The 44,425-nt window shown below is 40.5% G+C and carries 41 protein-coding genes and 4 pseudogenes; 22 read left to right on the top strand and 23 right to left on the bottom strand.

The window, feature by feature from the left end; genetic code table 11:
- A pseudogene (locus V2H77_RS11160) lies at nucleotides 1–117 on the top strand (IS630 family transposase); the annotation flags it as partial.
- A gap of 129 nt (nucleotides 118–246) precedes the next feature.
- Here the strand turns inward: V2H77_RS11160 and V2H77_RS11165 are convergent.
- The 3 genes from V2H77_RS11165 to V2H77_RS11175 all read right to left on the bottom strand — a co-directional run bounded on the left by V2H77_RS11165 (nucleotide 247) and on the right by V2H77_RS11175 (nucleotide 3,613).
- The gene (locus tag V2H77_RS11165; protein WP_341498839.1) at nucleotides 247–1,263 is read right to left on the bottom strand and encodes a tail fiber protein; all 1,017 of its coding nucleotides are present in this window, start codon (nucleotides 1,261–1,263) and stop codon (nucleotides 247–249) included.
- A gap of 269 nt (nucleotides 1,264–1,532) precedes the next feature.
- Nucleotides 1,533–2,435 (bottom strand): tail fiber protein, encoded by a 903-nt coding sequence (locus V2H77_RS11170; RefSeq protein WP_341498840.1) that lies wholly within the window; start codon nucleotides 2,433–2,435, stop codon nucleotides 1,533–1,535.
- A 317-nt stretch (nucleotides 2,436–2,752) separates the two neighbouring features.
- Nucleotides 2,753–3,613 carry a MurR/RpiR family transcriptional regulator gene (locus tag V2H77_RS11175; RefSeq protein ID WP_341498841.1) on the bottom strand — a complete coding sequence of 287 codons (861 nt, stop codon included), beginning with the start codon at nucleotides 3,611–3,613 and terminating at the stop codon, nucleotides 2,753–2,755.
- 344 nt (nucleotides 3,614–3,957) lie between these two features.
- On the opposite strand from V2H77_RS11175, the gene zwf reads away from it, so the two are divergent.
- From zwf to mdtI, 3 genes are all read left to right on the top strand, one after another.
- Entirely contained in the window at nucleotides 3,958–5,433 is a 1,476-nt protein-coding gene (zwf, locus tag V2H77_RS11180) for a glucose-6-phosphate dehydrogenase (protein ID WP_265380861.1), read from the top strand.
- Nucleotides 5,434–5,929: 496 nt separating this feature from the next.
- Nucleotides 5,930–6,346 carry a multidrug/spermidine efflux SMR transporter subunit MdtJ gene (mdtJ, locus tag V2H77_RS11185; RefSeq protein WP_088373063.1) on the top strand — a complete coding sequence of 139 codons (417 nt, stop codon included), beginning with the start codon at nucleotides 5,930–5,932 and terminating at the stop codon, nucleotides 6,344–6,346.
- A 1-nt stretch (nucleotide 6,347) separates the two neighbouring features.
- The gene (gene mdtI, locus V2H77_RS11190) at nucleotides 6,348–6,680 is read left to right on the top strand and encodes a multidrug/spermidine efflux SMR transporter subunit MdtI (RefSeq protein WP_049581746.1); all 333 of its coding nucleotides are present in this window, start codon (nucleotides 6,348–6,350) and stop codon (nucleotides 6,678–6,680) included.
- Nucleotides 6,681–6,960: 280 nt separating this feature from the next.
- Here the strand turns inward: mdtI and V2H77_RS11195 are convergent, their stop codons facing one another.
- The 3 genes from V2H77_RS11195 to V2H77_RS11205 all read right to left on the bottom strand — a co-directional run bounded on the left by V2H77_RS11195 (nucleotide 6,961) and on the right by V2H77_RS11205 (nucleotide 8,608).
- The gene (locus V2H77_RS11195; RefSeq protein ID WP_265380859.1) at nucleotides 6,961–7,197 is read right to left on the bottom strand and encodes a hypothetical protein; all 237 of its coding nucleotides are present in this window, start codon (nucleotides 7,195–7,197) and stop codon (nucleotides 6,961–6,963) included.
- A gap of 420 nt (nucleotides 7,198–7,617) precedes the next feature.
- The gene (locus tag V2H77_RS11200) at nucleotides 7,618–7,950 is read right to left on the bottom strand and encodes a helix-turn-helix transcriptional regulator (protein ID WP_341498842.1); all 333 of its coding nucleotides are present in this window, start codon (nucleotides 7,948–7,950) and stop codon (nucleotides 7,618–7,620) included.
- A gap of 313 nt (nucleotides 7,951–8,263) precedes the next feature.
- Complete coding sequence (locus V2H77_RS11205; protein ID WP_341498843.1) at nucleotides 8,264–8,608, bottom strand: RidA family protein; 345 nt, start codon at nucleotides 8,606–8,608, stop codon at nucleotides 8,264–8,266.
- Between the two features lie 100 nt (nucleotides 8,609–8,708).
- Here V2H77_RS11205 and V2H77_RS11210 point away from each other — a divergent pair, with 100 nt between their 5' ends.
- From V2H77_RS11210 to V2H77_RS11225, 4 genes are all read left to right on the top strand, one after another.
- The gene (locus tag V2H77_RS11210) at nucleotides 8,709–10,640 is read left to right on the top strand and encodes an ATP-dependent DNA helicase (protein ID WP_341498844.1); all 1,932 of its coding nucleotides are present in this window, start codon (nucleotides 8,709–8,711) and stop codon (nucleotides 10,638–10,640) included.
- 9 nt (nucleotides 10,641–10,649) lie between these two features.
- Nucleotides 10,650–10,910: a transcriptional regulator gene (locus V2H77_RS11215; protein WP_341498845.1), complete on the top strand. Its 261-nt coding sequence runs from the start codon at nucleotides 10,650–10,652 to the stop codon at nucleotides 10,908–10,910.
- 57 nt (nucleotides 10,911–10,967) lie between these two features.
- A complete protein-coding gene (gene tsaB, locus V2H77_RS11220; protein WP_132344790.1) occupies nucleotides 10,968–11,663 on the top strand; it encodes a tRNA (adenosine(37)-N6)-threonylcarbamoyltransferase complex dimerization subunit type 1 TsaB in 696 nt (231 codons plus the stop codon).
- A 95-nt stretch (nucleotides 11,664–11,758) separates the two neighbouring features.
- Complete coding sequence (locus tag V2H77_RS11225) at nucleotides 11,759–12,340, top strand: Slp family lipoprotein (RefSeq protein WP_341498846.1); 582 nt, start codon at nucleotides 11,759–11,761, stop codon at nucleotides 12,338–12,340.
- A 99-nt stretch (nucleotides 12,341–12,439) separates the two neighbouring features.
- Here V2H77_RS11225 and V2H77_RS11230 read toward each other — a convergent pair whose 3' ends face one another.
- Nucleotides 12,440–12,973 (bottom strand): GNAT family N-acetyltransferase, encoded by a 534-nt coding sequence (locus V2H77_RS11230; RefSeq protein WP_341498847.1) that lies wholly within the window; start codon nucleotides 12,971–12,973, stop codon nucleotides 12,440–12,442.
- 353 nt (nucleotides 12,974–13,326) lie between these two features.
- Between V2H77_RS11230 and fadD the strand changes: the two genes are divergently transcribed.
- Both fadD and rnd read left to right on the top strand, forming a co-directional pair.
- The gene (fadD, locus tag V2H77_RS11235) at nucleotides 13,327–15,015 is read left to right on the top strand and encodes a long-chain-fatty-acid--CoA ligase FadD (protein ID WP_341498848.1); all 1,689 of its coding nucleotides are present in this window, start codon (nucleotides 13,327–13,329) and stop codon (nucleotides 15,013–15,015) included.
- Nucleotides 15,016–15,106: 91 nt separating this feature from the next.
- Nucleotides 15,107–16,234, top strand: a complete 1,128-nt coding sequence (rnd, locus tag V2H77_RS11240) for a ribonuclease D (RefSeq protein WP_341498849.1) — start codon at nucleotides 15,107–15,109, stop codon at nucleotides 16,232–16,234.
- A gap of 145 nt (nucleotides 16,235–16,379) precedes the next feature.
- Here rnd and minE read toward each other — a convergent pair whose 3' ends face one another.
- The 3 genes from minE to minC are packed head-to-tail and all read right to left on the bottom strand — an operon-like array spanning nucleotide 16,380 to nucleotide 18,172.
- Nucleotides 16,380–16,649: a cell division topological specificity factor MinE gene (gene minE / locus V2H77_RS11245; protein WP_341498850.1), complete on the bottom strand. Its 270-nt coding sequence runs from the start codon at nucleotides 16,647–16,649 to the stop codon at nucleotides 16,380–16,382.
- A 3-nt stretch (nucleotides 16,650–16,652) separates the two neighbouring features.
- On the bottom strand, nucleotides 16,653–17,465 hold the full coding sequence (gene minD, locus V2H77_RS11250) for a septum site-determining protein MinD (protein WP_049581735.1): 813 nt from the start codon (nucleotides 17,463–17,465) through the stop codon (nucleotides 16,653–16,655).
- 23 nt (nucleotides 17,466–17,488) lie between these two features.
- Nucleotides 17,489–18,172: a septum site-determining protein MinC gene (gene minC / locus V2H77_RS11255; protein WP_341498851.1), complete on the bottom strand. Its 684-nt coding sequence runs from the start codon at nucleotides 18,170–18,172 to the stop codon at nucleotides 17,489–17,491.
- 140 nt (nucleotides 18,173–18,312) lie between these two features.
- Here minC and V2H77_RS11260 point away from each other — a divergent pair, with 140 nt between their 5' ends.
- The 4 genes from V2H77_RS11260 to V2H77_RS11275 all read left to right on the top strand — a co-directional run bounded on the left by V2H77_RS11260 (nucleotide 18,313) and on the right by V2H77_RS11275 (nucleotide 20,758).
- Nucleotides 18,313–18,585, top strand: coding sequence for a YcgL domain-containing protein (locus V2H77_RS11260; RefSeq protein ID WP_341498852.1), 273 nt, complete (start codon nucleotides 18,313–18,315; stop codon nucleotides 18,583–18,585).
- Nucleotides 18,586–18,691: 106 nt separating this feature from the next.
- A complete protein-coding gene (locus V2H77_RS11265; RefSeq protein ID WP_341498853.1) occupies nucleotides 18,692–19,348 on the top strand; it encodes a fumarylacetoacetate hydrolase family protein in 657 nt (218 codons plus the stop codon).
- A gap of 24 nt (nucleotides 19,349–19,372) precedes the next feature.
- Nucleotides 19,373–19,804: a YcgN family cysteine cluster protein gene (locus V2H77_RS11270; RefSeq protein ID WP_132344782.1), complete on the top strand. Its 432-nt coding sequence runs from the start codon at nucleotides 19,373–19,375 to the stop codon at nucleotides 19,802–19,804.
- A 312-nt stretch (nucleotides 19,805–20,116) separates the two neighbouring features.
- Nucleotides 20,117–20,758: a hypothetical protein gene (locus V2H77_RS11275; protein ID WP_341498854.1), complete on the top strand. Its 642-nt coding sequence runs from the start codon at nucleotides 20,117–20,119 to the stop codon at nucleotides 20,756–20,758.
- Between the two features lie 68 nt (nucleotides 20,759–20,826).
- Here V2H77_RS11275 and V2H77_RS11280 read toward each other — a convergent pair whose 3' ends face one another.
- From V2H77_RS11280 to V2H77_RS11290, 3 genes are all read right to left on the bottom strand, one after another.
- Nucleotides 20,827–21,447, bottom strand: coding sequence for a hypothetical protein (locus V2H77_RS11280; RefSeq protein ID WP_049581727.1), 621 nt, complete (start codon nucleotides 21,445–21,447; stop codon nucleotides 20,827–20,829).
- 327 nt (nucleotides 21,448–21,774) lie between these two features.
- Entirely contained in the window at nucleotides 21,775–22,191 is a 417-nt protein-coding gene (gene hslJ / locus V2H77_RS11285; protein ID WP_341498855.1) for a heat shock protein HslJ, read from the bottom strand.
- 21 nt (nucleotides 22,192–22,212) lie between these two features.
- Nucleotides 22,213–23,217, bottom strand: a complete 1,005-nt coding sequence (locus V2H77_RS11290; protein WP_341498856.1) for a 2-hydroxyacid dehydrogenase — start codon at nucleotides 23,215–23,217, stop codon at nucleotides 22,213–22,215.
- 241 nt (nucleotides 23,218–23,458) lie between these two features.
- Here V2H77_RS11290 and V2H77_RS11295 point away from each other — a divergent pair, with 241 nt between their 5' ends.
- The 3 genes from V2H77_RS11295 to V2H77_RS11305 are packed head-to-tail and all read left to right on the top strand — an operon-like array spanning nucleotide 23,459 to nucleotide 26,619.
- A complete protein-coding gene (locus tag V2H77_RS11295; protein ID WP_341498857.1) occupies nucleotides 23,459–26,086 on the top strand; it encodes a YdbH family protein in 2,628 nt (875 codons plus the stop codon).
- Nucleotides 26,083–26,280, top strand: a complete 198-nt coding sequence (locus tag V2H77_RS11300) for a YnbE family lipoprotein (RefSeq protein ID WP_265380841.1) — start codon at nucleotides 26,083–26,085, stop codon at nucleotides 26,278–26,280. Before V2H77_RS11295 ends, V2H77_RS11300 begins: the two co-directional genes overlap by 4 nt.
- A gap of 12 nt (nucleotides 26,281–26,292) precedes the next feature.
- Nucleotides 26,293–26,619, top strand: a complete 327-nt coding sequence (locus tag V2H77_RS11305) for a YdbL family protein (RefSeq protein WP_341498858.1) — start codon at nucleotides 26,293–26,295, stop codon at nucleotides 26,617–26,619.
- Nucleotides 26,620–26,697: 78 nt separating this feature from the next.
- On the opposite strand, the gene V2H77_RS11310 is transcribed toward V2H77_RS11305, so the two are convergent.
- Complete coding sequence (locus tag V2H77_RS11310) at nucleotides 26,698–27,300, bottom strand: FMN-dependent NADH-azoreductase (protein ID WP_132344776.1); 603 nt, start codon at nucleotides 27,298–27,300, stop codon at nucleotides 26,698–26,700.
- Between the two features lie 322 nt (nucleotides 27,301–27,622).
- Here V2H77_RS11310 and hrpA point away from each other — a divergent pair.
- A pseudogene (hrpA, locus tag V2H77_RS11315) lies at nucleotides 27,623–31,369 on the top strand (ATP-dependent RNA helicase HrpA); the annotation flags it as partial.
- 127 nt (nucleotides 31,370–31,496) lie between these two features.
- Here hrpA and V2H77_RS11320 read toward each other — a convergent pair.
- From V2H77_RS11320 to V2H77_RS11335, 4 genes are all read right to left on the bottom strand, one after another.
- Nucleotides 31,497–31,634, bottom strand: coding sequence for a hypothetical protein (locus V2H77_RS11320; protein ID WP_157975277.1), 138 nt, complete (start codon nucleotides 31,632–31,634; stop codon nucleotides 31,497–31,499).
- Nucleotides 31,585–32,118, bottom strand: coding sequence for a hypothetical protein (locus tag V2H77_RS11325; RefSeq protein ID WP_265514379.1), 534 nt, complete (start codon nucleotides 32,116–32,118; stop codon nucleotides 31,585–31,587). Before V2H77_RS11325 ends, V2H77_RS11320 begins: the two co-directional genes overlap by 50 nt.
- 576 nt (nucleotides 32,119–32,694) lie before the next feature.
- Nucleotides 32,695–32,952: a hypothetical protein gene (locus V2H77_RS11330; RefSeq protein WP_341498859.1), complete on the bottom strand. Its 258-nt coding sequence runs from the start codon at nucleotides 32,950–32,952 to the stop codon at nucleotides 32,695–32,697.
- A 472-nt stretch (nucleotides 32,953–33,424) separates the two neighbouring features.
- Complete coding sequence (locus tag V2H77_RS11335; RefSeq protein ID WP_341498860.1) at nucleotides 33,425–34,429, bottom strand: IS110 family transposase; 1,005 nt, start codon at nucleotides 34,427–34,429, stop codon at nucleotides 33,425–33,427.
- 126 nt (nucleotides 34,430–34,555) lie between these two features.
- Here V2H77_RS11335 and V2H77_RS11340 point away from each other — a divergent pair.
- The 3 genes and pseudogenes from V2H77_RS11340 to V2H77_RS23635 all read left to right on the top strand — a co-directional run.
- Nucleotides 34,556–34,770: pseudogene (locus tag V2H77_RS11340) on the top strand (IS30 family transposase); the annotation flags it as partial.
- A gap of 153 nt (nucleotides 34,771–34,923) precedes the next feature.
- Nucleotides 34,924–35,149 (top strand): annotated as a pseudogene (locus V2H77_RS11345) (phage tail protein); the annotation flags it as partial.
- Nucleotides 35,149–35,526 (top strand): gp53-like domain-containing protein, encoded by a 378-nt coding sequence (locus V2H77_RS23635; RefSeq protein ID WP_445935478.1) that lies wholly within the window; start codon nucleotides 35,149–35,151, stop codon nucleotides 35,524–35,526. The pseudogene V2H77_RS11345 and the gene V2H77_RS23635, both read left to right, overlap by 1 nt.
- Nucleotides 35,527–35,830: 304 nt before the next feature.
- On the opposite strand, the gene V2H77_RS11350 is transcribed toward V2H77_RS23635, so the two are convergent.
- The 4 genes from V2H77_RS11350 to V2H77_RS11365 form a co-directional block, all read right to left on the bottom strand.
- Complete coding sequence (locus V2H77_RS11350) at nucleotides 35,831–36,823, bottom strand: fimbrial protein (RefSeq protein ID WP_341498861.1); 993 nt, start codon at nucleotides 36,821–36,823, stop codon at nucleotides 35,831–35,833.
- Between the two features lie 18 nt (nucleotides 36,824–36,841).
- Nucleotides 36,842–39,382, bottom strand: coding sequence for a fimbria/pilus outer membrane usher protein (locus V2H77_RS11355; RefSeq protein ID WP_341498862.1), 2,541 nt, complete (start codon nucleotides 39,380–39,382; stop codon nucleotides 36,842–36,844).
- Between the two features lie 37 nt (nucleotides 39,383–39,419).
- Nucleotides 39,420–40,094, bottom strand: coding sequence for a fimbrial biogenesis chaperone (locus V2H77_RS11360; RefSeq protein WP_341498863.1), 675 nt, complete (start codon nucleotides 40,092–40,094; stop codon nucleotides 39,420–39,422).
- A 122-nt stretch (nucleotides 40,095–40,216) separates the two neighbouring features.
- On the bottom strand, nucleotides 40,217–40,747 hold the full coding sequence (locus V2H77_RS11365) for a fimbrial protein (RefSeq protein ID WP_265379039.1): 531 nt from the start codon (nucleotides 40,745–40,747) through the stop codon (nucleotides 40,217–40,219).
- A 591-nt stretch (nucleotides 40,748–41,338) separates the two neighbouring features.
- Here V2H77_RS11365 and V2H77_RS11370 point away from each other — a divergent pair.
- Nucleotides 41,339–42,181 carry an alpha/beta fold hydrolase gene (locus V2H77_RS11370; RefSeq protein WP_341498864.1) on the top strand — a complete coding sequence of 281 codons (843 nt, stop codon included), beginning with the start codon at nucleotides 41,339–41,341 and terminating at the stop codon, nucleotides 42,179–42,181.
- A 334-nt stretch (nucleotides 42,182–42,515) separates the two neighbouring features.
- On the opposite strand, the gene V2H77_RS11375 is transcribed toward V2H77_RS11370, so the two are convergent.
- Nucleotides 42,516–43,907 carry an amino acid permease gene (locus V2H77_RS11375; RefSeq protein ID WP_341498865.1) on the bottom strand — a complete coding sequence of 464 codons (1,392 nt, stop codon included), beginning with the start codon at nucleotides 43,905–43,907 and terminating at the stop codon, nucleotides 42,516–42,518.
- Between the last annotated feature and the right edge of the window lie 518 nt (nucleotides 43,908–44,425).

Consider the following 44,425-nt stretch of genomic DNA (forward strand, 5'->3'; position numbering starts at 1 on the left):
CAACATGAATTTCGAGACAAAGTGTTCAAATTTTTCACTACAACGCTACCTGATATAGCGGACTCGCTGACGTCCAGAATTAACGACCATTTTCAGGTGCTAAAAACTGCATTTTGAAGTTTATTGGGTATAAATGATAATTTTTCCTTGAGTAGAACGAGTTGTCACTGTCTCTTAAGTCAGATTTATGATTAAGAGACAGTTAGTTGCGTGAGGTTTGTTAGCGGTCTGGGAGATGCAGTGCCCTTATGCCTTGCGATACCATCCCATCAACTTAATATATGAATTGGTAATTGTAATCGCTGCATTGCCGCCCGTATCTCCGGTATTACCTGAAATTGTATGGTTGTGTGATCCTATTGATACCGTATGAGAGTGATCGCCATCAGTGCTGGTGTTGAATTTGTAGTTGTCATTATCTGGCATGTTTGCTGACCCTATATTGTTTCTAGAATCGTCGTAATAACCGTAACGCCCTCCCCAAGCTTCACCCCAAGCGCTATCATGATGGTGAGCTCCAGTGGTATTAGTGGTTTTGGTGCCATAATCAAATGTGCTCGTTATCCCAGAAAATGTATGATTATGTGCTGGCATTTGTGCTACGGTCAGACTTATCGAATCGTTGCCGCCGGTTGATAAAAGATCGGAACCATCGGCGTTAGCTAACCGAACTGTTTTATTTTCACCAATATATTCCCAGGTAGTGCCCGGAAATAGTAGATTGGGGTTTTTGTTTTGAGCGAACCAAATCACAATTCCTACAGGATATTGAGTGTTGATAATGGTTTCGATTAAGCCAAGATTTTTCACAAATGCATTTTTATCAAGAATATCGGCGCCGTTTTGGTTTTTTGCTAGCCGGTTATTAGCGTTATCGTTTACATCAGCAACAAGCTTCTGCGTTGCCGCAAGGGTATTACTGTTACCTGTTTTGTCGGTGAGTTGAATAACGCCTTGTTGTGTTAATGAGGCGTTTGGCACTGTTGTTGTAATTTTTTGTTCTAATGCTCTATTTAATAGTGTTGTGAGGTTGGCGATATTACCATCGTCCAAAACATCATTGCCAGATTGTGTCATGATAAAATTAGTGACGACAGAGGATATGGTTGACGATTGACGTAATACTTTGTTTAGTAAATGAGTAGTAATATTTTCTGGTGGAAATCCAGTCTTCAAATTTGGGCTTTCTTCATAGGCTTCTTGACTGACTACATTAGCATTATTACTAATGGAAAAAGCTTTAAAATCATTCTTGGGACTCATATACTTTCCTCAAATTAAATAATACTATTTTATAATTAACATATTGAATTATTGTGAAAATAATTTCTGGAAATCTATTTTAATGATAGTTTAGCTCGGAAAAATCATAATAAAATGTCCTTATAACTTAGGAGGTTAATTGTTTTTATATAATGGATAGAAATAAAAACATGAAATTGTATGATCAGATAAATATCTAAGCCATTTATATTCAACATCTGAAAAGATGCTGATAGCCATATTATTTTTGTCCAGTACAAATTTACTCATTAGGCGGTCCTTATAATGTAATTAAATGCCACATTTCTTGGACGTGTTTCATTATCACCATTCATCCCAATGGATTTATTTTCCCCTAAGCTACCTCGTTCGTTTGGACCACCAGTCATACTGCCACGCATGGGGTCTGTATATTCAAGAGTGGCTTTATCGCTGTTAGTAGTATAAATACTATGATTATGTCTTTTGAACGCATCATATTGAAAACTCAATATATTACGTCCGTTGTCAATACCACGCCAGCTATCCCAACCACGAATAAATTCACCACGTAAATCGGGTAATATTCCATTAGGGTAGGCTTGCGTTAATTTCGGATATTTTGTTTTATCAAAAGGAGCGCCGTTACATTGTGCCCATCCTTCTGGTGGGGTAATAGTTGGCCAGGGAAGTGGTACCCCTACCGGGATTAATTTTTCAAATAAACTGAGGTTTCTCACAAAAGCATCTTTATCGGGAATATCGGCACCGTTTTGGTCTTTTGCCAGTCGGTTATTCGCATTCTGATTAACATCAGAAACAAGCTTCTGTGTTGCAGCAAGGGTATTACTGTTGCCTGTTTTGTCTGTGAGTTGAATAATTCCTTGTTGTGTTAATGAGGCATTTGGCACTGTTGTTGTAATTTTTTGTTCTAACGCGCTATTTAATTGGGCAATGAGTTTAGCGATATCACCCTCATCCAGAATATCATTGCCAGATTGGGTCGCGATAAAATTAGCGACGACAGAGGATATGGTTGACGACTGACGTAATACTTTGTTTAGTACATGAATCGTGATATCGCTTGGGGGGAACCCAGTTTTCAAACTTCGACTTTCTTCATAGGCTTCTTGACTGACTATGTTGGCATTATTACTAATAGAAAAAGCTTTAAAATCATTCTTGGGATTCATATATTTTCCTCAGATTAAGTAATATGTTTTTATAAGCAGAATGTCGAATTATTGCAAAATTCATTTTCAGCAATATATGTTAATAGTAGTTTAGCTCGGAAAAAGGATGATAAAGTATTCTTATAACTTAGGGGGATCATAGTTTTTGTATAATGGGTAGGAAATAACAAATATGAAACTGTTGATCAGGTAAATATCTAAACCATTTATATTCAACATTTGAAAATTATTTTTCTCTTCCTGTTTTCTATTTGAGTTATAAACGATCGCTGACTACGCAATTGCTGCGAGTCAGCCCAACAACAAGAGGATGACTTTCAGGTTGAGGGAAAGTCAATTTTATCAAGGCGTGAATTCCGCAGCGCTTCTTTGACTCTTTTCAAGTTATCTCTGAATTTTGAACCACGGCGCAGGGTAAAACCAGTCGCTAAAACATCAATAACGGTTAATTGAGCGATTCTTGAAACCATTGGCATATAAATATCGGTATCTTCCGGGACGTCCAGAAGAATGGCGAGCGTTGCTTCGTGAGCGAGGGGAGAATCTTGGGAGGTAATTGCGATAACTGTTGCATCATTTTCTCGCGCGAGTTGTGCTGCTTCAACCAGGCTTTTAGTCCTACCGGTATGGGAAATCAGTACGACGACATCACCTTCGGCACTGTTAATACAGCTCATCCGTTGCATCACAATGTCATCAAAATAGATAACGGGAATATTGAACCGGAAAAATTTGTTCATTGCGTCATGGGCGACGGCAGCAGAAGCCCCTAAACCAAAAAATGAGATTTTCCGGGCTTGTGTTAGTAAGTCAACAGCTCGGTTAATGGCGGTAATATCCAGATTGTTTTTCACGGTATCCAGAGTTGCCATTACCGATTCAAATATTTTGTTGGTGTAGGCACTAACTGTATCGCTCTCTTCAACATTGCGATTTACATAAGGCGTACCATTAGCAAGACTTTGGGCTAGATGGAGTTTGAAATCGGGAAAACCTTTAGTATCCAGACGGCGACAAAAACGATTAACCGTGGGTTCGCTGACTTCCGCCATTTTTGCCAGCGTTGCGATACTGGCATGGATCGCAGTTTGCGGTGAAGCCAGGATTATCTGCGCCACTTTTTTTTCTGACTTACTCAAGAATTCGATACTGTTTTGGACTCGTTCCAGTGTATTCATAAAACGCAGTTACCTGTGGTTTTTGACGATTTCATTCAGAGGAGAAATCTATAATAAATTTTATGAAAATATACTATTAGCAAATTGAAGCTGGCAGTAGGAAGTCACAATAATTTAATGTTTTTCATAAAAGTATGACTAGTGTCTAACTTTCATATTGGTAATTATCTTTCATAAGAGTTGTAAAATTACATAAATTTATCACATTTTTATCAGTGGTGAAACATATTGTTAACGCGAAGTAATGGTTATTCGTTATCGCTGTTTACGCGTTATGGTCAAAAGAGTACATTATTGGTTAATGCTGTAACAAAATTACAATATCCCGCAACGAGGAGAGACATATGGCGGTTACTTCTACAGCTCAGGCTTGTGATTTAGTCATTTTTGGCGCTAAAGGGGATTTGGCGCGCCGGAAATTATTGCCTTCCCTTTATCAGCTTGAGAAAGCGGGTTATATCCACCCAGAAACCCGGATTATCGGTGTTGGCCGGGCTGATTGGGATAAAAAGGCGTATACCAAGGTTGTTGAAGAAGCTTTAAATACGTTTTTGCCGGAAAAATTAGATCCAGAGTTATGGAAGACGCTGAGTGAGCGTTTGGCGTTCTGCAATCTGGATGTTAATCAAAAGGAAGACTTTGCTAAATTGAAGGCAATTCTTAAGCAGGAACACCAGCCTGCGATCCATTATTTTGCAATGCCGCCAAGCACTTTTGGTTCGGTTTGTCATGGGTTGGGCCTTGCCGGGTTAAATAAAGAGCCAAACCGGGTTGTGATGGAAAAACCTTTAGGCACCGATCTTGAATCATCCAGAGCCATTAATGATGAAGTGGCAAAATATTTCAATGAGCGTCAGGTTTATCGCATCGATCATTATCTGGGTAAAGAAACCGTATTGAATCTATTAGCGCTGCGGTTTGCTAATTCCCTGTTCGTGAATAATTGGGATCACCGGACAATTGATCATGTGCAAATTACGGTAGCTGAAGAAGTGGGTATTGAAGGCCGTTGGGGGTATTTTGACCAAGCCGGGCAAATGCGCGATATGATTCAGAATCATCTGTTGCAAATATTGACCATGATTGCGATGTCTCCTCCGGCAGATCTGACAACAGACCGTATCCGAGATGAAAAAGTAAAAGTATTGCGTTCTCTGCGCCGTATTGATCACACGAATGTGCGGGAGAAAACAGTGCGTGGCCAATACACCGCTGGTTTTGTTCAGGGGCATAAGGTACCGGGGTATCTGGAAGAAGAGGGGGCGAACCAGTCCAGCCGGACGGAAACTTTTGTCTCTATCCGCGTTGATATTGATGACTGGCGTTGGGCCGGGGTTCCTTTCTATCTGAGAACCGGTAAACGTCTGCCAACGAAATGTTCCGAGGTAGTAGTTTATTTCAAAAAACCTGCGCTGAATTTGTTCTCTGAATCTTATCAACAACTGCCGCAGAACAAGCTGACGATTCGTCTGCAACCGGATGAAGGTATTGATATCGAAGTTCTGAATAAAGCCCCGGGGCTGGAACACAAACATCGTTTGCAAACGACTAAGTTGGATCTGAGTTTCTCTGAAACGTTTAACCATATGCCATTGGCAGATGCTTATGAGCGATTGTTGCTGGAAGCTATGCGGGGTATTCAGGCGCTATTCGTTCGTCGTGATGAAGTGGAAGAAGCTTGGAAATGGGTTGATTCTATTATGAATGCATGGGCGGCGGATAATGATGCGCCTAAGCCTTATCAGGCGGGGACGTGGGGGCCGGTTGCTTCTGTTGCCATGATCACTCGCGATGGTCGTTCGTGGAATGAGTTTGAGTAATTGACAAGCCTTTCTGTTGAAGCTCAAGCCGCGCTATAAGCGGCTTGGGTTATTATCAACAAGGTATCAGCTTATGTTGATATCAATTCTGTTTTTTGATTCAACTCTGTTTATCAGATAAAAAATAAGCAAAATTGAGTGGTTGCTTTCTATTATTTCGTATGGTAGAAGTAATAGGAACATTAACATTATTTATGAGGATTCTTAGTATATCGCGCAGAATATCGGTGCGATGAAAGAATGAGATATCATGAACAGCGCCAAAAGCGTCAAGTTTCAAAGTTCCACCCACATGCTTTTCCTTTCTGCCATTTTATCCAGTGAGCATTATTGGTGCGGTGCATTATAGCGTCTGACTCCTGTTGACCGGTTTTCAACCGGTATTTCTGTTTCGTCAAAACGTCAGGTTATTATTTCTCATCTTATGCATAGGTGGGTTAGATCATTTATTAGCTTGCGTCTTGATGTGCGTATTTGCGTAGTCAGGAGAAATAAAATGATTTATTGGTTATTCCTTGCAATGGCAATTGTTACCGAAGTTATCGGTACCTTATCGATGAAACATGCCAGCGTTTCTGGTGGTGTAGTTGGCATGGCTGTTATGTACATTATGATCGCCGCATCCTATATTTTGCTGGCAATGGCGGTGAAAAAAGTTGCACTGGGCGTTGCGTATGCGTTGTGGGAAGGGGTTGGCATTCTATTTATTACTGTTTTTAGTGTCATGTGGTTTGATGAATCACTGTCATTGATGAAAGTAGGTGGTTTGGCTCTGTTGATAACAGGAATTATGTTGATTAAATCCGGCACTAGAAAAGCGGCAGTGAAAAAATCGGCAGAGGTAGTAAAACAGATGGCAAATAAGGCTGTCAGTGTCGCAACAACCAAAAACAGTAAAATAAAGGAGGCATAACATGTTGCAACAATTTGAATGGTGGCATGCGGCGTTCCTATTCCTTGCTGTCGCTTTGGATATTTTAGCGAATATTTTACTGAAACTTTCTAATGGTTTTAGACGTCCTTGGATGGGTATTCTCTCGCTTATTACCGTCCTTGGGGCGTTCAGTGCGCTTGCTCAGGCAGTGAAGGGAATTGAGCTTTCTGTTGCTTATGCCTTATGGGGCGCTTTCGGTATTATCGCGACGGTTGCTGCTGGCTGGATTATGTTTAATCAGCGTTTGAATTGTAAAGGTTGGGGTGGAATTGCCTTGTTGCTGTTGGGCATGGTGATAATCAAGATGGCTTAAGCTGTAGAGTAACCCAATCTGGGGGGAGTATGATTCACAGAGATTGTTTTAATTTTGTCGTTCCTGATGCATTTATAACTATTTTCTTCTCTGTTCAGGTATTTTGATTAAATATTGCATAACTCCTCCCGCTTTAATTTTTAAAATCAGGATAAAGATACGTTATTAGCGTTCAGGTTTTTAACTAACGAATTTTATTGTTTATTTCTTATAGTATCTGCTGGCATACAACTAGCAATTATTTTGCATAATAACCAGCAGATATGAATGAAAGTGGCTTTTAGCAGGTAAAACAGACTTCTGGCTTATGACCATCTTTCACACAACAACCAGGACAACAAGACTGAACAATATAGCGGCCATTCCCCATCTCCTTCATATCAAAGTCTTTATAGCGATAAAAAACATGTTTACCCATTGAGGCGGAACAAGATGGGCAACTTTTATAGATCTTGCCTTCTACTTCCGCAACAACGGAATCATGAAGCGGATCATGACAACCTGAACAAATATCCATAGAATGCTCCATACCAAGTGATAAAAGTTATTGAAGATTAGGCCATGTTTATATTCACTAAACAGAGGCCAGATACTGATATGCTTATTAGAAAGTATGGACGACGCATGAGTATAATTCAACATTGAAAAGATAAATAATAGAAAATCCATTTGATGAGTTAACTCTGTCAGATGAAATTAACGCTATTTGTGATAAGCAACATTGGAAACTATTTTATTTACATTGATCATCAGAGTATTATTAGCAGATCAAATATAACATATATTTCTACAATGAATTATTAAGGGCCATTGCTAAAGTAAAGTAGGTATTTTGGCCCGTAAGATTGGTTGATAATAAATTTTTGATAACTGATTGGTGTTTGTACCCTACAAGGTAACTTTTACCATAGTTGAATAAAAATAAGCTTCTTTGTTGTTAGAAATCATCGTATACCTTTCTCTTTTTTTCCTGAATACGCTGTGGTAACAAAACTAGTTTATCTCTTGTTTGTTCTATACGAGCTGAGATAGGAAATTTATCACTGCCAAACAAGCTGATACCTACAAGGTTGGCTAGCTCAAATGCTAATCCTATAGAACAACCCATATCCCCGCTTTCAATTTTTTGTAGTGTGGTTCTGGATATCCCCGCACGTTCTGCCAAATTTTTTTCTGACCAATGGTGTTGTTTTCTACCTAATTTGATTTGTTCTCCGAGTAACATGACTGCCTCTTGGGAGAATTTTGAATAGGCTCTATGTTTTGACATATTCCCTCCTGCTGACCGTTATAGTGGTCATTAAGGTGATTTGTCAAAATGAGAATATCAATATTAGATGATCACCATAGTGGTCATCTATAGCTCAAGACATACGAGGAAGGTTAGAATTGTTGGGCTTATAATATTCCACTTGGATCAATAGATAATGTAGTTTATGAGAATATCGATTAATATCTTATTTTAAAGTGTTATTGCAGCTAAAGCGGAGTTACTTACATTAACACCTATTGGGATATTCTGAATAACTTTCATATAATTAGAATATATAATGTAGGCGATAGAGAATATCCCAAAATTAATATTAAATACCGGCGATAACTTTTATCTCGACTTTGTATGTGGGATTCATTAGCTTAGCTTCAACTGTGCAGCGCACAGGCGCGCTTCCTGCAACAACCCATGCATCCCAGGCGGCATTCATGCCAGCAAACTCTTTTCCATCAGCCAGAAAAATAGTGGCGTCAATAATTTTGCTTTTATCAGAACCGAGACGCTGTAACATAATATCAATAGCGGCCAGTGTATTCGCTGTTTGCTCAGTAATATCACCATCTAGATTTTCCGGTACGGCGGTGTAATAAATGGTTTTATTGTGAACTACCGCTTCAGACCAGCGATCCTGTGGATCAATACGTTCAATTGTCATGGATACTCCTTTCTGTGAATGACTATCTGCCTGATTTTGGGTGGTGATCAGAACATACTATTGGCATAATCTCCACCCATTCTGTTAAAAGAGACGATTTGTGTCAGACGATTTTGCGAAAAATGGTGCCCTTGCTAGAGCAATAACAGGTTTTAAGCCCCGTGATGCTCAAAGAGAAATGGCGGTGGCTATTAAGTGTGCGATTAAAAACCATCAACAATTGGTCGTAGAAGCAGGCACAGGAACAGGTAAGACATTTGCCTATTTAGCACCCGCGTTGCGTTCTGGGCAGAAAGTTATCATTTCTACAGGTTCTAAGGCATTACAGGATCAGCTCTATAATCGTGATTTACCGACAGTCGCTGGAGCAATTAATTTCACTGGTAAATTGGCGTTGTTGAAAGGCCGTGCAAATTATCTTTGCCTGGAACGGTTGGAACAGCACTCTTTTGGGGGCGGACAATTGGAGGCAGAAATTTTGTCAGATATTGTTCGGTTAAGAGGTTGGTCTTCACAAACTGAAGAGGGGGATATCAGTACTTGTCACCAAGTGGCGGAAGATAGCCAGGTTTGGCCGTTGGTCACCAGTACGAATGATAACTGCCTTGGCAGTGATTGTCCGCGTTATCAGGAATGCTTTGTTCTCAAAGCTCGTCGCCGGGCAATGGAGGCGGATGTTATCGTTGTTAACCATCATCTGTTTATGGCGGATATGGTGGTGAAAGAAACTGGATTTGGCGAGTTGATCCCGCAAGCAGCAGTCAAAATATTTGATGAGGCACATCAAATCCCTGATATCGCTAGTCAATATTTTGGGCAGCAATTAAGTAGCCGCCAACTGATGGATCTCTCCAGAGACATTATTATGGCGTATCGCACGGAAGTCCGGGATCAAGTTCAACTACAAAAGAGCGCGGATCGTCTGAGTCAGAGTACACAAGATTTCCGGCTAGCGTTGGGAGAGAATGGTTATCGGGGTAATTTGCGGGAGTTATTGCAAAATCCGCAAGTGCAGAGAGCATTAGTATTGCTTGATGATGCGCTTGAGCTTTGTTATGACGTGATGAAATTGTCTTTAGGGCGTTCAGTCATGTTGGATGCCGCATTTGAAAGGGCAACAATTTATCGTAACCGTCTTAAGCGTTTGAAAGAGGTGACTATCCCCGGTTATAGCTATTGGTTTGAAAGTTATGGGCGCCATTTTCTTTTAGCACTTACACCGCTGTCTGTTGCCGACAAATTTAGCGAGATAATTAATGAGCAATCAGGTTGTTGGGTTTTTACCTCAGCGACATTATCCGTCAACGAGCAGCTTTCACACTTCACTGAACGGCTTGGGTTAAAAGAAGCGAAAACTTTACTGCTGCCAAGCCCATTTGATTATCAAAGTCAGACGTTACTCTGCGTTCCCCGTTATTTACCATCACCAAATCAGCCTGGTAGTGCAAAATGGTTAGCGAGGATGCTCAAACCACTCATTGAAACCAATAAAGGCCGATGTTTCTTTTTATGTACGTCACATCAGATGATGCGCAGTCTGGCAGAAGAGTTCCGGGCCAGCATGACATTACCAGTTTTGGTTCAGGGTGAAACCAGCAAAAGTCAGCTACTTTCGCAGTTTATTGCTGCTGGCAACGCTTTATTGGTGGCAACCAGCAGTTTTTGGGAAGGTGTTGATGTGCGGGGCGAGGCGCTTTCCTGTGTCATTATCGATAAATTGCCTTTTACGGCGCCGGATGATCCGCTGTTAAAAGCTCGAATCGAAGATTGCCAACTGAGAGGTGGTGATGCATTTAATGAAGTTCAGTTGCCAGACGCGGTTATTAGCTTGAAACAAGGTGTCGGACGGCTTATTCGTGATATTGATGATTATGGCGTCGTTGTCATTTGTGATAATCGTTTAGTGATGCGTCCATATGGTGAAGTGTTTTTGAATAGCTTGCCACCTTCGCCGCGAACCCGAGATTTAACGAAAGCAGTCGCTTTCCTGCAAGCTCGGCAATCTCCTAACATTTCTGGTAAAAAAGGTTAAGTGTAAAATATGGTTAAAAAGTATCGTGGTGATGCGTTTGCTGCAATTCACGAAACGATGGAGGCACTAAGCGAAATAGAGGATGTCAGTAAGCAAACTATGCGTGAGTTTGATGCTGCTTGTTTGACTCCCATAGAATCATTATCTCCAGAGGAAATACATTCTCTTCGTGAGCATTTGTCACAGCCTGTTTTTGCCCGCGATATTTGTAACAGTAGATCACGCTGGGAAGTGATGGAGTATGGCGGCCAACTGAGTAAAATCGACTAGGCTATGATAAAATAGCGCCTTATTTTGGATTATATTTCTTGCCGAGGTGCTTAAGGCATGCCTGTACGAATTCTGGCTATTGATACTGCAACGGAAGCTTGTTCTGTTGCTCTTTGGAATGATGGCGCCGTTTTGGCGCAGTTTGAAATCTCTCCACGTGAACACACGCAACGTATTTTACCTATGGTTCAATCTGTTCTGGCAGAAGCTGAGGTGAGCTTACAGCAGCTTGATGCTTTAGCTTTTGGCCGTGGGCCGGGTAGTTTTACCGGTGTACGTATTGGTGTTGGTATTGCTCAGGGCTTGGCTCTGGGGGCTGAACTGCCGGTGATTGGTGTGTCAACGCTCAATGCAATGGCTCAAGGTGTTTTTCGTCTGCTAGGCGCAACTCAGGTATTAACCGCTATTGATGCCCGAATGGGAGAAGTTTACTGGGGGAAATATATCCGCAATCAGCAAGGTGAATGGCAAGGCAGTGAAACAGAAGCTGTGTTGAAACCGGAACAGGTACAGGCATTCATGGCTTCATTGAGTGGCGATTGGGTAGTTGCGGGTACTGGCTGGCAGGCTTATCCTCAGTTGATGACAAGTCATTTAACGCTAACTGATAGTAGTATCACATTACCTCATGCTGAAGATATGTTACCTATGGCGATACAGATGTGGCGAAACGGTGAGGTGACGGCTGTAGAACACGCTGAACCGGTATACTTGCGTAATGAAGTGACTTGGAAAAAATTACCAGGCCGTTAAGTATCGATTGATGAAACTTGTAGTAAAAGAAAGTATCAAATAGACAGAGTTATTTTAAACATCATGATTGGGACAATTTTCAGGAGAAGGTGGTTATGTTAAGAGTAATAAACTACCGGACGAGTATTAAAGCGCTAATCTTGTTAGGTGCTGTAATGCTTACAGGCTGTATCACCGTTCCTGATTCAGTAAAAGGAACGTCACCAACACCTGTTCAAGATCTGCTTTCTGTTAAGAGTACGCCTGAGCTGTTTATCGGTCAGGAAGGGCGATTCGGCGGCAAGGTACTTGGTGTAGTGAATGAAAATCACCGTACTCGTCTAGAAATATCATCATTGCCATTAGCATCGGATGCCAGTCCAGAACTACATGAGCCTTCCCTTGGTCGTGTCTATGTTTATGTTAATGATTTCCTTGATCCTGACGATTTTAAAGGAAATTACGTTACTGTTGTTGGTCCGATAATGGGGTTAAAAAAGGGTAAAATTGGTCGCGCGGATTACAATTATGTTGTGATTGATGTAATAGGCTATCAACGTTGGAAAGCTGTTCAGCGGGTATTGATGCCTTATGGCCCGGGGTCTTGGAATTATTATGGCTATCCATATTATTCAGGTTGGGGATGGAATGGGTACTATCCCGACCCCGCACCTGTTGAGACTATTTTGACCAAGTAGAGTTATTTCAATCGGGGTTGTTGGTGTATACCTTGTGACATTGTAACTTTATTCCCAGTTTGAGCCGCCACAATAATAGATGTGGCGGTAATCTATTTGTTATTTCCTATCTATCTTTGGATTGATCGCTAATTTCATTGCAATTCTCGCCCCTAAACCGGCAGCCATCTCTTCTGCCAGAATTTTTCGTAGTTCATCAGGAATATCATCCGATTGCAGTATGACAAAACCGAATTTGTCATATAATTTACGGCTTGGCGTAAAATCACGAAAAGTTGTGAGGTAAAGTGCGGTTTCTTTGCTCTGCTCTAATTGCTCAATGATTAAGCTAAGCAGGGTGCTTGCAATACCTTGGCCATGATATTTTGGCAACACATCAATCTCAGCTAACAGCATCAATTGATTTAAACGGCGGATTAGCGCAAATCCAACCAACTTTTGACCACTTTCAGCGACCCAAAGTTGCTGTTTCTGAATACCTAATTCAATTTCATACGTGGGTAGAGTTTGGTCACCGAGTGTTTTTGGTAAGAGTTTTTCTGGAAAAAGAGAAGCCGCTTGGCGTTCTATATCGCTGATGGTTGCACTATCTTCATAGGTTGCCCTTCTGACTGTTATGTCATTTATAATCATTTTTTATTACCGTTATATTTCTAATAGCGTATTGGAATAGAGGAAAGCAATAAATGCTATTTCAAAAATGCTATCTTAAGCAAAAAATAAGTAGGTCAATGTATAACCAATAGCTACTAAGTTAAATATTAACTATAGCAATAATATACTGATAATTAAAAATAATTCACAGACGACACCATTCTCTTTGTTTTTATGTATAAGGATTAACATGAAATTAGTGATGTGTATCTCAACCTGAACAATGTTTCTTTTTTAAACTGGTACGCTGAGTTAATAATTTGTTAAATCAAGGCGTGCGTTATTTATTAGGCGAGTGATAACATAGCAATTAAAATTTCAGGAGTACTACCTTGGAGAAAGTCTGGCTAAAACACTATCCGGCGGATGTTCCTGCGGAAATTGACCCGGATCGTTATGCATCATTGGTTGAGATGTTTGAAAATGCCGTAGCGCACTATGCAGATCAACCTGCATTTATCAATATGGGTGAGATTATGACCTTCCGTAAATTGGAAGAGCGTAGTCGGGCATTTGCAGCATATTTGCAAAATGGTTTGGGATTAAGTAAAGGAGATCGCGTTGCGCTGATGATGCCAAATCTGCTGCAATATCCCGTTGCACTGTTTGGCGTGCTGCGTGCAGGTATGATTGTCGTGAATGTAAACCCGCTGTATACGCCGCGTGAGCTTGAACATCAGCTTAATGATAGCGGCGCTTCCGCTATTGTGATCGTCTCCAATTTTGCCCATACATTGGAAAAGATCGTTTTTAATACTAAAGTTAAGCATGTTATTTTGACGCGCATGGGTGACCAACTATCTCGTCCTAAAGGTACGTTGGTTGATTTTGCGGTGAAATATATTAAACGGCTGGTGCCGAAGTATAATTTGCCTGATGCCATTTCATTCCGTTGTGCGATACAGAAGGGCTATCGCATGCAATATGTCAAACCAGAGATTAACGGCAATGATTTGGCTTTTCTGCAATATACCGGCGGCACTACCGGCGTAGCTAAGGGTGCTATGCTGACTCACCGTAATATATTGGCAAATCTTGAACAGGCAAAAGCGGTTTATTCTCCATTATTACGTGCAGGCCAAGAGCTGATTGTTACGGCGTTGCCTCTCTATCACATATTTGCGTTAATGGTGAATTGCTTGTTACTTATTTACCTGGGGGGGTGCAATCTTCTGATTACTAACCCGCGTGATATTACGGGTACAGCTAAAGAATTAGGTCGTTATCCGTTCACTTCGGTCACCGGGGTAAATACGTTGTTTAACGCCTGGTTGAATAATGAAGAATTTAAGAAGCTTGATTTTTCTACCCTGCGTCTGGTTGTTGGTGGTGGTATGCCGGTACAGAAAGCGGTGGCTGAGAAATGGGCAGAAGTGACAGGCACCACTTTGCTTGAAGGTTATGGTCTGACAGAATGTTCACCTTTGGTTTCCTGTAATCCTCATAACTCGAAACATTATACTGGCAGTATTGGTTTCCCGGTCTCTTCAACGGAAATCAAACTTGTGGATGATGATGGTAATGAGGTAGAGATGGGCCAGCAGGGGGAATTGTGGATACGTGGCCCACAGGTGATGGTTGGTTATTGGAATCGCCCTGATGCAACAGAAGAAGTGTTGAAAGATGGTTGGGTAGCCACGGGTGATATTGCGAATGTTAATGAGCAGGGTTCCATTCATATCGTAGATCGTAAAAAAGATATGATTTTGGTTTCTGGTTTCAATGTGTATCCTAATGAAGTTGAAGATGTTGTATCAGCTCACCCTAAAGTGCTAGAGTCAGCAGCAATAGGGGTATCAAGCGAAAGTTCCGGTGAAACTGTCAAAGTGTTTGTGGTTCGGATAGATCCTAGTTTGACCGAGGATGAGCTTAGAACCCATTGCCGTCGTTATCTAACAGGGTATAAAGTACCGAAGATCATTGAGTTCCGGGATGAATTGCCTAAGTCTAATGTAGGTAAAATTCTTCGCAGGGAACTGCGTGATGAAGAGGAAAAGGTCAGGAATGTAGCTGTAGCCTGAGATCCTCTTCATATATATTGATAAGCACGACAACGCCGGTATCAGCCGGCGTTGTCGTGCTTATTCCATGAATGGCTAAGAGAACTATGTTTTGAATTATCAGTTGATCACCACAGATGCTCAGTTGCAACAAGTTTGCGAAAGGGCAAAAAAATACTCAAAAGTAGCATTGGATACTGAATTTGTACGCACACGGACGTATTACCCGCAATTAGGTTTGATACAACTGTATGATGGCGAACAACTTTCTCTGATTGATCCGCTTAATATCACCAACTGGCAACCTTTCCGTGAGTTAATTACTCATCCTCAAATATTGAAGCTGTTACATGCTGGCAGTGAAGATTTGGAAGTTTTTCTGAATGCTTTTCAATGTTTGCCGGAACCGATGATTGATACTCAGGTTCTGGCGGCTTTTATTGGGCACCCGCTTTCATGTGGCTTTGCCGCGCTGGTAGCTGAATATATTCACGTCGAGCTGGATAAAAGCGAATCCCGAACGGATTGGCTTGCCCGCCCGTTAAGTGAAAAACAGTGCGAATATGCGGCAGCGGATGTTTATTATCTGTTGCCTTTGGCGGATATCCTGATGACTGCAACAGCGAAAGCTGGATATATGGAGGCTGCGACGGGTGAGTGTCAGCTGATCAGTCGACGCCGTAAAGAGATATTAGAACCGGAATCTGCTTATAAACAGATAGGCAATATCTGCCAATTACGTCCTCAACAGCTTGCGTGTTTGAAAAAACTGGCTGCATGGCGTTTGAATCAGGCCAGAGAGCGTGATTTAGCCGTGAACTTCGTTATTCGTGAAGAAAACCTGTGGCAGGTAGCGCGTTATATGCCAACGTCTTTGGCAGAGTTGGATGCGTTAGGGTTAAGTGGGCAAGAGATTCGTTGTCATGGTCGTCGTCTGTTGTCAATGGTCGCTGAAAGTGGAAATATTCCAGAAAGCGAATGCCCGCCGCCAGTGACGAACTTGATTGATCAACCTGGTTATCGTAAAGCGTTTAAGGATATCAAGGCGCTGATCCATCAGGTAAGTGAGCAGCATAGATTTAATTCTGAATTATTGGCATCTCGTCGTCAGATTAATCAATTACTCAGTGTTCACTGGAAATTGAAACAATTAAATGGCAGACCTGAATTGCTTAGTGGATGGCGAGGAGAGTTGTTGGCTGAACCTGTTGCAGAGATTCTGGCGAACTATCCTGATTAATCCATATCAGAGCCTTAGCCTGATGCCAGACTAAAGCACGAGAAAGGGGTTCCCGTTGGGGTTACCCCATCTCAGACTGCCGCATAATTGGTTTGGTTACTTTGATGGCGGTAATGTAATGATAAAACAACCCTGTTTATCTGCGTTATTTTTGCGCTTCTTCCGTCTCAGGTAATGTTATATTAAGCTCCAATACGGAAATATCATCGCCTTTCTGCTCAAATTGTACAGAGAGCATATCGGGATCTACCTGTATATACTTACAGATTACCGCCAGGATATCTCGTTTCATCTCAGGCAGATAAGCAGGCTCAGAATCACCACGGCGACGCTCTGCCACGATGATTTGCAACCGCTCTTTAGCGATATTTGCTGTCGTCTTTTTTCTCGACAGAAAGAAATCTAACAAGGCCATGTTTTACCCCCCAAATAGGCGTTTTAAGAAGCCCTTTTTCTCTTCTTCAATAAAACGGAAAGGACGCTCTTCCCCTAATAAACGTTCAACAGTATCTGCATATGCTTTTCCTGCATCGGATTCTGTATCCAGAATGACCGGTTCTCCCTGGTTAGATGAACGCAGTACAGATTGATCTTCTGGGATAACACCGATTAAAGGAATGCATAAAATTTCCAGAACGTCTTCCATACTGAGCATATCGCCACGATTTACACGGCCAGGGTTATAGCGAGTTAATAGCAGATGTTCTTTGATGGGATCTTCTCCCCGTTCAGCTCGTCGAGATTTAGAAGCCAGAATGCCCAGAATACGGTCTGAATCACGAACGGAAGAGACCTCAGGATTGGTTGTGATGATCGCTTCGTCAGCAAAATAGAGTGCTATTAACGCGCCACTTTCAATTCCTGCCGGGGAGTCGCAGATAATAAACTCGAAACCTTGTTTATCCAGATCGACTAAAACCTTCTCAACGCCTTCAGGGGTGAGAGCGTCTTTATCGCGGGTTTGCGATGCGGGCAAGATATAAAGATTCTCGGTACGTTTATCTTTAATTAATGCCTGATTAAGCGAGACGTCACCTTGGATAACGTTCACGAAGTCATAAACTACGCGGCGTTCACATCCCATAATCAGATCGAGGTTACGCAGGCCGATATCAAAATCGATAACGACGGTCTTTTTACCTCTTTGAGCAAGGCCGGTAGCAATGGCCGCGCTTGAAGTGGTTTTGCCAACGCCACCTTTACCTGATGTAACAACAATAATGCGTGCCATGAAGTGATTCCTTATTAAAAGGGCTAGATTAAAGGTTCAATAGTTAATTCATTATTTACCAGGCTAAGTTTTGCGGCTTTTCCTGCTAATTCAGTCGGGATTTTATCGCCGAGCCAATATTGCCCTGCGATAGAGATAAGTTCAGCATTTAAATGGGTGCAAAAAACCAGACACTCTTGATCGCCGGATGCGCCGGCTAATGCCCGACCACGCATCATACCGTAGATGTGAATATTGCCGTCTGCAATCAATTCGGCGCCGGCGCTTACATTACTGGTAACAATAAGATCACTGCCTTGGGCATAAATCCTTTGACCTGAGCGAACAGGTAAATTAATTATGCGGGTTTTTTTAATCTCGGGTTCTGCCGGTTTATTTTCCTTTGCTGGAGCTTTTTGTTTTTTACCTTCACTTAGTAGTGGTAGGGATGCTTTTATTACCGCTCTGCGTTGTTGCTCATCACGACAACCACTCATTCCGACAATACGGAATCCTGCTGAATCAATAGCATGATGCAGCGCTTTCAGATCAGCGTCTGCCGGCAGAGCGGAGATATTAATGACAACAGGCGCATTTTTCAGGAAATCCGGTGCTTGTTCCACTTTTTCCTGTAGGGCCTGTAGAATGATTTCTGGTTGGTCACTGTATAAATGAACAACCGAAAGCGTAAAATTACTGCCTTTTAGCTCAATTGGCGACTGTGACATCTATCCTGACTCAGATTCAGCAAATTTGAGATCACCCCAGAACAACCTCTGGGATACGATATTTTGAAATACAATAAACATGTTATAATTACTGAATTATTCAAGCAAGTTGTGACCTGAATTTAAAAGAGTTTATTATAATGATTTGTGCGATTTACAGAAGTCCGAGAAGGGAGCAAACATATCTTTATGTTGAAAAAAGAGATAATTTCTCTCGTGTTCCCGAAGAGTTACTGAAAAGTTTTGGTCAGCCTCAATATGCAATGACCATCTCTCTGGCAGACAGAAAGAAACTAGCAGGCGCCGATATAGAAAAGGTAAAAATATCGTTAATTGAGCAGGGTTTTTACCTACAAATCCCACCTCCGGTTGAAAACTTAATGAATGCGCATCTGAGCCAGATGGAAAAATAATAAGACCTTATTTTGCGATTAGTTTTGGCGTGGCGGCCGATGAGATGTGGCAAGAAGTGCTATAATTATGGGTGTGTTGCCTAATAAACCAGAGTGAGGAACGAATATGTATCAACACAGAGACTGGCAGGGGGCATTACTGGATCTTCCTGTCAATAAAGTGGTTTGCGTTGGTAGTAATTACGCTAAACATATTAAAGAGATGGGAACTCAGCCAGCGGAAGAACCCGTCGTTTTTATTAAGCCAGAAACTGCGTTGTGTGATATACATCAACCAATTGCAATTCCAAAGGATTTTGGCGCCGTTCATCATGAAGTTGAACTGGCTGTGCTGATTGGTACACCGTTGAAACAAGCGAATGAAGAGCGAGTTGGCGCTGCTATCGTGGGTTTTGCTGTTGCATTGGATCTCACCTTGCGTGATTTGCAATTTAAATTCAAGAAAGCGGGTCAACCGTGGGAAAAAAGTAAGGCATTTGATGGTTCTTGCCCAATATCTGGGTTTATTCGAATAAGTCATTTTGGTGATCCGCAGAATGTCCAATTTTCATTGGCGGTCAATGATGAACTACGGCAGAACGGTAATAGTAGCGATATGCTGACGCCAATTGTTCCTCTGATCAGCCATATGTCGCACTTTTTCACTTTGCGGCCGGGAGATGTGATTCTCACTGGTACACCGGAAGGTGTTGGAGCACTGGCAGCCGGTGATGTGTTAAAGGTTACTCTGAATGATAATTCACTCACAACTAGGGTGATTTGAATAATATAAGGAATAGTAGAAGTTATGTCTCAGCCTTTCTGGCAGGTAAAAACCTTAGATCAGATGACGGATGAAGAATGGGAGTCATTATGTGATGGTTGTGGGCAGTGTTGCTTACATAAATTGATGGATGATGATACCGATGAAATTTATTTTACTAACGTTGCTTGCAATCAGCTCAATATAAAAACGTGCCAATGTAAAAATTACGAAGATCGTTTCAGATATGAGCCGGATTGTATCAAGTTAACCCGTTATAATTTGCCGACTTTCGAATGGTTGCCACAGACTTGCGCATATCGTTTGCTTGAAGAAGGGAAGCCATTATTACCGTGGCATCCTCTGATTAAAGGTTCCAAATCAGCAATGCATAGCGAAAGAATTTCAGTTAGGTATATCGCTGTACGGGAAATTGATGTTGTAGAATGGGAAGATCATATTATCAATAAACCTTGATAATGATTTAGCTAACTATACCCGTCATCTTTCAAGTTGCCTCTTTGTTGGCTGTACTCGCTCACCCCGGTCACAGAGTTATCTATGCTCCCGGGGATTCGCTCCTTTGCCGTCGCGATGCATCTTGAAATCCATTGGGTATATATTTTAATAAATTATTTCTATGTTTCCCAAGTTGGGAGCTTGCTCCAGAGTTAAGTTATCCAATGGTATATCCACCAAGAATAAACTAAAGGTTGATTGTATATAATTGCATCTATACTATTACCATTAGGTAATTGAACCTGCGGTCTACTATAGGAGGCATAAAGTATGCCAATACATGTGGGAAACATAGAAAAGATTACCAATGATTTCATCCAATTGAGTGAATTAGAGTTCAATCGTGTTCTGTATGATGCGCTTAATTCCTCTGGTACTAATATTGTGCATGATGTGGATGAACTCATTTTTCCGCCAGGTTACCGGTTGATCAGGGTTGATAACAGGTTAGATTTGGATGATATAGATGAGCCTTACTTTGAATTAGCATTACTTAGTGATGAAACAAAAGAGGTGGTTTATTACAACAAAGTGATTGTAATAAGTGATTTGGTGCTTAACTGCCGTCCCGCTTCGCAGATACTTGTGTGGCGAACGAGGAAGCCACAACATAAAGCGGCATTAAGTGATTTGGCCGCTAAAATCTTTTTCCACTATCTGATTAAAACCTATGATGTTGTTGCTTCAAATATAAGTCAAATAATAGAAGGCACCTCTTTTTGGCAAGCCAGAATGTATGAGGCGTTACAATTTGGGCTTTATGTTTACGGTTATGATGTTATGACCTGTGAATTAAGAAATATTTTAGCTGAAGATGATGTCAGCAAAGAGCAGAGTTGGTTATGGGGTAATGCGGAATATTATATGGATAGATTGGCGATTATTTCCAGAATCAAACTGCCTAATAAGTAATTAATTTTGCCAGGTTATATATAAGGTAAATATAATGGTTCGAATTAATTCGAACCATTATTAATTAATTACAAAGCGCCGGAAATCCAAACATTGATTTTATCATAGAAAGATTTAATTGATTCCCATGCTCTGCTTATCCATTCAGAGAGTTGTCTGGTTGCATCAAGTATAAAATTTGAAAGTCTGCCAAACAAGCTGGAGAAGAATGCATTAGTTTTTTCCATAAAACTTTGTATTGCTGCTCTGGCGTTAGGAAATTGTAACCCAAATTGAATGGCTTTATCGTAACTTGTATCAATTTGTCTGTTGTTCTCATCTTTGGTTCTTTGACGAGATTTATTCATGTTATCGATCCAGTCTTGGTCTGCGTTGTCTGGATCAGCGATAATTGCTGCCTTATATTTCTGTGTGCTATCAGTTACACTTGCCTTGGAAATGTTTGTTGTTGAATTGGCGCCAGATTTCACAGAATCTTTCAATTGATTAATAATACCATCTGCTTCCTTATTTTCCGTAATATCTATACTTCCGTATTGTTCCGCAAGCATATTTGCATATGCCTGGAGTTCAGGTGTCGATGGCATAAATGGTTCAATTTTAGAATCATTTAACATACGTTTTGCGTGTTGGCGCATTTCGTTCATGAAGTCGATAAATTGAATATCTATCGGTGTAATATTAGACATAAATTATTTCCTTTTATTTAGTTAGTAAACTATCTATTAAATGTAAAAATGTATAATTCTTTATTTAAATTAGAAGGAATAAGTTAAAAATAAATTACATTATATATCTATTTCTGTTGTTTTTGGTTCTCCTATAATATTTGAAAATTCAATGTCAGTGGTGAATTTATTACTTAGATATTATTATCTAGAGGTGACGGAAAGTGTTTTCCGGCACCTAAATAAAACATTTGGATAAACAGAGTTTAATCCTGAGTCCATTCAAGGAATTCCACTCTGTTAAATGTTTAATGCTAACTTTATAAATGAGTTTCTTAATTACTGAACTTAATCTTTCAGTTTATAAACCAATGTATTATCGGAATGAGATAGTGTCAGTTTTTGACCTTTCAGCTTCACTTTAACGCCATCAGCTAATACTTTACCAATCAGGTAATCCCATTGATTCAACTTATCATCAGCACAAAGCATCTGAGTACTGGCGAGGTTTTTAACGGTCAATACACCATCTTTTAGTTTTCCTTGGCCCATAAAGAGATTACACATGGAACCAGAAATATGCATTTTTTCACCGAATTCAATAGTTGGTACGCGACCATCTTGATTTTTCGCGCTTTCGCCATTAACGCTCACCAGGACAAATTTGTTATGTTGTAAATCATCAATTGACACGTTCTCCGTCGCTGAAGCTTGGAATGTGGCTAACAATAAAGTTGCTGTTGCCAAAGGTAGTATTTTTTTCATGTTTATCTCCTATATATTATTTTAAAGGTACTTATTAACAATATTCGGGCAATGTTCCCCGTTGAGTAGTTGCTGGATATTCCTCAGCGTAATTTCACTGATACTGGTTAAGGCTTCTTCTGTCAGAAATGCCTGATGACCGGTAAACAGCACGTTATGGCATGAAGACAAACGACGAAAAATATCATCCTGAATTACGTCATTAGATTTGTCTTCAAAAAAGAGATCGCGTTCATTCTCGTAAACATCCATACCCAGAGCGCCAATCTTTTGTTGTTTTAATGCGTTAATGGCGGCAACGGAATCAATCAAAGCTCCTCGGCTGGTATTGATGATCATGACGCCGTTTTTCATTTTGCTGAAAGCAACTTCATTCAGCAGATGATGGTTTTCTGGTGTTAACGGGCAATGAAGGGATATGACATCGGATTGTGCATACAGCGTATCCAGATCGACATATTCGACGCCGAGATCCAAAACAGCTTGATTGGGGTAAGGATCATGAGCCAGCAGGCGCATACCAAAACCGTTAAGAATACGTAGGGTTGCAATACCAATCTTACCGGTTCCGATAATTCCTGCGGTACGGTTGTGCATATTGAAACCAATTAAGCCTTCAAGAGAGAAATTGGCGTCACGGGTACGTTGATAAGCCCGGTGAATACGGCGGTTTAAGCACAACATTAATCCGACGGTATGTTCAGCAACAGCTTCAGGAGAATAGGCTGGAACCCGTACAACCTGAATACCCAATTCTTTAGCCGCATCCAGATCGACATTATTAAAACCTGCACAACGTAATGCGAGGATTTTTATATTCATTTCAGCCAATTCTTCAAGCACTTCACGGTCAGCATTATCGTTGACGAAAATACAAACAGCATCTGCGCCAATAGCGTTTTTGGCCGTTTTTGGACTGAGAAGGAAATCGAAAAACTCGAAATCATAACCAAATCCGAGCTTTTTATTGACCTGCTCCAGATGTTTATGGTCATACTGTTTGGTACTGTAAACGACTAATTTCATGGAATTATCTCCGCTATAATTTAAGTAGCTAATAAATTGTTTTGGGCTTAAATTATTGCTGACGTAAAGGGTTAAATAAACCAATAAATTAATTAACTCTATAAGTGTATTGCTTGTTGTTCCCCTATATGTTCCATATAATTTGCTTAATAATCAATGTCTTAGTTTAAGGTTTGTCTGCTAAATTATGGAATAACAATAGAGGTAATCGATCTAAGGCTTAATAAGGAGAGGAAAGAACTTGATAACCAAAGGGTTAAAAATATTCATTACTATACTGATGCTGTTGGTATTGCTGATAGCGGCGGGATGGTTTTCTGTTCCTCATTGGTTACCTAAAGTCGCCAGTCACTGGCTACCTCCAGGTATGACGGTTTCATTGAAACAACCAGAATGGAAAAATGGAGCTTTGCAACTGGCTGATATTTCATTGCGGGTGAAGGATTGCAGGCTCATTCGTGTATCGCGATTATCTGTTAATTACCCATATTCAGAGATAGATAACGGTTATCATTGGCAATTAAATGTTGCGGATCTTAATGGGGATATCAATTGTCTAAATCAGTTGCCTGAATCTACGCAGGGCCTTGCTCCATTGTCGGTTGCTGATATTTTAGCTCTTATTCCACACGGAAGTTTGTCTGTGGATAATCTTTCTTTTCATCTCTGGCAAGATTTTGCTGGAAAACTAAAATTCAATTCATCTCCTCAGGGGCAAAAACTGAGTTATCAGGGGCAGAATGTTAAATTGTCAGCGCATATTTATGGTAAGGAATCGCTAGTTATTGACCAACTGGCAATTAAATTACCAGAACAGGAAATTAGTCTTAATGGTGAGATGACTTTACCACTTAATATAGACAAACTACCTCCTCATGGTGAAGTAAAAGGTAAAATTATTGCCAGGCAATATATGCACCCGCTAAATATCAAGTTAGGTTGGCAAGGGAAATCCGGCAAACTTATTATCAGAGAAGAGGGGGTGACAGCGCCTGTGGCGGAATTGCCTTGGCAGTTTAATCAACAACAGCTTGATATTATTGATGGGAAATGGCGATGGACTGGTGCGGGACAGCCTCTTTCTGGTGGAATGAATATTAAGATTGCTCATTGGCAACAAGGATTGGATAACCTGCTAATGAGCGGCCGTATCAATTTGGTCACGCAGGGCAAGCGTGGTAAAGCAAATATTGTGTTAACGATAAAACCTGGCCGGATAAGCTCATTAAATACGCAACTTCCTTTTCAATTAACCGGTCAGATTAATGTGCAGGATATGATTATGACCATGTCATTGCCTGTGATAATTAATGGTCCGCTGGCTAATCCGAAAATGACTTTCCAGTCAGGCTCATTATTTCGGGTTTGGGGGCGTTTGTCTGATGAATTTATTGTTAAAGATGCTCGATCACCGTTAGCGGGAACTTATCTGACGCGTGAAGGTTTTACTGGTCGGTTACAAGCGATCGTGAATGCACAACATCGTGACTGGGGAAAATTCCGTTTGCATCTTGATGGTCATGCTGAAGATTTTATGCCGGATAGAGGCTATTGGCGTTGGAATTATTGGGGGGATGGCTATTTACCGCCACTACAAGCTAAATGGGATATCGCTGGAAAAGGAGGCTGGCGTGACACATTGATTAGCGTCAACGAAATGACCACTGGCTTTAATGTTATTAAACACGGCATGATCCGGGTGGATACGCCGCGTCTACAATTAACCAAACCATTGGCATGGCAACGTTCGGAGAAATTTCCCACCTTTAATGGTGAGTTACGACTGATAGCGAAAAAAACATCGTTTCGATCTGGTGGCTTTTTGCCTCCCACTGAGCTGACAGCAAAATTGACTGGGGAAAGCCCGAACAACTTTATTGTTAACGGTGAGCTTTCATCAAGAAATATTGGCCCGATTCCTTTTTACAGTCGTTGGGATGGAGCAAGATTGCGTGGTGAGGCGCGTTGGCCTACGCAATCTTTACTCGCATTTCAGCCGTTGATACCTAAAGATTTAGGGATAAACTTGCGTGCAGGTGATCTTTATGCACAGGCTGCTTTTTCTGCCACAAGAGGGCAAGGTTTTGTTGCGGGTGGTCACTGGATGGTAAAAAATGGCAGCATGTGGCTTAAGGATGGTGAAATCAGTGGCCTTAATTTTGTCTTACCGTGGCGGCTGAAAGATAGTACCTGGCAATTTGGTGTTAAATCGCCGGTTCAGCTACGAGTGAAAACAATTAATAATCTGTTTGAAATGCATAACTTGACGGCGGATTTACAGGGATTTTATCCATCATCGGAACAAAAACCGCTGGAATTGACTAATGTGAATGTAGGTATATTGGATGGGAGTATTAACTTAGATAAATTGAGATTTCCTCAGCATCAGCCTGCTATTTTGACGCTTGATAAATTGGAGTTAAGCCGCCTTTTTACTGTGTTGAAAGTTAAACAATTTGCGATGTCCGGCAAAATCAGCGGAAAATTGCCGTTGTTTATTAACAATGAACGCTGGATAGTTCAGCAAGGTCGGATTACCAATATTAACCATATGACCTTACGTCTGGATAAAGACACGATAGATTCCATTAACAAAGATAATATTTCCGCCGGTGCTGCTATGGATTGGTTACGCTACTTAGAAATCAGTCGATTACGGGCGCAAGTCAATCTTGATAATTTAGGGGTTTTGGCACTTAATGCTGAAATTCAAGGTGTTAATTCATTAAGAGATAAAAAACGGCAAGTCAAGCTGAATTACCGTCATGAAGAGAATATCTTTCACTTATGGCGTAGCTTACGGTTTGGCAACAATCTTGAAGATTGGTTACAGCAGAATATATCTGTATTAAATGGGAGTGATAAATGACAAAACAAACCAGAACGAAGCTGTTCTTACTATCAATAGGGTCCTTAATACTGTCAGGTTGTATACGCCTTGAAGTGGCAACACCTGAAAAGCCCATTAATATTAATATGAATGTCAAAATTGAGCATGAAATTCAGATAAAAATAGACAGACAAGTTGAAGAGATGCTCAAGAATAACGCGGGCTTATTCTAAGGGGTTGGCATTATGAAGAAGATAGGTATGGGAATATTGTTATTGGCTAGCGCATTGTTCAGCGCTTTCGTTGGAGGAATGACCCTGAATGAGGCAAAGCAGAAAGGGTTAGTTGGTGAAACTTTCAGTGGTTATCTGGCTATAGTGAAAGCAGATAGTCAGGCACAGGCTTTGGTGACAGAGATTAACCAGGCTCGTGAGAAAAAATACGCAGAGATTGCGGCTGGCAATAATATTTCTACAAAGCAAGTGGCTAAACTGACTGGCGAAAAATTGGTGAACAGAGCTGAATCTGGTGAATATGTGCTTGGTATTAATGGTAAATGGTTGAAGAAATAAAAGCGCGTCGGATGACGCGCAAAAAACAGCAATATAAAAATATAGGTAATGTATGAATTATGAACAAAAACGTGGCAATTAGGAAGCGATTGCTTCTAAAATTTCACGAGCAGTTTGTTGCGCTTGATTGGCGGCATCAGGGCTTAACCCTACACCTTCGGCAAATACAAACTCTACATCAGTGAGGCCAATGAAACTGAGGAACAGGCGCAGATAAGGCACCAACAGATCACTAGGGCCGTCTTTATGAATGCCGCCACGGCTGGTCAGAATGATTATCCGTTTGTCTTTTAGCAGACCTTCAGGGCCATTTTCGGTGTAACGGAAAGTCACGCCAGCACGGGCTATCAGGTCAAAATAGTTTTTCAATTGGGTTGGAATGTGGAAGTTGTACATAGGCGCGGTTATAACAATAACGTCATTATCCTGCAATTCCGCAATCAGTTCGTCAGATAGTGCTAATGCCTCTTTTTGGCGAACAGTCATTTCATTGCCGCTTGGGCGTAATGCATGAACCAGTTCATTATCCAGAACAGGAATGGGTTGCGCGGCCAAATCACGTATCTTAATGCGGTCATCAGCATGATTGGTTTGCCACTTTTCAATGAAGAAATCTGCCATTTGGTTAGTATGTGAGTGCTGCGCCATAATGCTGGATTTAAGAACCAGAACTTTACTCATTTTTATTCCTTAAATTAACTTTTGGTAATTCACTTGTTAATCACGATATAGTCATTCTATGAGTTATTATCTTCTGGTAATAGAGCAATATTTAGAGCTCAGTATTCAAATTTATTGAAAAACTTTTACCTGTGTTGATATGGCGTAGCGGGGAAATATCCGCCGAAATTATTGCCAATAGATGGGATGTGCTACTATATGTTGTCAATAAAAACGTGTTGCCAATAAGAACTATGTCATCAATAAGAACTATGTCATCAATAAAAGCTGGCTAATCAGTAAAGTTAAGAAGTTACAAGGATCAATATAAGTGAAAGAGTCTCAGAAAATCATTAACCGTCAGGCTGCTTGTCCAACGATCAAATATCCAGAAAACTTGCCCGTCAGCCAGAAGAAAGATGATATCTACAAAGCTATTCGTGACCATCAGGTTGTCATTATTGCCGGTGAAACCGGTTCGGGTAAAACAACACAGATCCCAAAAATTTGTCTTGAACTAGGTCGGGGAATAAAAGGTCTTATCGGTCATACTCAACCCCGTCGATTAGCTGCTCGCGCGGTTGCCAATCGTTTGGCGGAAGAATTGGAAACCTCAGTGGGTTCTGCTGTCGGTTATAAAGTCCGTTTTAGTGATCATGTGGGCGACAATACGTTGGTTAAGCTGATGACCGATGGTATCTTGCTGGCGGAACTGCAAAATGACAGGCTACTTAAACAGTATGACACGCTCATTATCGATGAGGCGCATGAGCGTAGTCTGAATATTGATTTTATTCTGGGTTATTTGCGTCAGTTGCTGCCAAAACGTCCTGATTTGAAAGTGATTATTACCTCAGCGACTATCGATCCTGAGCGTTTTTCCCGCCATTTTAATCATGCGCCGATTATTGAAGTTTCTGGCCGTACCTATCCGGTAGAAGTGCGGTATCGTCCGGTTATGGGGGAAGATAATGACGGAGAGCGGGATCAGCTTGAGGCAATTATTGATGCTATTGATGAACTTAACCGGGAAGGGCCTGGGGATATTCTGATCTTTATGAGTGGTGAGCGGGAGATTCGCGATACAGCGGATGCGCTGAATAAACTGAATCTGCGTCATACCGAAGTACTGCCGCTATTTGCGCGTCTTTCTAACAGTGACCAGAACCGAATTTTCCAGTCACATACGGGACGGAGAATTGTGTTGGCGACTAACGTGGCAGAAACCTCGTTGACGGTACCGGGAATTAAATATGTGATTGATACCGGATATGCCCGTATCAGCCGTTACAGTTATCGGACGAAAGTACAGAGGTTGCCGATTGAGCCAATATCACAGGCGTCGGCTAATCAACGGAAAGGGCGTTGCGGACGTGTGTCTGACGGGATCTGTATCCGGTTGTATTCGGAAGATGATTTCCTATCTCGGCCGGAGTTCACTGATCCGGAAATCCTGCGTACTAATCTGGCATCGGTGATTCTACAAATGACAGCAATTGGCCTTGGGGATGTTAGTGCTTTTCCATTTGTGCAACCGCCTGATAAACGTAATATTCAGGATGGTGTTCGGCTTCTGGAAGAGCTTGGGGCTATTGACCAGAGCATGATTAACCAGAATACAACGGTTAAAGGTAATTACTGTCTTACATCAATTGGGCGACAACTTGCACAGCTCCCGGTTGATCCTCGGTTGGCGCGTATGGTATTGGAAGCTCGTCATCATGGTTGTGTGCGTGAAGTGATGGTCATCACCTCTGCGCTGTCTATTCAGGACCCAAGAGAGAGACCACTGGAGAAACAGCAGGCTTCTGATGAGAAGCATCGTCGATTTGCTGATAAAGACTCCGATTTTATTGCATTTCTGAAATTATGGGATTTTTTAAAAGAGCAGCAAAAGGCACTCTCTTCTTCACAATTTCGCAAGCTTTGCCACCAAGATTATCTTAACTACCTGAGAGTCAGAGAGTGGCAGGATATATACACTCAGTTACGACAGGTTGTGAAAGAAATTGGTCTGTCGGTAAATAGTCAGGATGCAGATTACCGTAGTATTCATACTGCGTTACTTTCTGGGCTGTTATCCCATATTGGTCAAAAAGACACAGATAAACAGGAATATACCGGTGCGCGTAATGCGCGTTTTGCTATTTTTCCGGGTTCTGGCTTATTCAAGAAGCCGCCTAAATGGTCAATGGCGGCGGAATTGGTTGAAACGAGTCGCTTGTGGGGGCGGATTGCTGCGCGGATAGAACCTGAATGGGTTGAACCGTTAGCCGGGCATCTGGTGAAGTATCATTATAGCGAGCCGCACTGGCAAAAATCTCAGGGTGCGGTAATGGCGAAGGAAAAAGTCACTTTATATGGTTTGCCGATTGTGGCTAGTCGTCAGGTTAATTACAGCAAAATTGATCCAATGCTTTGTCGCGAATTGTTTATCCGCCATGCGCTGGTGGAAGGTGATTGGCAAACTCGACATGCATTTTTCCGAGCGAATCTGAAATTACGTGAGGAAATTGAGGAGTTAGAACATAAATCCCGTCGTCGTGACATTTTGGTGGATGATGAAACCTTGTTTAGTTTCTATGATCAACGGATACCTCAGAATGTGATTTCTGCTCGCCATTTTGATCGCTGGTGGATGAAAATAAACAAAGGGCAACCGGATTTGCTCAACTTTGAAAAAAATATGTTGATCAAAGGTGATGCCGATAAAATCAGCGCGTTGGATTACCCTAATTATTGGTATCAGGGGACACTGAAATTACGGCTTAGCTACCAGTTTGAGCCGGGCACGCAAGCTGATGGCGTGACAGTTCATATTCCGCTGCCGGTGTTGAATCAGGTTAAGGATGAAGGATTTGATTGGCAGATCCCAGGTATTCGTTATGATTTAGTTGTTGCGCTGATTAAATCATTGCCAAAGCCGGTTCGTCGTAATTTTGTCCCGGCGCCAAACTATGCTCAGGCATTTATGGAGCGGGTACCTCAACCACAATCGACCTTGTTAGATAGCTTTGAGAAAGAGTTACGGCGGATGACTGGTGTTACGGTGTCACGTGATGATTGGCAGTTAGAGCAAGTACCAGAGCATCTCAAAATGACATTTCGAGTGGTAGGAGAGAAGAATCGGACTATCGCTGAGGGTAAAGATTTATCTGCACTGAAATTACATTTGAAAGAGAAAGTTCAGGAGACACTTTCCGCTGTTGCCGATGATGGGATTGAACAGAGTGGGCTGCATATTTGGAGTTTCGGTGAATTACCGGGACGATATGAGCAAAAACGTGGTGGCTACTCTGTCAAAGCATTTCCTGCGCTGGTGGATGAAAAAGAGAGTATCGGTATCAAATTGTTTGAAACTGAGTTGGAGCAACAAATTGCCATGTGGGAAGGCACTCGTCGGCTGTTGTTGCTCAATATTCCTTCACCAATTAAATACTTACATGAGAAATTGCCGAATAAATCCAAATTGGGGCTCTATTTTAATCCTTATGGCAAGGTATTGGATTTGATTGACGATTGTATCTCTTGCGGCGTGGATAAATTGATGGCAGTGAATGGCGGGCCAGCTTGGAATGAGCAGGGTTTTATTCAGCTGCAGGACAAAGTGCGGTCTGAGTTAAACGATGCTGTCGTGGAAATAGCTAAGCAGGTAGAGCAGATACTCACTACTATTTTTGCGATTAATAAACGCCTTAAGGGGAAAATTGATATTTCTCTGGCTCTGGCGTTATCGGATATCAAAGAGCAGCTTTCTGGTTTGGTTTTCAAAGGATTTGTCACCGCTAATGGTTGGAAACGTTTGCCGGATGTCCTGCGTTATCTGCAAGGCATTGAGCGCCGTCTTGAAAAATTAGCGATTGATCCGCACAGAGATAGAGCGCAAATGGGGCGAGTTGAAAATGTTCAGCAACAGTGGCAACAATGGCTGGCGAAATTATCACTGCAACAAAAACAGTTGCCTGAGGTGCAAGAGATTCGTTGGATGATTGAAGAACTGCGGATCAGCTTGTTTGCTCAGCAATTGGGTACGCCATATCCGGTCTCTGATAAGAGAATTTTACAAACGATGGAGCAGATTGCTTTTTGATTAAAGAGGAAGGCCATATTCTAAACTGCACCGCAAATTTTACATTTGTGGTGTCGTTTTTTTATGGGTTAGCAAAGCCACCTATTCTAAAGGTGGCTTTCTACTGAGACTGAAATGAATGGACTGGTTAGCAGGTACTTTCCGTATGTTTGGTTTTGTTAGCTTCAACGAAAGCATTAACCATCGCGGTTTTATTTTTGCGGTTACGCTCGTAGTCAGCCTGAGTTGCCTTCTTCTTGGTTGCTGTAGCACGTTTTAACAACATAATCGCCTCCTCCTAAATCTTCATACTCTAATATTAATCTTGACTGTACCTTTTGTAAAAGTCTTTCATAGGTTCTTTTGTGAGAATCACTGTAGCCACTAAAGTACAGGTAATGAACTTTAGATTCTTCAATATAATCCAGAATGTATGATATTAAGACATTAAAGAAGTAGTTATTTTCATTTCTATTGTAATGAACAGTTTTATCTATTTTATCAAATGGAGTCCTGCCATTTAATTCGTCTATAGGGATTGATTCATAAGCTTGATCGAAGAAGATGATAGACACAGCGAATAAAATGTTTGGATTAACATCGTATATTTCAGCAATTCTTTCGGCTCCGACAATATCGTCAGTTAATGGAAAAAATACTAACCGAAAGGTTTGCGGTTTTTTACTGTTAAAAGTGAATTCAATGTCGTAACTGCTAACCTTACCTATTCCACCAATGGTTTTATTCTTGAGACTATGATATTTGGTCATTCTTTAACACTGTTGCTGTTTTGATAATGGTTTATTATACCAATATTACATTGTCGCTATTCTTTCTAATTGCCTAATATGCGAGCGGGTTCCAAATTTTATGTAATTGCGTCATTCAGTTAATTGGGTTTCCACGCCCGGTCACAAATTTATCTGTGACGTATTTGACTTGTCTGAATCTAAACAACGCGTCAATAAAATTTATTGAAAATAATTGTTAATTGTGTCACAAAACGCCATTTTTACTACTAATGATTCATTTCATTCTTATTTATAATGATATTATGGATTTTTTTAAATAGGGTGTGCAAAATGCCATTCATGGCCATGCTTTTTATGTCAATTATAACGTTTTTCTTCTTAACTATATTAGTTAACTATTTTTTCATATTAGAACGAAATGTAAAAAAAACTATATGGGTATCGTTATTAATGACTATTATTTTCATATTCAGCCTCTTTGCCCCAACAATTCTTTATCAAAATATTTTCTAGTTGATAAATATATTTCATATAGTCGCGAATTTAATGCGCGATTAATGGCTATTTAGTCGATTTATAGAGGAATAGCCATTATTAATCTCCTTCAGAAAACGATTTTGAATTACCTGTAGCAGAAATAAGCTTTTGTAAGCATTTTTCACCATTTTTACTTTTATACAGTACACGAATACTATCAACGACATACTGATTTAATTCTGCTTCTGTTCCTTGATAAAAAGGCAGTGAGCAGACAGAGTCAGTGCTAATTGAAACATTGGAATCATCAAGAATAGATAATACTCCGTTTACGTTTTTCGGTAATGCAGTGCTTTGTGAATATTTCCACGTCATACCTGTTTCCATTAGTAAATATTAATAAATTTAACTTTAAACTTAATAAATATTTTTAAAAGCATAATTTTGTAAAAAAATAAATCTTTTGTAAATTAATTTATGAAAGGCGGATTCGACTAAACTAAATAAGTGCAATTTTTCAGAAAGGCGGTCAGTTGCTATAAGTAGGCATCTTTCCCACCATAGGAAATCTATGGTCACCCCCATTTTTGCAACACTAATTTTGATGAATTTTTGGCTTGCTTAAATCTATCCGGCGTCACTATAGGTAAGGATACCCGCGCCTCGATGAGTTCTGCGCCTGATGAACCTTAAAATGCACTCGGCTTCAAAGAGCCACTTTCCTCTTTAGGTTTATCATCAGGCCGATAGGCCGTTCATGTCATCAATAATCAGTCTTCGCAAAACCAGATGGGTAACGTGTATTTAACTGCTTAATAATTAACCTATTGAATTAGATTGATATTTATTATACCTGATATTCATTTTGCTGAGTGGTGATGGCCCAGGCTATTCGTGCCAGCTTGTTTGCCAAAGCACAGGCAACCACATTCGAATGCTTCTTGCTAAGTTGTTCCCGAACCCACTCAGCCAATCTGCCCTGCTGATGCTCAAGCCGCATCATGAACGCGCGGGCGCACTGAACCAGCAACCTGCGCAAATTTTTGTCGCCTCGCTTGCTGATACCCAACAGGGTGGATTTGCCTCCCGTGCTGTATTGTCGGGGCACAAGCCCTGTAGAGGCAGCAAAATCCCTGCTGCATGAAAATTGTTTACCGTCACCAAGCTGGGATGAGAGCAAGCTGGCAGTAATTGGCCCAACACCCGGTATTGTCATCATGCGTTGAGCTGTATCATCTGTTTTGATTGACTGGTTTAATTCTGATTCCAGCGCCGTTATTTGCTCAACAAGATAAAGATAGTGGGCGTGTAATTTCATCAGCAAACGGCTCAGGTAATCGGGGATTTCGTGTTCCGCCAGCACCAGAGATAACCGCTTAATGACCGCGTCGCCTTTTGGCAGGCTGATACCAAACTCCAGCAAAAAGGCATGCATCTGATTAGTGGTTTTTACCTTATCTCTGATGAGTGATTCTCTGACACGATGTAGCGCTCTCATCGCCTGCTGAGTCTCTGTTCTCGGTTGGACAAAACGCATTGAGGGCCGTGATGCCGCCTCACATATCGCCTCAGCATCGACAAAATCATTTTTATTACTTTTGACAAACGGGCGGACAAACTGCGGAGAAATGAGCTTGGCGTCATGCCCAAAATCGCCAATCCGTCGCGCCATAAAATGAGCGCCTGCACAGGCTTCCATCACAACCGTTGAAGAGGGGCACTCTGCCAAAAACTGCATTAGCTTGGTACGCGTCAATTTTTTACGCAGAATTGCCTTGCCGGATTTGTCCTGACAATGGATATGGAAGGAATGCTTGCCGAGATCGATACCAATCAGTGTAACGTTTTGCATGATGGCCTCTCCAGAAAGAAAATACTCGATAAGAGTATTGCTCACAGGGTGGGGGGGTGACCATCTCATTATGCACTATGACCTATACACAATGACCGAAACAGAAAGATACCCGATTTCCAGTTAAAAAAAGCCGTAAAAATAACGCTGGAAGTAAAAAATGGATAAAAAGGTTAATTTGGAAAGACTTAAGTCCTGAACAGGAGGTTGATTATTTGAAGCGACATAAAGGGATATTTTTGCATCATGAGACGATTTATAGGCTGATTTATAAAGATAAAATAGAGGGTGGTGATTTATGGAAACATCTCCGAATTGCCAGCAAACCCTATCACAATCAATTATACAAAAATAGTTAATATCCTAATTTAGAATAAAATTCTGTTATTGTTTTTTTGAACTAGACTTTGATTGATGTGAGTTGCGATAAATCACTTTTACAATGATTTAATATGTTAATTATTAAATAATGGTATTTAATTGAAGGAGGACATATGAGTCCCAAGAATGATTTTAAAGCTTTTTCTATTAATAATAATGCAAATGTAGTGAGTCAAGATAAATATGAAGAGGAGCAAAGTTTAAAAACGGGGTTTCCCCCAAATAATGTTACCACTCATGTATTAAATAAAGTATTACGTCAGTCATCAACAATAGCATCTGTTGTGGCTAATTTTATATCTATACAGAGTGGGAATGATATTAAAGATAATGGGGATATGGAAACCATTAATAAGGCTTTTATAGATTCATTGAAGAATCATACGAAGGAACAGTTTACTTCTCAATTATCGCCTAATGGTTATCAGAAGTTTCCCAGTGGATTGATACTTCAGTGGGGAAGACATCCATTTAAAGTATTAACTGAAAACAGGGTAGTTCTACCGACTTCTTTTCACCATAGTTGTCTGGCTATTGTTATGATCGATACTGGATGGGCTTGTTTGCCAATGGCTGCCGCACCTAACGGAACATTGAATAGTTTTAACGCTTGGGTGAGTGGGCGGGCTAATGATTTTCTTGGACATGAATTTGCTCTCACTCCTAATGATAAGCCAAATAGTATAAATGGACAATATCTTGCAATAGGTTTTTAAATAATATTCTTGAAGTAAAAGTGAATAACTGAAAACCGAAACCAACTCCGGATTATACTTTTAATATTTTATTATAATATCGTGCAGGTTAATTATATGATTAAGAAAAGTTTCTAATGTATGACTAGAATTCTCCTTAATAGAGTATTTCTATTTAATTGTTTGTGTTAATTGGAGAATTGTGGGTTGTCATCAGCCAAGTGAAGATCATATTATTTCACTTGGCATTTTTCATATAAAAATAATCAAATAACAGCGCATCAGACAAGAAATAAACTTCCTATAACTGATGCAGATAAACGTATTACTGATAAGTTAATGTCATTGTTGCGGTTACATTTGCTTGGCCGGGGGTAATATTGTGATCGGTCTGAAAATAGCGGGCGTGTAAAGGGATAGATAACCTCCCACCTGAATAGCTGTTACCAATATTTATTTGTGAATGAATAATAACAGGTTGGTTGTTGTAAAGAATTTGCATACCCACACCGGAAGCTGTTGTGCGATTATCATTTTGATCAAGCGCCCATACATGATATAAATTATTTTTTGCTTTTTTTCCATCAAGCATTAATTGTATCTGGACATCATCATCACAATCTAAAATAACCTCAAAATCTTTCCCTCCTGCGGTGCTATTAATGCCAGAAAAATCACTTTTTTTGATATCGCCCATAGGAACATTAATATTATTATTTCTCAGTGAGCAACTTTTAGTAATAATGCGGGTATTTCCCAAGCGATAAGTATGAACAACGTGGTTATTTACTCGTGCCTGAATTAATTGATCGTTTCTGACAAACCCAGAACTTGTTGTTGGTGCTATTTTTATTAGCTGAATTGTCAAATAACCCCATGTTTTACCACAATACCAACGACCGGAATTGTCGCAGCTTACGGGGTTATTAGCGATACGGGGTAGCCAGTCAATACCATAGCCGGGACCCCAGGTATTTATTCTGATACCAATACCGGGAACACCGGATTCGTAAATAGCATCCTTGTTATAATCTGCACTTTTATAGGATGTATATCCCCATGATGTAGTAATTTTTGTATCGCAATAGAAGATATTACTTTTATTGTCTAATTCATCTGCACGATATTCATAAATGGTTGTGCCAATAGGGTGATCCCTTGGGACATATAGGGTTCCAAAAGAGAGATGAGTGATTTCTGGTTTAAATCCTTTCTCGAACTGGCAGTTAGCAGCGAAACTATAAGGACTGGCTATCAAACCAATTAATAAGTTGGTGATAATGAGAAAATATTTAAATTTATTGTAAATATTAAACATAGCGTTTTCCTGTGGGAATTATTTACAGTGTGCTTCTATTATATAAATACCGGATAAAGGACTTTTTTCTGGTAGTTTGTAATTAACGATGCATTCCTGAATATCTTTATAACCCCATTTAACGAATAATCGTCCATTATCGGGTAAACCAGTGAGGTAAACTTGCCCTTCGTGACCAACAATAGCGCTATTTACTTCATCGATATCATGGCGTTTTTCTAACGTAACAACCGCGCCAAAAGGAATAGGATTTTCTTGATAATAGAGATTGATGAGAGCTCTGTGGCCTATTCTGGTTTTAAAATCCGCCAGGACTAATGCCCCCCGAGTAGGAATAACGGTTTGAGCATTAACGTCAATATCGACATTATCTGCTAACGAATGCGTGTCCAAGGCAATCCGATTTTTCCGGTAACTACTGACATAAGGAATAACCGCATAACCATTCCAATCGGTGGCGATACCAGCATTATTTTGGATCTTTATTCCTTGAGCGCCATCAGCCCGGACTAATGCTAATGTATCTCCCAAATATTGTGAAAGAGTAATGCCGTATGGATGAGCAACAATACCTCCCTGGAGGCCATAATTCAGTTGGTGAGAATGGCGATCATAGCTATAACCGGTATTAAATTGACCATAAGCGCCTTTATATTCCGCATGAATATGACCGCCAGCGCCAGTACCGTGATTCGTGTAACTCTGTTGTAAGCTATAGATTAGATTATTGTCTTCCAGCGCTGTGCCGCTTAAACCGATTTGGTGAGAAATATCTTTGTTTTTATTGGTATTGAAATTGTAACTGGCCCAGCTATTCTTTAGCCAACGATCTAATGGAATCTGTATGCTGAATGAAAAAAGCTGCTCATTTTTATCCGTATCTGGAAGTTGGCTATAGGTATAATTTAGACTGTAATTAATATTATTGTAATTGGTGCTATAACCTGCATTGATATTACGTTCATAGCCACGTTGTTGCCAATAATTTTGTTGAAAGGCGGACAGATATAAACTGCCAAAGTTTCCCAAAGATTGATTAATATGCAATTGTAATTTACTTCTTTTATTGGTGCGGTAACGCCAGTCACTTTTATTAGAATCATCTATGTCATTGGCTTCTTTAAAATCGTAAAAACCACGTGTCGAATAGTGATAACCTGCCACAGTAAAATTAGTTCCGGTTAATGAAAGATCTTTTGCATATTGAAAACGGTAGGATTGCCCTTTGGTACTGATATTGGATGGTAAATCGGTGTTAGCATGAGTGATATCAAAAGAGAGAGAACCCAATATACCAAGGTTATAACCTGATCCTAAAGCGATGGATCGATAATCTTTTGAAAAAATCGTACCGCCATAGGTAGTGATATTATTAGAAAAACCATAGATTAATGCGCCTTGAGCAAAGTTAGGTTCTCTCTTATGATTATTTGATGATTGATACTGGCCCAGTGTTATCGAATATTGCAATCCTCCTTCCCGCAACATAATCGGTATAGTTGAAAAGGACTGAGTAGATCGATATTCCTGACCATCTGCTTCCTTGATAATAACTTCCAAATCTCCACTTGTTGTGGTTGGGAAAAGGTCATTAATGACAAATGGACCCGGTGAAACATAAGTTTGATAAATAATATAGCCGTTTTGCTTGATTGTAACTTGAGCATTACTTTGAGCAATTCCCCGGACACTAGGGGCGAAACCTTGTAAGCTATCTGGCAACATATTGTCATCAGAAGCGAGCTGTAAACCGCGGAATTGGACACCCTCAAAAATATAGGAAGGGGTAAAGCTATCACCTAGCGTTAATTGCCCTTTTAGTGCGTGAATATCCCGTTGTAAATAGGTGTTAATATGCTTCCAACTCTTATCACGACTAGTATAGGTAGAATAATTGCGTAGACGCCATGCTTGCCAATTAGCGCCTGTTCGAAGATTCAGATAATGGGTTTGCGTAGAGCCAGATGGATTATCTTGCCAGGTATTTGAACCGCTATAATTATAGTTAATCAGTAATGAAGTTAATCCTTGCTGCCATAATTCAGGCGAAACATAACCTCTAGCCTGATTGTTTAACATTGCTTGTGGAATACTGATATCCAGCCTTTGTTGACTAAAATTGAAGAGAGCGTTTGCTGATGGTATATATTGACTTAAATCAGACAACTCTGTTTCTGGTGGTAAACTGATCAGCTCTGAAAAGTTATCAATTTTTACTCCCATATCCTGCAATTGCTGAATTGTCAACTTGGGCTGCAATTTATTATTTATCGTGACAAAGGTTACGTTTCTGGTATCTATTTTATCTCTATTAAGGTAAATATCTACCCAGTAAATACCGGGCGGATAGTCATCTTGGGTAAAAATAGAGAGATCAATATCTTCAAGTGAACCAGAATCAGTACCTATTTCCAGTGCATGAATGTTAAAATAATCTTCAGAATAAGTTTTAGCGGGGTAAAATAGTATGCCAGCAGCTATAAATGGCAATAATAAGAGCCATGAATGTTCAATATCATATGGTTGCTTATTAATTTTATGCTGTGAGCACTTTCCCATAATTAACTTTCTGGTATAGAGTAATGTAATGGTTTTATTAAATGGTTGTTTTTTCCTCGGCAGTAACGCCGCCAAAATCATTAATTGCTTTCCAACTTACCTGCTTTATATTCTTTGCCGGTAGAGGCCAGCTTAGTTGACTAAAGGGTTTAATCATGCCCGCAGGTTTTATTTCATGTTGATCTACTTTAAGGTAAGAGAATGAAATGAAGTAAGGGGTAGGATTTTCTGCGATCAATGAGTTGTTTTCCTTACGGAATTTGAGCTCTTTGTATGCGGTACTTGATTTTTCTGCCAAATTTGCAGGGCGGTAAAACAGTTTAAACTTTGACTTAACTGTTATTTGTAATTGATTCTGATCTGATTTCACAGAGGTGGGAATAGACTTTACATTTAACCAAAAAAGTGATTCCCGATCCTGAGGCAGGTTACTTTCTGTTTTGACAATACGTAGAATATTTTCATGGCCTGCTGCGAGTTTAAATATGGGAGGGGTAACGATAAAAGGGGTTTTCATATTATCATTTTCATCTTGGAGCCAAGACTGAATCAGGTAAGGGGCATCTTTTTCCGGGTTGTTTATAGAAATAGACGCTTCTTTTTTGTCGCTCATGTAAATAACGCGGGTTCCGCCGATAACGACACCTGCGATAGCGAAATTTATACTGATAATATATAGAAAAATTGTTAAAAATAGGCGTTGATACTGCACGGTAGCATCTCCGTTTTATCGTGTTTTTATGTGTTATTTTGTCGGATTTGTGGGCATCCATGCCCGGTGCTTCTTATTAGAAACAAAACGTGAATGAAGTTATGTTCTAAATTTAGCCTGTCTTAGTTATAAACAATCGTAAAATTGGCGACTGCATCACCTGAGCCAGGGCCAATTGCTTGAGCTGTAGCAACATATTTTGCAATGAACTTCAGTTCTGCTGTTTTTTGGTCAGTAAAAGCTTGAGATTTGGAAGCTTTTGCCAAAGGAATCAGAGTTGAATTATCTTCTTCATAGATACCAATAGCAACGCCATCGGCGACTGCCTGGCCTTTATCATTGGATAAGGCCAGAAGATTGTTATTTCTATTATCTATCTGCCCGTCAAATTTGACTTGTGCATGGGTATATTCTGGTGGGCAATCACTCATCTTAATGCTAAAGGGTGTTGCTGCTGCGGTACTATCTACACCACTAAATGCATTTGAGCTAATTGTTCCCATGTTTACATTTTGATTTGCAGAGTCAGTATCGATTTTACAGGCATTTGCGATGATATTACCTGTAAAGTTGATTTTTCCGTCGGCTGCATTTGCTACAGAAATAAATACAGAAGATGCAAGTAAACATGAAATAATCAGTTTAGTTTTCATTTTAAATAGATCCTAACCCTGCCGAGCATGGCGTCAGGGAAACAGAAATACTGATCTAATGGGAACTGTATAAACATCAATACAGCGTGTAAATATTTATAGCTTTTACCCAATAACAACAACGATAACTCAAGCTGTGTCTTTTTTAGGATAAAGCTAGGTGATCATAGCGATTAATTAGCAAAAATCCAAAGAATGACTGGATAATGTATTGTATTTAAGACTTTTATCTGTATTTGTTTCTTAAACAGGATTATTTTTTAATATTAATGTGATTTATTGTATGTAATAAATCATTATGCTAATTAATGAGAATATCTTTTAATTAATAACTGGTTATAAAATTAATTGTGATATAAATCACAATTAATTTATCACGCTTAAAAATTTATTTTTTTGTGCTATTACTTTCATGTTATTACCTCTCGCTGTCATTTTTTCTCTGAGAAGTTTATGTTGATAGAGTAAGTCATCTGGATAAAATTATTCTATAGTTTTCTCATGTGATCTTTCTATTTTATTGTTTATAGCAATACCTATTTTGGTTGACGTTATGAACCCTCAACGCAATTAACACTATAAGGAAGGGAAATGAAACAGTTCGTCTTTGTATTGGGCTTTTTGTCCATTGTGCTTGCAGTTGCGTGTCCCGCTTCGGCCATGCAAGTAGAGCAAAAAACCGTCACCAATGGCGTAGCATCAATCGAATATTCGGTGCGTGGGGAAGGGCCATTGCTCATGGTGATTGCTTCAACCGGGCGAGGAACGGCGGAGTTCGCGCCGCTCGCGAATCGACTGGCGATGCGCGGCTATCGTGTTGCTCTGCCGGAGCCGCGTGGAATATCAAGGTCAACCGGTCCGATGGAAAACGTGACCTTCCACGACTTTGCCGACGATTTTGCGGCTGTGGTTGCGGCGGAAGGAGGTAAGGCAATCGTAGTGGGGCATGCTTATGGCCACTGGATCGCTAAGACGATTGCTGCGGATTATCCCGAAATGACGCGTGGCATAGTGCTTCTGGCTGGGGCGGCGAAATCTTGGCCCTCGGAACTTTCGGATGCGATCACTGTGATTAGTGATCCGAAATCCACCCGTGAAGAGCGGCTGGCGAAACTTAGACTTGCCTTCTTTGCGGAAGGTAATGACCCGACGCCTTGGCTTGAGGGTTGGCATTCTGATGTTATAAAAAGCCAGTCCGCAGCGCGCAAGCTGACCAATCGCGAGGATTGGTGGGCTGGCGGGGCTGCGCCAATCTTTGATCTACAAGCGGGTTCCGACCCATTTCGACCTGAAACGTCTCGGATGGAGGCAAAGGATGAGTTCGGTAAGCGCGTTACTGTCGCAGTGATTGAAGGGGCCAGCCACGCATTACCTGCTGAGAAGCCTATTGAGACAGCAAATGCAATTGCCGATTGGGCCGACAAACTGAAATAACTTAAGGACAATATCCAGTCTTTATCGGGGCATTCGTATCGAATTTGTTTTAGTGCGAATGCCCCAATCAGAGACGATTCCAATAGAGTAAAATAGGCATCTTACCTCAAGTTTTACACCTTTGCCGATGATGAGCTGGAATACATCTACCTTTCAAATTCAACAAAATTGACTAAAGAACCATACCAATCAAGTTGTATTAACAATATTAGTTACAACATACTATTAAATATAACACCAAGAAAATATGACAGAACAACGAAAAACTAAACAAACTGCTATATGAAAATCCAGAAAGCCATCACAGGGAAGTAATGGCCTGAATCTGACGGGATTACTTGATTAGCAACCCGGTGGCAGGAATTGCTGTTACCAGCAATGCGACAATAGTGAGCTTTTCAGCCAGACGTAAGCTATTTCTCTGTGGGTTTTGACGGCGTGCATACAGAAAAACAATGAGACCTGGCGCATAGAGAACGACAGATAATAGCAAATTCATCAAACCGGATGCATAAAGCAGCCATATGCCATAAATACAAGCTCCAGCAGCAATGAGTAATAATCCTTTATTGCTGCGATCAAAAGCGACTTTTAAAAGAAATGCTCCGACAAGGAAATAGGGTACTAAAATCATCTCTGATGCAATTGCCAGTAATGAATTGTAATTGCTTCCACTTAACCAGATCAAAATGAGAGAAAGCTGTACCGCGCCATTAGTGAACCATAATGAAGACGATGGCGCATTATTGCGGTTTTGCTGGCTAAATACTTTTGGAAAAGAGCCGTGTTGAGAAGCGATAAATGGCACTTCTGCCGCCATGATCGTCCAACTCAGATAAGCGCCACAGACGGAGATAATCAACCCGGCAGCAATAATGATTTCACCTACGGAACCAACAAGCCCCACCATCAGGTTTGCCATTGATGGGTTGCGCATTTCTGCTAACTCGGGTCGTGGTACTAATCCAAGGGAAAGTAGGGTAACTAAGATGTATATTGCTAATGCCGCAATGACAGCCAGCATGGTTGCAATACCAACGTCTGCCCGTTTTTTCGCCCTAGCTGAAACCACAACAGCACCTTCAATACCAATAAAAACCCAAAGGGTAATCAACATGGTGTCTTTGACTTGTTGCCAGACAGGAACGCCTAGATCGATGCCTTTAAAATCGAGATTAAAGATATCCATTTTAAAGGCTATGGCGGCAAGTATGATAAAAGCGCCTAAAGGCAGCAGTTTCGCCATTGTCGCTAATTTGTTGATTCCGGCTGCGGTTTGAACGCCGCGGAGTACCAGCCAATGTACGAACCAGAGTAGAATAGATTCTCCTAATAGGGACTGCCAAGTATTGCCATCACCAAAAATGACGATACCCTCTTTATCAGTAAAGAAACTCAGGGCGGCAAAAACGATAACCAGATAAGAAACATTGGCAACGACCGCGCATAACCAATATCCCCAGGCAGAACAAAAACCGATTAGTTCGCCAAAGCCTTCTTTGGCATAAGTGAAAATCCCTCCATCAAGATCTGGGCGAAGACGAGAGAGTAGTAATAGTGCGGTAGCCAGAAACAGGATGCCGACGCCTGTTATTCCCCAACCGATCATTAACGCTGCCGGGCTGGCGATTTCAGCCATATTCTGCGGTAAGCTGAAAACACCTGCACCGACCATAGAGCTGAGCACCAAAGCAGTAAGAGCTGTGAGACTGAGTTTCTTTTCCAAAGATATGTTCCTAATATGACATAAACTGCATTATTAGCCAGTTCATTACCCTGATCATAAAGATGAACTGGGTATCGGGCTTTCATCGCTTCCAAGCTGTACAGAACGGAAAGACAGACTGATTGAACCTAGAAATAGAGGGGGATTCTACGAAGGGTATGGGCTGGATGCAATGGTTTTCTATGCAAATAACTATAAAATTTATGCATTGTTTGATGGTAAGTTTGGTGATGATTAAGTATGGTAGGATGAAATTTATTTTTATAATGCTGTTTGTTGTGCTGAAGTAAATAGGTGATAAGTGTGAAGTACTATGGTGTTATTACTAATTAAGTATTTTTTATTTTAATTTTTTCGATGGTTATCAAAGTTTAATAAAAATAGTTATGAAAGATAAAGTTTTATCTCTGATTTTTATTTTGTTATGTAATATTACTGCTAAGTAATAATCATCTCTTGTTTTCATGTCAGATTATTAAATTAATCTATTGAGTATGTAGTTTCATAATGTTATGAAT

Origin of the sequence: Photorhabdus sp. P32 (assembly GCF_038085095.1) — a bacterium.
GTDB lineage: Bacteria > Pseudomonadota > Gammaproteobacteria > Enterobacterales > Enterobacteriaceae > Photorhabdus > Photorhabdus luminescens.

What these genes read in the sequence shown, in the direction of transcription:
- V2H77_RS11165 (WP_341498839.1), bottom strand. Translation starts at nt 1,263, where the DNA reads ATGAGTCCCAAGAATGATTTTAAAGCTTTTTCCATTAGTAATAATGCT.
- V2H77_RS11170 (WP_341498840.1), bottom strand. Translation starts at nt 2,435, where the DNA reads ATGAATCCCAAGAATGATTTTAAAGCTTTTTCTATTAGTAATAATGCC.
- V2H77_RS11175 (WP_341498841.1), bottom strand. Translation starts at nt 3,613, where the DNA reads ATGAATACACTGGAACGAGTCCAAAACAGTATCGAATTCTTGAGTAAG.
- zwf (WP_265380861.1), top strand. Translation starts at nt 3,958, where the DNA reads ATGGCGGTTACTTCTACAGCTCAGGCTTGTGATTTAGTCATTTTTGGC.
- mdtJ (WP_088373063.1), top strand. Translation starts at nt 5,930, where the DNA reads ATGATTTATTGGTTATTCCTTGCAATGGCAATTGTTACCGAAGTTATC.
- mdtI (WP_049581746.1), top strand. Translation starts at nt 6,348, where the DNA reads ATGTTGCAACAATTTGAATGGTGGCATGCGGCGTTCCTATTCCTTGCT.
- V2H77_RS11195 (WP_265380859.1), bottom strand. Translation starts at nt 7,197, where the DNA reads ATGGATATTTGTTCAGGTTGTCATGATCCGCTTCATGATTCCGTTGTT.
- V2H77_RS11200 (WP_341498842.1), bottom strand. Translation starts at nt 7,950, where the DNA reads ATGTCAAAACATAGAGCCTATTCAAAATTCTCCCAAGAGGCAGTCATG.
- V2H77_RS11205 (WP_341498843.1), bottom strand. Translation starts at nt 8,608, where the DNA reads ATGACAATTGAACGTATTGATCCACAGGATCGCTGGTCTGAAGCGGTA.
- V2H77_RS11215 (WP_341498845.1), top strand. Translation starts at nt 10,650, where the DNA reads ATGGTTAAAAAGTATCGTGGTGATGCGTTTGCTGCAATTCACGAAACG.
- tsaB (WP_132344790.1), top strand. Translation starts at nt 10,968, where the DNA reads ATGCCTGTACGAATTCTGGCTATTGATACTGCAACGGAAGCTTGTTCT.
- V2H77_RS11225 (WP_341498846.1), top strand. Translation starts at nt 11,759, where the DNA reads ATGTTAAGAGTAATAAACTACCGGACGAGTATTAAAGCGCTAATCTTG.
- V2H77_RS11230 (WP_341498847.1), bottom strand. Translation starts at nt 12,973, where the DNA reads ATGATTATAAATGACATAACAGTCAGAAGGGCAACCTATGAAGATAGT.
- minE (WP_341498850.1), bottom strand. Translation starts at nt 16,649, where the DNA reads ATGGCCTTGTTAGATTTCTTTCTGTCGAGAAAAAAGACGACAGCAAAT.
- minD (WP_049581735.1), bottom strand. Translation starts at nt 17,465, where the DNA reads ATGGCACGCATTATTGTTGTTACATCAGGTAAAGGTGGCGTTGGCAAA.
- minC (WP_341498851.1), bottom strand. Translation starts at nt 18,172, where the DNA reads ATGTCACAGTCGCCAATTGAGCTAAAAGGCAGTAATTTTACGCTTTCG.
- V2H77_RS11260 (WP_341498852.1), top strand. Translation starts at nt 18,313, where the DNA reads ATGATTTGTGCGATTTACAGAAGTCCGAGAAGGGAGCAAACATATCTT.
- V2H77_RS11265 (WP_341498853.1), top strand. Translation starts at nt 18,692, where the DNA reads ATGTATCAACACAGAGACTGGCAGGGGGCATTACTGGATCTTCCTGTC.
- V2H77_RS11270 (WP_132344782.1), top strand. Translation starts at nt 19,373, where the DNA reads ATGTCTCAGCCTTTCTGGCAGGTAAAAACCTTAGATCAGATGACGGAT.
- V2H77_RS11275 (WP_341498854.1), top strand. Translation starts at nt 20,117, where the DNA reads ATGCCAATACATGTGGGAAACATAGAAAAGATTACCAATGATTTCATC.
- V2H77_RS11280 (WP_049581727.1), bottom strand. Translation starts at nt 21,447, where the DNA reads ATGTCTAATATTACACCGATAGATATTCAATTTATCGACTTCATGAAC.
- hslJ (WP_341498855.1), bottom strand. Translation starts at nt 22,191, where the DNA reads ATGAAAAAAATACTACCTTTGGCAACAGCAACTTTATTGTTAGCCACA.
- V2H77_RS11290 (WP_341498856.1), bottom strand. Translation starts at nt 23,217, where the DNA reads ATGAAATTAGTCGTTTACAGTACCAAACAGTATGACCATAAACATCTG.
- V2H77_RS11300 (WP_265380841.1), top strand. Translation starts at nt 26,083, where the DNA reads ATGACAAAACAAACCAGAACGAAGCTGTTCTTACTATCAATAGGGTCC.
- V2H77_RS11305 (WP_341498858.1), top strand. Translation starts at nt 26,293, where the DNA reads ATGAAGAAGATAGGTATGGGAATATTGTTATTGGCTAGCGCATTGTTC.
- V2H77_RS11310 (WP_132344776.1), bottom strand. Translation starts at nt 27,300, where the DNA reads ATGAGTAAAGTTCTGGTTCTTAAATCCAGCATTATGGCGCAGCACTCA.
- V2H77_RS11320 (WP_157975277.1), bottom strand. Translation starts at nt 31,634, where the DNA reads ATGTTGTTAAAACGTGCTACAGCAACCAAGAAGAAGGCAACTCAGGCT.
- V2H77_RS11325 (WP_265514379.1), bottom strand. Translation starts at nt 32,118, where the DNA reads ATGACCAAATATCATAGTCTCAAGAATAAAACCATTGGTGGAATAGGT.
- V2H77_RS11330 (WP_341498859.1), bottom strand. Translation starts at nt 32,952, where the DNA reads ATGACGTGGAAATATTCACAAAGCACTGCATTACCGAAAAACGTAAAC.
- V2H77_RS11335 (WP_341498860.1), bottom strand. Translation starts at nt 34,429, where the DNA reads ATGCAAAACGTTACACTGATTGGTATCGATCTCGGCAAGCATTCCTTC.
- V2H77_RS23635 (WP_445935478.1), top strand. Translation starts at nt 35,149, where the DNA reads ATGGAAACCATTAATAAGGCTTTTATAGATTCATTGAAGAATCATACG.
- V2H77_RS11350 (WP_341498861.1), bottom strand. Translation starts at nt 36,823, where the DNA reads ATGTTTAATATTTACAATAAATTTAAATATTTTCTCATTATCACCAAC.
- V2H77_RS11355 (WP_341498862.1), bottom strand. Translation starts at nt 39,382, where the DNA reads ATGGGAAAGTGCTCACAGCATAAAATTAATAAGCAACCATATGATATT.
- V2H77_RS11365 (WP_265379039.1), bottom strand. Translation starts at nt 40,747, where the DNA reads ATGAAAACTAAACTGATTATTTCATGTTTACTTGCATCTTCTGTATTT.
- V2H77_RS11370 (WP_341498864.1), top strand. Translation starts at nt 41,339, where the DNA reads ATGAAACAGTTCGTCTTTGTATTGGGCTTTTTGTCCATTGTGCTTGCA.